Annotated in this window: 44 protein-coding genes and 1 pseudogene; 23 read left to right on the top strand and 22 right to left on the bottom strand. The window is 68.2% G+C overall.

Annotated features, from left to right (window positions below; all coding sequences use genetic code 11):
- Positions 1–29 precede the first annotated feature (29 nt).
- The 4 genes from aztD to aztB are packed head-to-tail and all read right to left on the bottom strand — an operon-like array spanning position 30 to position 4,275.
- Positions 30–1,196 carry a zinc metallochaperone AztD gene (aztD, locus tag ABTZ89_RS03080; protein ID WP_351039447.1) on the bottom strand — a complete coding sequence of 389 codons (1,167 nt, stop codon included), beginning with the start codon at positions 1,194–1,196 and terminating at the stop codon, positions 30–32.
- A 51-nt stretch (positions 1,197–1,247) separates the two neighbouring features.
- Positions 1,248–2,192 (bottom strand): zinc ABC transporter substrate-binding protein AztC, encoded by a 945-nt coding sequence (gene aztC / locus ABTZ89_RS03075; protein ID WP_351039444.1) that lies wholly within the window; start codon positions 2,190–2,192, stop codon positions 1,248–1,250.
- Positions 2,189–3,403, bottom strand: coding sequence for a hypothetical protein (locus ABTZ89_RS03070; protein ID WP_351039441.1), 1,215 nt, complete (start codon positions 3,401–3,403; stop codon positions 2,189–2,191). The genes aztC and ABTZ89_RS03070 overlap by 4 nt, the downstream gene beginning before the upstream one ends.
- A gap of 2 nt (positions 3,404–3,405) precedes the next feature.
- Positions 3,406–4,275 (bottom strand): zinc ABC transporter permease AztB, encoded by an 870-nt coding sequence (gene aztB, locus ABTZ89_RS03065; protein WP_270948707.1) that lies wholly within the window; start codon positions 4,273–4,275, stop codon positions 3,406–3,408.
- Positions 4,276–4,351: 76 nt separating this feature from the next.
- Between aztB and aztA the strand changes: the two genes are divergently transcribed.
- The gene (aztA, locus tag ABTZ89_RS03060) at positions 4,352–5,062 is read left to right on the top strand and encodes a zinc ABC transporter ATP-binding protein AztA (RefSeq protein WP_351039437.1); all 711 of its coding nucleotides are present in this window, start codon (positions 4,352–4,354) and stop codon (positions 5,060–5,062) included.
- A gap of 68 nt (positions 5,063–5,130) precedes the next feature.
- Here aztA and ABTZ89_RS03055 read toward each other — a convergent pair whose 3' ends face one another.
- On the bottom strand, positions 5,131–6,432 hold the full coding sequence (locus ABTZ89_RS03055) for a mannitol dehydrogenase family protein (protein WP_351039434.1): 1,302 nt from the start codon (positions 6,430–6,432) through the stop codon (positions 5,131–5,133).
- Complete coding sequence (uxaC, locus tag ABTZ89_RS03050) at positions 6,429–7,883, bottom strand: glucuronate isomerase (RefSeq protein WP_351039431.1); 1,455 nt, start codon at positions 7,881–7,883, stop codon at positions 6,429–6,431. Before uxaC ends, ABTZ89_RS03055 begins: the two co-directional genes overlap by 4 nt.
- Before the next feature lie 249 nt (positions 7,884–8,132).
- On the opposite strand from uxaC, the gene manD reads away from it, so the two are divergent.
- From manD to ABTZ89_RS03025, 5 genes are all read left to right on the top strand, one after another.
- On the top strand, positions 8,133–9,371 hold the full coding sequence (gene manD / locus ABTZ89_RS03045; RefSeq protein ID WP_270948703.1) for a D-mannonate dehydratase ManD: 1,239 nt from the start codon (positions 8,133–8,135) through the stop codon (positions 9,369–9,371).
- 86 nt (positions 9,372–9,457) lie between these two features.
- The gene (locus tag ABTZ89_RS03040; RefSeq protein WP_351039428.1) at positions 9,458–11,977 is read left to right on the top strand and encodes a glycoside hydrolase family 31 protein; all 2,520 of its coding nucleotides are present in this window, start codon (positions 9,458–9,460) and stop codon (positions 11,975–11,977) included.
- A gap of 11 nt (positions 11,978–11,988) precedes the next feature.
- Positions 11,989–13,026 carry a TRAP transporter substrate-binding protein gene (locus ABTZ89_RS03035; RefSeq protein ID WP_270948701.1) on the top strand — a complete coding sequence of 346 codons (1,038 nt, stop codon included), beginning with the start codon at positions 11,989–11,991 and terminating at the stop codon, positions 13,024–13,026.
- Positions 13,023–13,535: a TRAP transporter small permease gene (locus ABTZ89_RS03030; RefSeq protein ID WP_270948700.1), complete on the top strand. Its 513-nt coding sequence runs from the start codon at positions 13,023–13,025 to the stop codon at positions 13,533–13,535. The genes ABTZ89_RS03035 and ABTZ89_RS03030 overlap by 4 nt, the downstream gene beginning before the upstream one ends.
- On the top strand, positions 13,535–14,839 hold the full coding sequence (locus ABTZ89_RS03025) for a TRAP transporter large permease (RefSeq protein WP_351039423.1): 1,305 nt from the start codon (positions 13,535–13,537) through the stop codon (positions 14,837–14,839). The genes ABTZ89_RS03030 and ABTZ89_RS03025 overlap by 1 nt, the downstream gene beginning before the upstream one ends.
- Positions 14,840–14,918: 79 nt before the next feature.
- Here the strand turns inward: ABTZ89_RS03025 and ABTZ89_RS03020 are convergent, their stop codons facing one another.
- Entirely contained in the window at positions 14,919–15,503 is a 585-nt protein-coding gene (locus ABTZ89_RS03020) for a PadR family transcriptional regulator (RefSeq protein ID WP_270948698.1), read from the bottom strand.
- 108 nt (positions 15,504–15,611) lie between these two features.
- Here ABTZ89_RS03020 and ABTZ89_RS03015 point away from each other — a divergent pair, with 108 nt between their 5' ends.
- From ABTZ89_RS03015 to ABTZ89_RS03005, 3 genes are read left to right on the top strand one after another with little or no spacing between them, the layout of a single operon-like run.
- Entirely contained in the window at positions 15,612–16,745 is a 1,134-nt protein-coding gene (locus ABTZ89_RS03015; protein ID WP_351039420.1) for an aromatic ring-hydroxylating dioxygenase subunit alpha, read from the top strand.
- Position 16,746: 1 nt separating this feature from the next.
- Positions 16,747–17,751, top strand: a complete 1,005-nt coding sequence (locus tag ABTZ89_RS03010) for a PDR/VanB family oxidoreductase (RefSeq protein ID WP_351039417.1) — start codon at positions 16,747–16,749, stop codon at positions 17,749–17,751.
- Positions 17,752–17,786: 35 nt separating this feature from the next.
- Positions 17,787–19,121 (top strand): MFS transporter, encoded by a 1,335-nt coding sequence (locus tag ABTZ89_RS03005; RefSeq protein ID WP_351039414.1) that lies wholly within the window; start codon positions 17,787–17,789, stop codon positions 19,119–19,121.
- Positions 19,122–19,327: 206 nt separating this feature from the next.
- Here the strand turns inward: ABTZ89_RS03005 and ABTZ89_RS03000 are convergent, their stop codons facing one another.
- The 4 genes from ABTZ89_RS03000 to shiA all read right to left on the bottom strand — a co-directional run bounded on the left by ABTZ89_RS03000 (position 19,328) and on the right by shiA (position 24,807).
- On the bottom strand, positions 19,328–20,353 hold the full coding sequence (locus tag ABTZ89_RS03000) for a LacI family DNA-binding transcriptional regulator (protein WP_351039411.1): 1,026 nt from the start codon (positions 20,351–20,353) through the stop codon (positions 19,328–19,330).
- Positions 20,354–20,436: 83 nt separating this feature from the next.
- Positions 20,437–21,720 (bottom strand): oligosaccharide MFS transporter, encoded by a 1,284-nt coding sequence (locus ABTZ89_RS02995; protein WP_351039408.1) that lies wholly within the window; start codon positions 21,718–21,720, stop codon positions 20,437–20,439.
- A 24-nt stretch (positions 21,721–21,744) separates the two neighbouring features.
- On the bottom strand, positions 21,745–23,178 hold the full coding sequence (locus ABTZ89_RS02990) for a glycoside hydrolase family 32 protein (RefSeq protein ID WP_351039406.1): 1,434 nt from the start codon (positions 23,176–23,178) through the stop codon (positions 21,745–21,747).
- A 306-nt stretch (positions 23,179–23,484) separates the two neighbouring features.
- Positions 23,485–24,807 carry a shikimate transporter gene (gene shiA / locus ABTZ89_RS02985; protein ID WP_351039403.1) on the bottom strand — a complete coding sequence of 441 codons (1,323 nt, stop codon included), beginning with the start codon at positions 24,805–24,807 and terminating at the stop codon, positions 23,485–23,487.
- A gap of 296 nt (positions 24,808–25,103) precedes the next feature.
- Between shiA and ABTZ89_RS02980 the strand changes: the two genes are divergently transcribed.
- Complete coding sequence (locus ABTZ89_RS02980) at positions 25,104–26,087, top strand: zinc-dependent alcohol dehydrogenase (RefSeq protein WP_351039400.1); 984 nt, start codon at positions 25,104–25,106, stop codon at positions 26,085–26,087.
- 51 nt (positions 26,088–26,138) lie between these two features.
- Here the strand turns inward: ABTZ89_RS02980 and ABTZ89_RS02975 are convergent, their stop codons facing one another.
- Positions 26,139–26,936: an IclR family transcriptional regulator domain-containing protein gene (locus tag ABTZ89_RS02975; protein WP_351039397.1), complete on the bottom strand. Its 798-nt coding sequence runs from the start codon at positions 26,934–26,936 to the stop codon at positions 26,139–26,141.
- Positions 26,937–27,005: 69 nt separating this feature from the next.
- Here ABTZ89_RS02975 and ABTZ89_RS38905 point away from each other — a divergent pair.
- Positions 27,006–27,155 (top strand): annotated as a pseudogene (locus tag ABTZ89_RS38905) (acyl-CoA synthetase); the annotation flags it as partial.
- Here the strand turns inward: ABTZ89_RS38905 and ABTZ89_RS02970 are convergent.
- The 4 genes from ABTZ89_RS02970 to ABTZ89_RS02960 all read right to left on the bottom strand — a co-directional run bounded on the left by ABTZ89_RS02970 (position 27,145) and on the right by ABTZ89_RS02960 (position 29,986).
- Entirely contained in the window at positions 27,145–28,011 is an 867-nt protein-coding gene (locus ABTZ89_RS02970; RefSeq protein ID WP_351039454.1) for an ornithine cyclodeaminase family protein, read from the bottom strand. The pseudogene ABTZ89_RS38905 and the gene ABTZ89_RS02970 sit on opposite strands and share 11 nt — an antisense overlap.
- 331 nt (positions 28,012–28,342) lie before the next feature.
- Positions 28,343–28,765: a VOC family protein gene (locus ABTZ89_RS02965; RefSeq protein ID WP_351039394.1), complete on the bottom strand. Its 423-nt coding sequence runs from the start codon at positions 28,763–28,765 to the stop codon at positions 28,343–28,345.
- 77 nt (positions 28,766–28,842) lie between these two features.
- Positions 28,843–29,055, bottom strand: a complete 213-nt coding sequence (locus ABTZ89_RS38900) for a glycine zipper 2TM domain-containing protein (protein ID WP_502949506.1) — start codon at positions 29,053–29,055, stop codon at positions 28,843–28,845.
- 343 nt (positions 29,056–29,398) lie between these two features.
- Positions 29,399–29,986, bottom strand: coding sequence for an HXXEE domain-containing protein (locus ABTZ89_RS02960; protein WP_351039391.1), 588 nt, complete (start codon positions 29,984–29,986; stop codon positions 29,399–29,401).
- A 267-nt stretch (positions 29,987–30,253) separates the two neighbouring features.
- Here ABTZ89_RS02960 and ABTZ89_RS02955 point away from each other — a divergent pair, with 267 nt between their 5' ends.
- Entirely contained in the window at positions 30,254–30,898 is a 645-nt protein-coding gene (locus tag ABTZ89_RS02955) for a TetR/AcrR family transcriptional regulator (protein WP_270948687.1), read from the top strand.
- 91 nt (positions 30,899–30,989) lie between these two features.
- Here ABTZ89_RS02955 and ABTZ89_RS02950 read toward each other — a convergent pair whose 3' ends face one another.
- Together ABTZ89_RS02950 and ABTZ89_RS02945 are read right to left on the bottom strand one after the other, a co-directional pair.
- Complete coding sequence (locus ABTZ89_RS02950) at positions 30,990–31,595, bottom strand: NADPH-dependent FMN reductase (protein WP_351039388.1); 606 nt, start codon at positions 31,593–31,595, stop codon at positions 30,990–30,992.
- A gap of 165 nt (positions 31,596–31,760) precedes the next feature.
- Positions 31,761–32,240: an SRPBCC family protein gene (locus ABTZ89_RS02945; RefSeq protein WP_351039385.1), complete on the bottom strand. Its 480-nt coding sequence runs from the start codon at positions 32,238–32,240 to the stop codon at positions 31,761–31,763.
- A 189-nt stretch (positions 32,241–32,429) separates the two neighbouring features.
- Between ABTZ89_RS02945 and ABTZ89_RS02940 the strand changes: the two genes are divergently transcribed.
- Positions 32,430–32,792, top strand: a complete 363-nt coding sequence (locus ABTZ89_RS02940) for a VOC family protein (protein ID WP_270948784.1) — start codon at positions 32,430–32,432, stop codon at positions 32,790–32,792.
- 277 nt (positions 32,793–33,069) lie between these two features.
- Here ABTZ89_RS02940 and ABTZ89_RS02935 read toward each other — a convergent pair whose 3' ends face one another.
- Genes ABTZ89_RS02935 through ABTZ89_RS02925 form a run of 3 tightly spaced genes read right to left on the bottom strand, consistent with a single transcriptional unit; the run spans position 33,070 to position 34,801 of the window.
- Complete coding sequence (locus ABTZ89_RS02935; protein ID WP_351039382.1) at positions 33,070–33,357, bottom strand: hypothetical protein; 288 nt, start codon at positions 33,355–33,357, stop codon at positions 33,070–33,072.
- A gap of 21 nt (positions 33,358–33,378) precedes the next feature.
- The gene (locus tag ABTZ89_RS02930; RefSeq protein WP_351039450.1) at positions 33,379–34,362 is read right to left on the bottom strand and encodes a TRAP transporter large permease subunit; all 984 of its coding nucleotides are present in this window, start codon (positions 34,360–34,362) and stop codon (positions 33,379–33,381) included.
- Entirely contained in the window at positions 34,250–34,801 is a 552-nt protein-coding gene (locus tag ABTZ89_RS02925) for a TRAP transporter large permease subunit (RefSeq protein WP_351039379.1), read from the bottom strand. Before ABTZ89_RS02925 ends, ABTZ89_RS02930 begins: the two co-directional genes overlap by 113 nt.
- 355 nt (positions 34,802–35,156) lie before the next feature.
- On the opposite strand from ABTZ89_RS02925, the gene ABTZ89_RS02920 reads away from it, so the two are divergent.
- Genes ABTZ89_RS02920 through ABTZ89_RS02910 form a run of 3 tightly spaced genes read left to right on the top strand, consistent with a single transcriptional unit; the run spans position 35,157 to position 37,388 of the window.
- Positions 35,157–36,020, top strand: a complete 864-nt coding sequence (locus ABTZ89_RS02920; RefSeq protein ID WP_351039376.1) for a DUF1932 domain-containing protein — start codon at positions 35,157–35,159, stop codon at positions 36,018–36,020.
- A gap of 38 nt (positions 36,021–36,058) precedes the next feature.
- A complete protein-coding gene (locus ABTZ89_RS02915) occupies positions 36,059–36,697 on the top strand; it encodes a 4-carboxy-4-hydroxy-2-oxoadipate aldolase/oxaloacetate decarboxylase (protein ID WP_351039373.1) in 639 nt (212 codons plus the stop codon).
- 46 nt (positions 36,698–36,743) lie between these two features.
- Positions 36,744–37,388, top strand: coding sequence for a GntR family transcriptional regulator (locus ABTZ89_RS02910; protein ID WP_270948680.1), 645 nt, complete (start codon positions 36,744–36,746; stop codon positions 37,386–37,388).
- 177 nt (positions 37,389–37,565) lie between these two features.
- On the opposite strand, the gene ABTZ89_RS02905 is transcribed toward ABTZ89_RS02910, so the two are convergent.
- Positions 37,566–38,288 (bottom strand): GntR family transcriptional regulator, encoded by a 723-nt coding sequence (locus tag ABTZ89_RS02905; RefSeq protein ID WP_270948679.1) that lies wholly within the window; start codon positions 38,286–38,288, stop codon positions 37,566–37,568.
- Between the two features lie 223 nt (positions 38,289–38,511).
- On the opposite strand from ABTZ89_RS02905, the gene ABTZ89_RS02900 reads away from it, so the two are divergent.
- The 7 genes from ABTZ89_RS02900 to ABTZ89_RS02870 all read left to right on the top strand — a co-directional run bounded on the left by ABTZ89_RS02900 (position 38,512) and on the right by ABTZ89_RS02870 (position 47,230).
- Entirely contained in the window at positions 38,512–39,234 is a 723-nt protein-coding gene (locus tag ABTZ89_RS02900) for a hypothetical protein (RefSeq protein WP_351039369.1), read from the top strand.
- A 34-nt stretch (positions 39,235–39,268) separates the two neighbouring features.
- Positions 39,269–40,213 (top strand): PDR/VanB family oxidoreductase, encoded by a 945-nt coding sequence (locus tag ABTZ89_RS02895; RefSeq protein WP_270948677.1) that lies wholly within the window; start codon positions 39,269–39,271, stop codon positions 40,211–40,213.
- A 91-nt stretch (positions 40,214–40,304) separates the two neighbouring features.
- Positions 40,305–41,408 carry an S-(hydroxymethyl)mycothiol dehydrogenase gene (locus ABTZ89_RS02890; protein WP_351039365.1) on the top strand — a complete coding sequence of 368 codons (1,104 nt, stop codon included), beginning with the start codon at positions 40,305–40,307 and terminating at the stop codon, positions 41,406–41,408.
- Between the two features lie 555 nt (positions 41,409–41,963).
- Positions 41,964–42,869 (top strand): aromatic ring-hydroxylating dioxygenase subunit alpha, encoded by a 906-nt coding sequence (locus ABTZ89_RS02885; RefSeq protein WP_351039362.1) that lies wholly within the window; start codon positions 41,964–41,966, stop codon positions 42,867–42,869.
- Positions 42,869–44,596 carry a Rieske 2Fe-2S domain-containing protein gene (locus ABTZ89_RS02880; RefSeq protein WP_351039359.1) on the top strand — a complete coding sequence of 576 codons (1,728 nt, stop codon included), beginning with the start codon at positions 42,869–42,871 and terminating at the stop codon, positions 44,594–44,596. Before ABTZ89_RS02885 ends, ABTZ89_RS02880 begins: the two co-directional genes overlap by 1 nt.
- Before the next feature lie 10 nt (positions 44,597–44,606).
- Complete coding sequence (locus ABTZ89_RS02875; protein WP_351039356.1) at positions 44,607–45,233, top strand: glutathione S-transferase family protein; 627 nt, start codon at positions 44,607–44,609, stop codon at positions 45,231–45,233.
- Positions 45,230–47,230 carry a solute carrier family 23 protein gene (locus tag ABTZ89_RS02870; protein WP_351039353.1) on the top strand — a complete coding sequence of 667 codons (2,001 nt, stop codon included), beginning with the start codon at positions 45,230–45,232 and terminating at the stop codon, positions 47,228–47,230. Before ABTZ89_RS02875 ends, ABTZ89_RS02870 begins: the two co-directional genes overlap by 4 nt.
- The last annotated feature ends 28 nt before the right edge of the window (positions 47,231–47,258 follow it).

The following is a 47,258-nucleotide window of genomic DNA, read 5'->3' as shown; positions in this document are numbered from 1 at the left end:
GGCACCCGGCGCAGTGTGTTGGGCAGGCGTCAGGAGTGGACGCCGCTGAGTTCGTTCGGGGCGGCGGGCAGGTTTCCGGTGGTGACGGTGTCGCCCGAGGTCAGATCGATCGCGTGGATCTCCTTCTTGGCCGGATCGGTGACGTACGCGGTGCCGCCGCGGACGAACAGCGCTGGCCGGGGCTGCTGCCACTCCAGCGGTTCCTGCCAGGGGGCCAGGACCGGGATGGTCCGGGTCACCTGGGCGGTTGCCGGGTCGATCTGGTGGATCTTGCCGTCCGTGCCCAGGACCAGGGCCTCGCCTCGCTCCCCGCGGGCCAGCGAGCGGAAGGTGTAGCTGGTGCCGATGTCGACCAGCTTCATCGTGCCGTTGGTGGTGTCGATGAGCGAGATCTGCTCGGGGCGCTCCAGTTCGGCGTGCTCGTCCTGCTTGTAGTCGCCCAGCACGATCGGCGAGGTGTCCGAGCCCGCCTGGTTGCCGATCCGGCCGTACTCGGTGGGGCTGGTGACCTTGGTGATGGTGCCGCCGCGGTAGATCAGCGCGCCGTTCTCGCAGCCGACCACGACGGTCTCGCCCTGTGCGGTGGCCTCGCCGTGCACACCGGGGCAGTCCTCGTTGCGTGCGATCTCCTTGCGCTCGGCGTCGAGAACCGCGATGCCGGACCGCTCCTCCTCGTTGCCGATGGTGACCACGAGCTCGCCGTTCGCCAGCTCGATCGCGACGCCGTGATGAGGTTCCGGCGCCCGGTACACCTCGGTTGGCGGCAGGTCGTCGCCGAGTTCCTCGGGGTTGAAGGTGGTGGCTTCACCGGTGCCGTCGGCGAAGAGCACGGTCTTGCCGGCGTGCCGCACGACGTGGCCGGGCTTGGCGCCGGGGAACTCGACGTCGGTCAGAACTGCGCTGGCCGCGTCGAGCACGCGGAAACCCGTTGCCGTGGAAACCAGGACGTGGCGTTCGTCCCCGGCCGGGTTGAGGCGGTTGAAACCCTCCAGCGGCAGGTCTTTGACGACCTGGAGCGTCTTGCCGTCGAGGACGTACGCGCCACCGTCGTAGGTGACGACGATGGGATCGGTCGTCGCAGCGGCCTGGTCCTGCTGGGACCCTGGCTGCGTGGTGCCGCAGGCGCCCAGCACGACCGACAGCGATGCGACCACGCACCCGGTCGCGATCTTGTTGGGTAAACTGGTTCTCATCATCACCATTCCACTGTGGATGGACAGATCATGCCGGCACGCGCCGACTCGGGATCAACCTCGACCGAGTCCTCGGACGATGGCCTCGGTGTTGGACCGCATCATTTCCAGGTAGTCGCCGGCTCCCCGTCCTGGTCTGCTCAGCGATTCGGAGAACAGCGGCACGACCTCGACCTGGAGTCCGGCCTGGTCGGCGAGGACCTGCGCGAGGCGGTCCGGTTGGGAGGAGTCGGCGAAGATCGCCGGCACTCCCGCGGCCCGGATGGTGTCCGCGAGGGCCTTCAGGTCCGACGCGCTGGGTGAGGCGAGCGTCGTTCCGCTGGGGATCACCGCACCGACGACCTCGAAGTCGTACCGCTGGGCCAGATATCCGAACACGTGGTGGTTGGTCACCAGCTTGCGGCGTTCGGCCGGGATGCGGGCGAACTGCTCGCTCATCTCCGCGCCGAGCTGGTCGATCCCGGCGCGGTACTGCGCGGCGTTGGCGCGCACGACCTGCGGGTTCACGCCGTCGACGTGCGCGATGACCTGCTCTGCGATCACGTCGACCGCTCGGCTCATCCGCCCGGGGTCGGTCCAGAAGTGCGGGTCGAGCTGGCCGTCGGTGCCCGCCGCGGTGTAGCGGACGGGGTCCACTTCGGCGCCCACCGCGACGGCCGGGACCCCAGCGGCTTCGGCGGCCTGGACGTTGCGTGCGACGCCCTCCTCGAGTCCCAATCCGTTGTGGACGACGAGTCCGGCTTGTTCCAGCTTCGCCGCCTGTTGCGCTGAGATCCCGAAGGAGTGCGGGTCCGCGTCGGGTTTCATCAGCACCGTCACCTCGGCTTCGCCGCCGACGATGTGCCGGGTGATGTCGCCGAGGATGTTGGTCGTGACGACTACACCCGACTTCTCGTCGCCGGTGGCGGTGCAACCGGCGAGGGCGAGCAGGACCGCGATTCCGACGGCGACGAGCAGGTGGAACGCGTTCCGACCGCCGAGGCGAGCTGCCGCGCTCATCGCCCGGTCTCCACCATCTGCACGACCCGGCCACCGAGGTCGAACGTGCGAGCGCGGCGGAGGTCGTCGTTGTAGTCGATCTCGTGGACAACACCCGCAGACGCGTCGTTGACGTAGGCGCGGGTGGTGTCGACCTCGATCGTCGGCGCGTCGCCCTCCCCCACCGGGCCCCTCAGCAGCGGGACTGTTGCCGTCTCGTGGCCGGTTTCGGCGTCGAATGCGTGCAACGCCCCGTCCGGAGTGACGGCGAGCAGCGGGCCGCCGGCACCGACCGCGTTGACCGCCAGCGTCGGACCGGTCGCGGCGAACGTCCACGCGCGGTGCGCGACGTCGAGCGACCAGACGCCGCTTTCCCCTGCCTTCGCCGCGAGCGTGTCGCTGCCCGGCCGGTGGTGGAACTCCTCCGCCCGCTCCTCCTCGGGCACCGGCCGCGGGTACGGGATCTTCTCGCCGCTGAACGTTCCGTCCTTCGACGTGACGAGGAGTGCACCGTCGGCGCACCCGAACACGACGCCCCGACGCGTGGCCGCGGCGCCAGCGGGGTTCGGGCACGGCTGGTCGATGGCCGCCGCCGGCTGCCCGTCGCGGTCGCGAACCTGAACTCCGCCTACTTGACCGGGCTGCTCGACCGGGACGAGGAGGTGACCGTCGTGGGGCACCACGGCCGCCCCGCGCGCGACGTCCGAGATGCGGCCCGTTTCGCCGATCGTCCCCTCATCGAGCTTGGCGCGATCCAGCAGGCTAGCGCTGCCATTGCCGAACGACACGGCTACGACCGCGGGATCGCTGTGCGCGCTCACCAATCCTGATCCCGGGATCGTCCCGACCTCGCGAACGGCGGCGCGGTAGTAGTGCACGTGATCGCCGTGGTCGACTTTCCAGGAGCCCGTGTCGACGATGCGCACCGCTCCCCCTGATTCCAGGTAGGCGAACCGCCCGTCACCAGCAGCTCCCTCGACTCCGGGCGCCTGCCCCACCTCCGTCACGTCGCCGGTGATCAGGTCCAGCACGCGCACGGCCCCGGAGTCCGCACCGGTCACCGTCAAGCGCGACTGCGCCTCTGCGGTCTCTTCCGCCCCCTCGACGTAGCCGTGCGGCAGCTCTTCGGCGGGCTCGGACGCTTCCGGTCCGCTGCCCGCGCACCCTGCGAGGACCACCGCGACGACCGATAACCCGGCGATGCCAACGGTTTTCTTGCTGATTCGCTTCACGATCACCCTTCGATTCCGGCTTCGATCCGCCCGCGTGGAGTGGTTGAGAGCCGCTGCATGCGGTGGCGGAGTTCCGCAGCCAGCGCGGAGAGGAAGAACAGTCCGACCGCAGCGGCCGAGATCGTCGCTCCGGCCGCGGTGCCCCAATGCCACGAGCCCACCAGCCCGACGGCTGTCGCAGTCGTGCCGAGCAGCGCCGCGCCGAGCATGATCGCGGGAATCCGGTCGACCCACAGGACGGTCGCGGCGGGCGGCGCGATCAGCAGGCTGAACACCAGCAGCGTTCCGACGACGTGGAACGAGGCGACGATCGCCAGCGTGACCAGTCCCAGCAAGCACGCGTGCGCCAACCGGGGTCGCAGCCCGAGCGTGTGCGCCTTCCGCGGGTCGAAGGCCAGCGCGACGAACGAGCGGTGGCCGAGCACGGACACCACGACGGCGACGACCAGCGCGACTGCGAGAAAACCGAGGTCCTGCGGGCGCACCGCCAGCACGTCGCCGAAGAGGAAGCCGGTCAGGTCGACCGCGAAGGACTGCGAGTGCGAAACGATGATCACGCCCAGCGACAGCATTCCGACGAACAACAGCCCGATCGCGGTGTCCTGCGACAGCCGCGAGGACCTGCCGAGCGCTGTCACGCCGAGCGTCATCGCACCAGCGCTCAGCGCCGCCCCGAGCAGCAGATTCCCACCCAGCAACGAGGCCAGCGCGACGCCGGGGAGCATCCCGTGCGACATCGCGTCGCCGAGAAAAGCCATGCCGCGCAAGACGACCCACGTGCCGACCAGCGCGCAGATGGACGAGACCAACGCCCCGGCCCACAGCGCCCGCGCAACGAAGGACACCTCAAACGGGACGAACAGCCAATCCATGACGAAGCACACTATCGAAAACAGTTTTCAATGTCGATAAGATGGCCGTGACGTCCAACACCACACGAGGAGCGCCGTGACGATCGCCAGTGATCAAGCGGAGATCACCATCCACGACTTGACGGTCGGCTACACGCGCGAACCCGTGCTGCACGGCCTCAGCACCGCACTCCCGCGCGGGCGGACGACTGCCATCCTCGGACCGAACGGCTCCGGCAAGTCGACCCTGCTCAGCGCGATCGCGGGCGTGCTCCGCCCCGCTGCGGGCTCGATCGACCGCGCGACCAGCCGACCGCCCGCGTTCGTGGCACAGCGGAGTGCGGTGTCCGATGCGCTGCCCATCAGCGTCCGCGACACCGTCTCCATGGGACGGTGGGCACATCGCGGCCCGTGGCGGCGCCTGACCTCCCACGACCGGGCCGTCGTCGAGGAATGCTTGGCGTGTTTGGAACTCCTCCCGCTGGCGACCCGCCGACTCGGCTCGCTGTCGGGCGGCCAGCGACAGCGCGCTCTGCTGGCGCAAGGCCTCGCCCAGGAGTCCGATCTCCTCCTGCTCGACGAACCGAGCTCCGGACTGGACGCCGAAGCGCAACGCCTGATCACCGACGTGCTCGAGAGCACCAAGGCACGCGGAACGACCGTGGTCCAGGTGACCCACGACTTCACCGAAGCACTGCGCGCGGACCACTGCCTCGTGCTCAACGCGGGACGACTGGCCGCCGCGGGCACCCCCGACGACGTCCTGACTCCGCAGATGCTCCAGGAGGTTTGGGGCATCCCCCGCTAGCACGTGGATGGTCTCCGACCCGCGGTCCCGATCTGGGCCCGACGTCGCGCACTGCGCTGGTGGCGGCTTTACGCGGTTCGGTCGGCGGTGAGCCGCAAGTGCTCGACGTAGTCCTCCACCGCGGAGACCAGCTCCCCGTCGTCGGCGAGGGTGACGTCGAGAGCGGACAGGATGCGGCGCGCGGCATCCGCCGAGCGGGCCAACGAGACCAGTTCGTCGGCGCGCGGGTCGCTGACCGGGCGGTCGCGCAGATGGATCAGCCAGCCGGCCAGCACTGCGACCGGGGCTTCAGGCATCCGCTGCGCGGCGCGTTCGGCGCGCAGCACCGGCAGGATCCGCGCGGGGATCTTCTGGGAACTGCCCGCAGCGATTTGCAGCAGGTTGTGCCGCACCCCGCGGGAGGAGAAGCGCTGAAGCAGACGCCGCCGGTAGTCGGCCAGGTCCTCCGCTGGGAGAGACGCGTGGTACGACGCGATGTCCCACCACGACTCCGTCAACCTCGCCAACATCGGGTGCCGGACGGCCTCGTCGACGGTCGCGCACCCCAGCGCAGGGCCAGCGCAGGCCAGCAGCGTGTGCGCACCGTTGAGGAACCACAGCTTGCGCCGCTCGTACGCGGCGAGGTCGTCGACGAACCGGGCACCGGAGTTCTCCCACGCGGGCCTGCCGAGCGGGAAATCCCCGGCCAGCAGCCACTCGCTGAACGGTTCGGTCACCACCGGAGCCCGATCCTCGAGCCCGGTGAGCCGCGCGGCGGTGGCGACGTCCTGCTCGGCGGCTGCGGGCGTGATGCGGTCGACGACCGTGTCGACGAACGACACGTGGTCCTCGATCCACGAACGGAATCGCGGACCCTCCCCCGCTGCGGCGGTGCGGATCGCTTCCCGCAGCACGCCGCCGTTGCCCGGCAAGTTGTCGCAGGGCACGAGCGCGATCGGGGCACCGCCCGCGCGGTGACGCCCGCGCAGCCCGGCGAGGACGCGGCCGATCGCGGTCCCGTCCTGATCATCGAACACCCGGTAACCGGCCTCGGTGATCGTCAGCGTCAGCAGCGCCACGTCGGGAGAAGCCAGATCGGCGAGCCACTGGTCGGTGTCGCTGCCGGGATGGGCGCGGCTGATCGCATCGACGATCTCCGCCTGCGGCTCCCCTTCTCCGCGCACCTGCAGCGAGTACAGACCGTCCTGCTCGGCGAGCGCGCGCGGCAGCTCGGTGTTGCGGAACGTGTAGGCCGCGATGCCCCAATCCGGATCGGCCATCGTGTACACGGCCTGGTGGGCCCGGTGGAACGCGCCGAGTCCGAGGTGGACGGCGCGCACCGGAGCCGGCGGACGGACGTGGGCAGCGGCGCGGGTCAGTCGTGTCGTCACAGCCGGAACGCCTTTCGCGGCTGGCGGTCGTGGAGGTCGTGGATGACGAGGGCGGCGTCGTCCTCGCTGAGCACGTGCTCGGCGACGAGCCCCGCCAAGTGGGCCGCGTCGACCCGGCGAGCCGTGTCGTGGCGGGCGGGGATGGAGCAGAACCCGCGGGTGTCGTCGATGAATCCCGCGTTCCGGTAGAAGCCTGCCGTTTCGGTGACGGCGTCGCGGAAGCGGTACATCGCGCGGGGCGCGTCGAGGAACCACCACGGAGCACCGAGGTAGACCGACGGGTAGAACCCGGCGAGGGGGGCGAGTTCGCGGGAGAAGACCGTCTCGTCGAGGGTGAACAGGACGGTCTGGAACCGCGGGTTCGTGCCGAAACGCTCCAGCATCGGCTGCAGCGCGCGGGTGAACTCGGCCTGCAGCGGGATGTCGTGACCGGTGTCGGGGCCGAAACGGCGCAGGGTGTCCGGGTGGTGGTTGCGCCTGCTTCCGGTGTGCAGCGCCATGACCATGCCGTCCTCGCTGGACATGCGGGCCATTTCGCCGAGCAGCTGCTGCGACAGCAGGCGAGCGTCATCGGCGCTGGCCGTGCCTGATCGGACCGCATCGAACAAGCGCTGCGCCTGCGCGGCGTCCAGGAACGCCATGCGCGCGTCGGGGGCGCTGTGATCGGTGGCCGTGGCGCCGTGCGTGCGGAAATGCTCCCGGCGGTTCTCCAGTGCCCGGACGAGCCCGTCGTAGTCGCCGGTGTCGATGCCGCTGGCGGCGGCGAGGTCGTCCAGTGCCGCGGTCCAGCCGGAGGCGGTGGCATCGAGGTAGCGGTCGGGGCGGAAGGTCGGCACGACGCGGCCCGACCAGGACGGGTCTTCGGCCAGCGCCCGGTGGTGGGCCAGGTCGTCGGCGGGGTCGTCGGTGGTGGCCAGCACTGCGATCGCGAACGAGTCGTACAGCGCGCGCGGCCGGAACTCGGGCTTGCGCAGCCGGGTGGTGAGCTCGTCGAACAGCTCGTCGGCGGTGTCGGCCGACGGCTGCACGGTCACGCCCAGCACATCGTGCAGCTCGGCTTCCAGCCAGCCCCGGGACGCGGTGCCCAGGAACAGGTGCCAGTGCTCGCAGAAGGTCCGCCACACGTCCCTCGGCTGTGCGGGGCCGGTGCCGCCGGCGCCGTCGCGCAGTCCGAGGTCGGCCAGCCCGACGCCGTGGGCGTGCAGCAGGCGGGTGACGTAGTGGTCGGGCGTGACCAGCAGCGACGCGGGGTCGGAGAACGGTTCGTCGTCCGCGAGCAGACGGGCCTCGACGTGCCCGTGCGGACTGATCAGCGGGAGGTCGCGGACGCTGTCGTAGAGCCGCCGTGCGATGTTGCGCTGGGACGGTTCGGGCGGGAGCAACCGATCCGGATGAGGGGCGAGCGGCACCGCGCGCTCGCGGTCGCGGTGGGTCCCAGAGGTTGCTGCCATGCCACGGTCCATACGGGCAGCGTCGCCATCTCGCGAAACCGCTGCAACTAGTTGCCAATAGTTGTCATGCCGAGAGGATGCGGTGGGGCCGCATGTCACGAGGTGGATGGTCGGCAACAAATGGCAACTGATTGCCAGTCCACGGGGCGACTCCTACGTTGAACCGACCGCGAGTCCCGCAGCCACCGCACCGATCACCCGAGCACGGCGGACCGGCGACCGCTCGTCGTTTCAAGTCAAGGAGGACCAGTGCTCATCGAGCGCGCAGACGTCATCGTCACCAGCCCGGGCCGCAACTTCGTCACGCTGAAGATCACCACCGACGACGGCGTGGTCGGCTACGGCGACGGCACCCTGAACGGCCGGGAGCTGGCAGTGGCCAGCTACCTCACCGACCACGTCGTGCCGTTGCTGATCGGGCGCGACGCGCACGCCATCGAGGACACCTGGCAGTACCTGTACCGCGGCGCGTACTGGCGACGCGGTCCGGTGACGATGGCCGCGATCGCGGCGGTGGACACCGCCCTGTGGGACATCAAGGCCAAGGTCGCCGGACTGCCGCTCTACCAGCTCCTCGGCGGGGCCAGCCGCGAGCGGTGCCTGGTCTACGGTCACGCCAGCGGCAAGGACGTTCCCGAGCTGTTCGACTCGGTGCGCGAGCACCTCGAGGAGGGCTTCCGGGCGATCCGCATCCAGACCGGCGTGCCGGGCCTGGACTCGGTGTACGGCGTCGCCTCCAGCGCGGCCGCCTCGATCGGCGACGACACCCGCTACGACTACGAACCCGCCCGCCGCTCGGCGCTGCCCGCCGAGGAGAGCTGGGACACCCGCGCCTACCTGCGGCACGTGCCCTCGGTGTTCGAAGCCGTCCGCGGCGAGTTCGGCGAGGACATCGCGCTGCTCCACGACGCGCACCACCGGCTCACCCCGATCCAGGCGGCCAAGTTGGGCAAATCCCTGGAACCCTACGACCTTTTCTGGCTCGAGGACGTCACGCCCGCCGAGAACCAGGAAGCGCTGCGCTGGGTGCGTCACCACACCACCACGCCGCTGGCGATCGGCGAGGTGTTCAACTCCGTGTGGGACTACCAGCACCTGATCCGCGAGCAGCTCATCGACTACGTGCGCTCGCCGATCACGCACGCCGGAGGCATCACCAGCGTGCGCCGGATCATGGACTACGCGGCGATGTACCAGGTCAAGTCCGGCATGCACGGCCCGACGGACGTCTCTCCGGTCGGACTGGCGGCCGCGGTGCACCTCGGTCTGGCACTGCACAACTTCGGCATCCAGGAGTACATGGTCCACAGCGAGCAGACGCGGGAGGTCTTCGGGCCGACGCACGAATTCGCCCTCGGCGGCCTGCGTCCGAGCGAGGAACCCGGTCTGGGCATCCACTTCGACGAAGACCTGGCGGCGAAGTACCCCTACGAGCGGGCGTACCTGCCGGTGAACCGGCTCCAGGACGGCACTGTTCACGACTGGTGAGCCGAGCGCCCGCGCCGCCTCTTCATCGTCATCGTCAGCGCTGCCACCCGTGCAGTGACCAATTCGCCAGATCGAGAGAAGTCCACGTGCGTGTCACATCACGAGTCGAGCGGGTGGAACGGGCCGGTGACCAGGTCCGGGTCCACACCGACGGTGTCGAGATCCGGCTCATGTTCATGGCCGACGGCATCCTGCGTCTTCGCGCCGGTTTCCAGGGTGATTTCGCCGAGGAGTCCTACACGCTCACCACGACGGCGTGGCCGGACCGGCTCGACGAGTTCATGGGCGCCGAGCGCACGCGGGTGACGCCGCTGCCGTTCGACGTCGAGGACCTGGGTGATCGCGTCAGGGTGACCGGCGGGGACCTCCGCGTGGACGTCGAGAAGGACCCGTTCCGAATCCGCGTCCACGACGAGGCGGGCACCCTGCTGCACTCGGACGTCGTCGGTCTCGGTTACCTGGAGGACTCGAACGGTCGCCGCATCCACACCAGTGAGATCTCCCGCGACGACGCGTTCTACGGTTTCGGCGAGACCACGGGGCCGCTGAACAAGGCGCAGAAGCTCATCACGATGAGCCCGAAGGACGCCCTCGGTTACGACCCGCGCGAAACCGACCCGCTGTACAAGCACATCCCGTTCTACCTCAAGATGAACCGGGAGAACCGGAAAGCGGTCGGGTACTTCTACCACAACACCTACGATTGCGATTTCGATCTCGGCCGGGAGCGGAGCAACTACTGGCCCCCGCACAGCCGCTACCGCGCCGACGGCGGCGACATCGATCTCTTCCTGATCGCCGGTCCGGGCATTCGCGACGTCGTGCAGCGCTACACCGCGCTGACGGGCAGGCCGCCGCTGCTGCCCAAGTACGCGCTGGGCTACCTCGCCTCGTCGATGTACTACTCCGAACTAGACGCCGACAGCGACGTCGCGATCACCGAGTTCATCGACATCGCCCGGGCCGAGGACATCCCCGTCGACGGTTTCCAGCTCTCGTCGGGCTACACCACGCAGGAGACCGAGGCAGGAGCGAAGCGGTGCGTGTTCACCTGGAACGAGCGCCGTTTCCCCGATCCCGAGGGCTTTTTCGCCGGGATGGCCGAGCGCGGCATCACCGTGTCCCCGAACGTCAAGCCCGGTGTCCTCGACGTCCATCCCCGCCTCGGGGAATTCGACAGCGCGGGCGTTTTCGTCAAGCGCAGCGCCGACGCGGCCGCGACAGCCGGTGACGGCCCCGCCGCCGGTGCTTGGTGGGGCGGGCCGGGCCGGTTCGTCGACTTCACCAAGCCCGCCGCCCGCGAGGCGTGGCAGCGCTGGCTCACCGAAGCGGTCCTGAACAAGGGCACGACCTCGGTCTGGAACGACAACTGCGAGTACGACGGCATCATCGACGCCGACTCCGGCGTCGACTTCGAGGGCTCAGGCGCGACGATCGGCCGTCTGCGCAGCGTCATGCCGAACCTGATGTGCCGGGTGACCCGCGACAGCATCGCCGCGACGAATCCGTCGGCACGTCCCTACATCGTGTGCCGCTCCGGTCACGCGGGCATCCAGCGCTACGCCCAGAGCTGGGCGGGCGACAACTCCACCTCGTGGGAGTCGTTGCGGCACAACATCGCCACGATCCTCGGGATGGGCCTGTCCGGTTTCCCGCACCACGGCTGCGACATCGGCGGATTCCACGGCCCCGCGCCCGACCCCGAGCTGCTGGTGCGGTGGGTGCAGAACGGCGTCTTCCAGCCGAGGTTCTCCATCCACTCGGTCAACTCCGACAACACGGTGACCGAGCCGTGGATGTACCGCGACCACACGCCCTACATCCGGGATGCCATCAAGCTGCGCTACCGGCTTTTCCCGTACCTGTACTCGCTCGCGGCCCGCGCCGCGGCGACCGGCTGGCCGATCATGGAACCGCTGATCAGCGCGTTCCAGCACGACCCGGCCATCGACGAGACGTCCGAGGAGTTCATGCTCGGCGACGCGCTGCTCGTCGCCAACGTGCTCACCCCGGGGGCGAGCACCCGCGCCGTCCGGCTTCCGGAAGGCGAGGTGTTCTACAACGCCTGGACCCGGGAGCGCTACGAGGGCGGACAGGTCGTGGAACTGCCGGTGGACCTCGGCTCGATCCCGCTGTTCCTGCGTGGCGGCGGCATCGTCCCGGTCGCGGAGAACCAGCTGAACAGCCTCACCCGCGACGAGGTGACCCAGCTGCGCTTGATCTGCGCCCCCGATCGCGACGCGGAGTTCACCCTCTACGAGGACGACGGCCTCACCCGCGCCCACGAGGACGGTGCGTTCCGCGCGACCGACGTCCGGATGACCGCCGGCGAGCAGGTGCGCTTGGCGCTGACCCGGCGCGGCGAGTACCGCAGCACCGTCGAACGGCTGCTGTTCGACGTCATCCGGCCCGGCCGGTGCCCGCACTGGGTCGCCCTCGACGGCGAGCGCCTCCCGCAATACCTGCACCGCGGCCACTTCGACGCCGCGGAGACGGGCTGGCACTACGACATCGGGCTCGGATCCGTGCTGATCAAGACCCTCGACCCGGGCGGCGATCTCGCCGTCACGATCTCGTTCGAGCCCATCGACATGATCGGCATGTGAGAAAGGCAGGCATGAGGAACCGATTGATCAGCGGCATCGTCGCCCTGGTCCTCGTCGCGGCCCTCGCCGCATGCGCGCCGGCATCCGGTGCGCGGACGAGCGCCGAGGCGACGCCGGAAAACCCCCTGGTGTTGAGCCTGGCGAACAACCTCAGCGATGACCACGTCACCTCCAAAGCACTCGCCTCGTTCTCCGACGACGTCAAGCGGCGCAGCGGCGGCCGGATCGTGGTGAAGATCTACGGGAACGGTCAGTTGGGCGCCGAACCCGCGGTGCTCGGCCAGCTCCACGAAGGCATCGTCGACATGACCCGGGTCAGCGCGCCGGGACTGGCGACCTACGCCCCCGGCTACCACGCCTTCGGCCTGCCCTACGTCTTCAACTCCGAGCAGGAGTTCTACGAGGTGATGGATTCGCCCCAGATGGCCGAGTACTTCCGCTCGACCGCTGACGCCGGCTTCGTCGGCCTCACCTACTACAGCTCCGGTGCGCGGTCCTTCTACACCGGGAACAAGCCGGTGCGGACCCCGGAAGACCTGCGCGGGCAGAAGATTCGCGTGCAGGACATGCGCACGCAGACCGACTTCGTCAGCGCATTGGGCGCCGCCCCGGTCGTGATGGCGTTCAGCGACACCTACACCTCGCTGCAGACCGGACTGATCGACGGCGCCGAGAGCAACGAGACGGTGCTCACCGACAGCGCGCACGGCGAGGTCTCCCACGCGTTCTCGATGACCGAGCACACCCGGATCCCCGACATGCTCGTGATCAGCACCCAGACCTGGGAGCGGCTCGCCCCGGCCGATGAGGAGCTGCTCGCCGAGGCGGCCCGCGCGTCGACCGAGCGGCAGAAGGCCGACTGGGCGAAGAACACCCAGCAGGCGGTCGCCGACGCGAAGGCGATGGGCGTCGAGTTCATCACCGACGTCGACACCGAGGCCTTCCGCAACGCCACCCGGCCGGTGGTGGACGAGTACTCCAAGCAGTACCCGGAGGTCGCGGAGCTCCTGTCCGTCATCAACTCGGCCGGGAAGCGAGGCATGCCATGACCGCACTCGACCGCCTCAACCGGGTACGACGAGCGCTCGGTGGCGTGCTGGCGGCCTTCGCCGGTGTCCTGCTCGTCATCATGACCCTGCTCGTGCTGTACCAGGTCTTCACCCGCTACGTCTTGGGCTCGCCCGCGGCCTTCACCGAGGAGCTCGTGCGCTACGCGCTCATCTGGACGTCGATGATCAGTGCCGCGTACGCGTTCCTCCATCGCAAGCACATGTCGCTCGTCGTCCTGCGGGATCGGCTCTCACCCACGGGTCGGCGCATGCTGGTCCTCGGTTCGGACGTCCTCGTGCTGGTCTTCGCCGTGGTCGTGCTGGTGATCGGCGGCACGATGCTGGCGCTCAGCTCGGCCGCCGACTACTCGGCGCTGCTGGGCATCTCCCGGGGATTGGTCTACGCGATCGGGCCGGTCGCCGGCCTCGCGATCGCGTTCGCGCAGTTGCTCAACATCTGGGAGGACCTCATGAGCGAGGTCTCGATCGAGCCGGAGGGGACGGACTGATGGATGCTCCGACCGCTGTCGCCGTCCTGTTCGGCGCGTTCTTCGTCCTGCTGTTCACGGGCGTGCCGATCTCGGTGTCGCTCGGGGTCGCCTCGTTCGCCACCGCGTTGGCGTTCCTGCCGTGGGACGACTCCACCTACATCATCGGGCAGCAGATGAACGTCGGCATCGAGAGCTTCTCGCTGCTGGCCGTCCCGCTGTTCATCTTCGCGGGCAACGTCATGAACACCGGCGGAATCGCGCGCCGCCTCGTCGACCTCGCCCTGGTGATGGTGGGTCGGGTCCCCGGCGCGCTGGCGCACACCAACGTGCTGGCGAACATGTTGTTCGGCGCGCTGTCCGGCTCTGCCGTGGCGTCGGCCGCCGCGATCGGCAGCACGCTGCACGATCGCCAGCAGAAAGCCGGGTACGACCCGGCTTTCGGCGCCGCGGTCAACATCGCGTCGGCCCCGACCGGACTGCTCATCCCGCCGACCACGGCCGCGATCGTCTACTCGACCGTCGCGGGCGGCGTGTCCGTCTCGGCGCTGTTCATGGCGGGGTACGTGCCCGGCATCCTGATGGGCCTGGTGATCATGGTGATCGCCTTCGCCTTCACCCGGCGGCAGAAGTATCCGAAGGTCGACCGCGTCACCGCGGCCGAGGCCTTCCAGAGCCTGCTCAGGGCGATCCCGGGACTGCTGCTGATCGTCGTCGTGATCGGGGGCATCGTGTTCGGCGTCTTCACCGCGACCGAGGGTGCCGCGGTCGCCGTGCTGTACACGCTGGTGCTGTCGGTGGCGTACCGGAGCATGTCCTGGACGGCCTTCAAGGACGTCGTGAACCGCACGGTCGTCGCGACCGGCATCGTCATGTTCCTCATCGCGGCGTCCGCGGGCATGTCCTGGGTGATGGCCTACACCGGCATCCCGGCGGCGATCACCGAGGCGCTGCTGTCGGTCGCGGACTCGTCAGCGGTCATTCTGGTGCTGATGCTGACCCTGCTGCTCGTGGTGGGCACGTTCATGGACATCACGCCGGCGATCCTGATCTTCACGCCGATCCTGCTTCCCATCGCCGAGGAGCTCGGCATGGACCCGGTCCAGTTCGGCATGGTGCTCATCCTCGCGATGTGCATCGGCACCATGACGCCACCGGTCGGTTCGGTCCTGTTCGTCGGGACCGGCGTGAGCGGGGTGTCGATCGAGCGGGTCGTCCCGAAGCTGGTGCCGTACTTCGTCGGGCTGGTCCTGCTGCTCATCGCCGTCACCTTCATCCCCGCACTGTCCCTGGGGTTGCCGGGCATGATGGGCCTGCTCGACTAGCGGTCCGGGCCTCTCCGCGACGACGTGGAGCCTTTCCGAGGCCGGCGAAGCCAGAACGGCAGCTCGCCAGTTCCGGAAGTCATGAGCCGTACAACTCGTCGACGAGGGCGAAACCGTCGGCGATCCAGGCCAGCTCGGTGCGGGCGCGGGCGATGAGGCCGTCGTAGGCGTACACCTTGTAGCGCACTGCGAGCTCGGCCTCGCGCTCGGTCAGCTTGGACAGGCGGGCCGCCAGGGTGGGGTGGGTGCGGTCGACGAGCGCAGCCCGGGTGCCTTCGAGCATGCTCAACTGCTCCTCCCAGTACACCTGCTGCTGCCGGAGCTGCTCGCGCACCGACTCGGGGTCGGCGAAGTCGAAGTAGGCCGCCTTCAGGTACGCCGGGTCCCGCTGCCGCTGAGGCGTCAGCGGGGACCCCATCCACTCCTGGAAGTCGGCGAGGCCGGCATCCGTGACGTGGTACTCCTTCTTGGTCCCCTTCTTGCCCCAGGGCACCTCGACCGAGGTGAGCAGCCCGTCCCGCTCCATGCGGTTGAGCTCGGGATAGATCTGCGAGTCCGGGGCGTGCCAGACATGCGCCACCGAGCGGCTGAAGCTCTTCGAGATGTCGTACCCGGTCATCGGACGGCCGGTGAGGAGCGCGATCAGCGCGTAGCGCAGCGACAAGGCACCTCCCCCTCCGAACGCCTCACGCTATCGACCATTGCCAACTCACTATATCCATAGTTAGATTGTGGCCCGCGCAACACATACCTATCTTCATAGGGAGTTCTCATGCCCCGCGCCGCCTCCCCCGCAGCGGACAGCGCGCCACCGACCACCTCCGCCGCGAAGATCTTCAACCACCCCCGCAACGCCTGGTACGTCGCCGCCTGGGACCACGAGGTCACCGGCAAGCAGCCGCTGGCACGCACGGTCGCCGGCGTACCGCTGGCGTTGTGGCGCAACGCCGAAGGCCGCGCGGTCGCTCTCGCGGACGCCTGCTGGCACCGGCTCGCGCCGCTGTCGAAGGGCAAGATCTTGGGCGACGAACTGCAGTGCCCCTACCACGGTCTGCGCTACAACTCGACCGGCCGCTGCACCGGAATGCCCGCGCAGGAGACGATCAACCCCAGCGCGGTGGTCCCCTCCTACCCCGTCGTCGAGCGCTACCGGTACGTCTGGGTCTGGGTCGGCGATCCGGACCTGGCCGATCCGACCGCGGTACCCGACATGCACCAGATGGACGACCCCGCCTGGGCCGGCGACGGCGAAACGATCCACGCCGACTGCAACTACCAGCTCATCCTCGACAACCTCATGGACCTCACCCACGAGGAGTTCGTGCACTCCTCGAGCATCGGTCAGGACGAGCTGTCCGAGGCCGAGTTCGACGTGACCCACGAGGGCAACACGGTGACCGTCAGCCGGTGGATGCACGACATCGACGCCCCGCCGTTCTGGCTGAAGAACATGCGGGACAAGTTCCCGGGCTTCGCCGGCAAGGTCGACCGCTGGCAGATCATCAACTTCGAAGCGCCGGGCACGATCTGCATCGACGTCGGTGTGGCGAAGGCGGGTACCGGTGCGCCCGAAGGGGATCGCAGCCAAGGCGTCAACGGGTACGTGATGAACACGATCACCCCCGAGACCGACCGAACCTCCCACTACTTCTGGGCATTCATGCGCAACTACCGCCTGGACAGCCAGACCATCACCACCCAGCTGCGCCAGGCGGTGCACGGGGTCTTCGGCGAGGACGAGGAGATGTTGCGCGCCCAGCAGCGCGCCATCGACGCCAATCCTGAGCACGAGTTCTACAGCCTCAACATCGACGCCGGTGGGATGTGGGTGCGCCAGATCCTCGAGCGCATGCTCGCGGCCGAAGGACGCCCCTCCTCCGCACCGGCCACCGGTCAGGGGACCTGAGATGGCAGTGCAGACACAGACCCGCTGGCAGCGAGCCCGGGTCGTCGAGGTCTCCGACGTCGCCGACGGCATCCGCCGCATCGTCCTGGCCCCCGAGCAGCCCGAGCACGCCGCGCCCGGCACGCACATCGACGTCCAGATCGGGGACGACGCCCGCCGAGTGCGTTCCTACTCCGTGGTGCGCTCCGAGGACGGCGGCCGCCGGTTGACCCTCAGCGTTCGGCTCTCCCCCACCTCATCCGGCGGCTCGGCCGCGATGCACCGACTCCGCGTCGGCGACGACCTGACCATCACCGGACCGCTGCAGAACTTCCCGCTCGCGGTCGGCGCGGCCCGCTACGTGCTCGTCGCCGGCGGCATCGGCGTCACCGCGCTGGTGGCCATGGCCTCCGCGCTGCGTCGGCGCGGTGCCGACTACCAGCTGGTGCTCGTCGGTCGCAGCCGCCCCGCGATGGCGTACCTCGACGACCTGGTCGCCGAGCACGGCGACCGCGCCAGCGTCCACGTCGACGACGAGGGCACCTCGCTGGCGGTCGACGACCTAGTCGCCGGTATCGCCCGGACACCCGCCGCCGCGGGCACCGAGCTCTACATGTGCGGCCCGATCGGGCTCATGAACGCCATCTCCCGGAGTTGGGCCGAGTACGACCTGCCGACGACCAACCTGCGCTTCGAGACATTCGGTTCCAGCGGCAGGTACCAGGCCGAGGAGTTCCTGGTGCGCCTCCCCGACCTCGGCCGGGAGATCACCGTCGCACCGGACGCCTCGATCCTCGACGCCCTCGAGTCAGCCGGGGTCGACGCGCTCTCGGACTGCCGCAAGGGCGAGTGCGGACTGTGCCTTGCGAAGGTGGTCGACTCGACCGGCACCATCGACCACCGCGACGTCTTCCTGAGCGAGTCCCAGAAGGAACGCTCGAACAGGTTGTGCCTCTGCGTCTCCCGAGCAGTGGCATCCGGCAGCGGCTCGGGAGGTCCCGCTGTCCTCTCCCTCCGCCTCACCTGAGCCGGTGCACCCGGATCCCCACCACTTGGAGACCCATGAACATCACCGCACGCATCTCGCAGGCGCCGATGAGCGGCTACCAATGGCTGATCGTCGCGCTCTGCACCTTCATGAACTGCCTGGACGGATTCGACGTCATGGCGGTCGCCTTCACCGGGCCGTCGGTCACCGAGGAGTTCGCGCTCAGCGGCTCGGAGTTCGGCCTGCTGGTCTCGGTCGGCCTGATCGGGATGGCGATCGGCTCGATGCTGCTCGCCCCCTTCGCCGACCTCATCGGTCGACGCCCGCTGATCCTGATCAGCCTCGCCCTCGGCACGATCGGCATGTTCGGCGCCGCGATGGCGGCGTCGGTGACGGTGATGGGCATTTTCCGCCTCATCACCGGCATCGGTGTCGGCGGCATCCTGGCCAGCACCAACGTGATCGCCAGCGAGTTCTCCAACTCCAAGAACCGCGGCCTCGCCATCGGCATCTACACCGCCGGGTACGGGCTCGGCGCCACCGCGGCAAGCCTGGTCGCGAAGTCCACTGTGGGCGGTGACTGGCGAATCGTCTTCTACGCCGGCGGTATCGGAACCCTGCTCGCTCTGGTCGTGATCGCCGTCGTCCTGCCCGAGTCGGTCGCCTTCCTCGAGCAGCGCCGTCCGAGAGGCGCGCTGGAGCGGATCAACCGGACACTGGCCCGGATGCAGATGGAGGCTGTCACGAGCACCGACCTCGACGAGGCGGCCGCCAGCCGGACGGCCACCGAACGGACCGGCTCGGGATGGCTCAAGCAGCTGCTGACCCCGACGATCCTGCTCTGGCTCGTCTTCATCACGATCATGTTCGGCTTCTACTTCGTCAACAGCTGGACCCCCACGCTCCTGGTCGAGGAAGGCCTCTCCAAGAGCGCGGCGGTGACCGCCGGGATGGCGATCTCGATCGGCGGCACAGTCGGCTCGGTCCTCTACGGCGTCGCCGCGCGGGTGCGCACGCCGCGGGTGGTGCTGATCGGGTTCTCCCTGCTCTCCGCCGCGATGATGATCGTCTTCATCGTGAGCACCTCGGCCCTGTGGCTCGGGTTCGGCATCGGCGTCGGCGTCGGCGCTTTGATCAACGGCTGCATCGCTGGTGCGTACACCGTTGGTCCGCCGCTCTACCCGGCCAACGTCCGCAGCGTCGGCATGGGATGGGCGCTCGGGATGGGACGCATCGGCGCCATCCTGTCCCCGACCATCGCCGGCATGCTCAAGGACGCGGGTGCCTCCGCGACGCAACTCTACGTCGGTGCCGCCGTGGTAGTCGCTGTCTGCGCGCTCGTCCTGGTCGGCCTGCGCCGGTACGACCCCGAATCCGCTCGCAGGCCGAACGAGCCACTCGCCGTCTGACCTCTCTAGGCCACCTCGCGACCCGGGCCGAGCAGATCCGCGTCACCGACGAGCCCGGCCACCGTTGAACGATCTGGTCCGCACCCGCGAGATCCCGACGCCCGCAGCCCACGCGATGCTCGCCCTGATCTGGCTTTCAGTGACGAAACACCCTGGCATAAAGGGGGATTCACCAGTAGAGACCCATACAAGTATGACTCCCCGACTCAGCCCGGTCGGGCGACGGATCCCCGTTCGACCAGCGGGCACGGCAGCCGGAGCACCTCCGGCTTCGGCGCGGCGCCCGAGCCGATCGCGTCGAGCAGCAGCCGGGCCGCGGTCTCGCCCATCGCATGGTGCGGCAACGCCACGGTCGTCAGCGGCGGGGCGGTGTGCTCGGCGAGGAAGCGCTGGTCATCGTACCCAACGATCGACAGGTCGCCCGGGACGTCGAGGGCCAGCCGTGCCGCGGCGTGCAGAACGCCGGTCGCGACTCGGTCGTTGTAGCAGATAATTCCGGTCGGCCGGTCGTCGCGGGCGAGCAGCTCTAGAGCGGCGGCGTGGCCGTGGGAGATCTCGCCGCCGCAGTGCAGCACCGGCCCCTCGGCAACGCCGGCCGCGGCCAGCGCATCACGGTGTCCGGCCAGACGCTCGCCGGTCGCGATGTCGTCGATCCCGCCGACAACGGCGATCCGGCGGTGCCCGGCAGCCAGCAGGGCGCGGGTGGCGACCGCCCCTCCGGCCCGGTCGTCCGGGACGACGGCGGCGTGGTGGCCGTCGGCCGACAGGCAGTTGGCCAGCACGACCGGCGTGCCGTTGAGACCGGGGGGGAGCGAGGCCAGGTACGGCGACATCGCGGCGTAGATGATCCCGTCGACCCGCCGGTCGAGGAGCCCGTCGACGGCCGCCGCCTCCTTCTCCGGATCACCGCCGGAGTCGACGGTGAGCACCAGGTGCCCGGCCTCCCACGCCGTCTCCATCGCGCCGGTGAGCAGCTCGCCTGCGAACGGTGAGGACGCGATGCGGTCGGTGACCAGGCCGAGCATCGCCGTGCGCCGCCGGCGCAGGCCACGGGCGACGGCGTCGGGGCGGTAGCCGAGCTCGGCCGCCGCGCTCCGGATCCGCTCCTGGGTGGCGGCGGAAAGGTTGCCCTCGGCGCGGCCGTTGAACATGAAGCTCACCGCGGTGTGCGAGACACCCGCGAGCCTGGCGACGTCCTTCGACGTCGGCCGGCCCGACTCGTTCGTTCGCATCTGCCGTCCTCTGCTCGCGGTGCCGGGCGGGTGCTTCGCCTGGGTAGCGAGGATAGATCACGCCGGTACCCGCTGCGCCGTTGTCACCGGGCCGCGGAGGCGGCCCGGGCGCCGTCGCGGACGAACGGGTCGCCCTGGACGTCCTGATCATCTCGCTGCAGCACGAAGTAGGCGTAGACCGCGGCACAGGCGACCGCACCGGAGATGACGTAGAACGTCGGCTGGTACCCGATCGCATCTCGCAACGCGCCGAGCGGCTGGGACAGCACCACGTTGCCGACCTGGGCCGAGATCTGGAACCCGACCATGTAGACGGTGGCCGACAGCGCGGAATTGAAGTGCAAGGTGAAGTACCGGAAGATCCCCAGGATGAACAGCGGCACCTCGATCGAGTGCAGCATCTTCACCGCCGAGACCAAGATGGGATCCATGAAGACAGCGCTGCCGAGGATCCGGACGAACATGACGGCCACACCGAGCAGCAAGGTGTTGCGCACACCGACTTTGCGCATGAGGATCGGGATCACGCCCAGCATCGCGGCTTCGGTGAAGACCTGCACGGCGTTCAGCACCCCGTACGCCTCCTGGCCCTGCGCCTGGGAGGCGAACAGGCCGGCGTAGAAGTCGGGGAACATCTGCTGGTCGTAGACCGTGTAGAAGGTCCAGGTGAAGAAGACCAGGACGATGATCAGCCACAGCCGTCCCTGCTGCAGCAGTCGCATCATCTCTCGCGCGCTCGGGACGGTCGGCTTCCCGGAACCGGTCGTGCCGGTCGCGGTGGTGCGAGGCGAGGCCCAGAACAGCTGGGTCAGCAGGCAGAGCAGGCCGAAGAACGAACCGAGGGCGAAGTTCAGGGTGGGGTCGACGGTGAACAGGAAACCGGCCGCGAGCGTGAGCAGCGCATACCCGAACGACCCCCACATCCGCGACTGGCCGTACTCGAAGCCGTAGGTTCGGCTCAACCGCTCGGACACCGCCTCGAACAGGCCGACCGCGGCCATGAAGCCCAGCGAGAGGAAGACCGCGCCGACGACCACACCGAGTGCGAAGGCGTTGGACAGCAGCGGTTGGTAGACGAATACGAAGAACGGGCCGACGAGGGTCATCGCCGCGGAAGCCAGGATGGTGAGGTGCCGCCGGGTGCCCAGGCGATCCTGCACCGCCCCGTAGGCGAACATGATGACCAGCGTCGCCAGCGAGTTCGCCGCGTAGACGGTTCCGACCTCGGACCCGCTGAGCCCCAGCCCGTTCTCCTCGTCGGTGAGCCAGATCTGGAAGAACGACCACCAGACGCCCCAGGACGAGAAGAACAGCAGCAGAGTCACTGAGCTCTGCAGATAAGATCCGTTTTTGAGCGTCCGCTCCATTGAGGCCACTCAGCACCATTCCTTTCAGCGGTTGGCGAGGTGAAGTGCGGCCGGGCCGGTCGTCCCGGTCCCGGCCCGGTCCGGGTCGAGGGCCCACCCGGTCAGCTCCACGGCGGCGTCGCCGCGCGGTACCGATACCTCGGCCGCGCCTGCCGGGGCTGGGTGCACCTTCTCGGTGATCACTGCCCTGTCGTTCACGTACACCTCGATCACCGGTCCGTCGACGAACACCCGCAGGTGCACCGCGGTGGCGATCGGCACCGATGCGATCGCCGAACCGGCCCTCGGCAGCGGGTGCGAGGCGCCGGCGGGCACCGCCGAGCGGTCGAGCTCGACCAGGCCCCGTGAGGGTGTCGCCCGCAGCGCGACCGACGGGCCGAGCCGCAGTTCCACCTCCGTTTCCGGCTGGGCGATCGTCGCTCGCAGGTCCAGCTCGTAAGCCGCCGGGAGGTCGGTGCCGACCTCCAGCACCTCGCCGCGCAACGCGGTCAGCTCGCGAGCGGGGACGACCCTCAGCCCGCCGTCATCGTGCAGTCCGAGCTCGCGGGGAAAGGTCGCGCAGCCGGCCCACCCGGCCTCGGCCGAGTCGCCGGGAGAGCGGGACTCCCAGCTCCAGCCCCAGACCAGCGTCCGGTCGCGCTCCAGCAGCGCGGTCGCGGCGTAGTGGTCGCGGCCGTAGTCCAGCAGCCCCCCGCCACCGTCCGGGCTGAAGCGCAGGCCACCGCCGGTTTCGACGGTGCCGGTCAGCGCGACCGTCGTGTAGGTGATGTCGGCGATCCACAGCGACAGGAGCAGCACCCACCGGTCCTCGCCGACGGGCAGCAGGGCGGGGCACTCCCAGGCGTCGGCGGGTGCCGCGAGCCGGGCGGCCGCGGGATCGGACGCGTCGAGCAGCGACCCGGCGAACGTCCACGAGTCGAGCTCGTCGACGCGATAGACCAGCACGTCCGGGCGCCCACCGCCCACGTGCCCGGCCCCCACCAGGCCCCAACGGACCCCGCCGACCTCGACCAGGTACGGGTCGCGGAACGCCAGCAGGTCGGCGCCCTCCGGCGGTCCGTCGACGACCGGCGTCGGTACGGCGGTGAACTGCTCGAGCGTGTCGTCGCCAGCACGGGCGAGCATGACCGATCCGATCCCGTCGGTGCGGTCCATTCCCGTGTAGACGGCGGTGGCGACGCCGCGGTCCACGGTCGCGCACCCCGACCAGGCGCCAAGGGCGTCCCGGCCGCCGGGGGTCGGCGCGAGCGCGATCCCGTGGTCGGTCCAGGTCACCAGGTCCGCGCTGGAGGCGTGCGACCAGTGGATGTCGCCCCACGACGTCGATCCGGGGTTGTGCTGCTGGAAGAGGTGATAGCGGTCCCCGAACAGGAGCGGGCCGTTCGGATCGTTGCACCACCCGCCCCTCGCAGGGCGCACGTGGTGCCGCGGGGTGTTCCGGTCGGCGTCCTGGGCCATCGGTGCTTCCTCACCTCGTCGTCGGAGCTTGGCGAGGAAGCTAACACGTTAAAGTCAGCTCGTCTAACACGAGTTAGCCCTTAGCTCCGACAAGAGGGCGGCTGGTTCTCATCGACCGTTGTCCGAGGCAACGGCGAGGAACCCATCGATGCAGCCGCTGGCACCGTCCAGCCCGGTACCGAAATGGCCTTCCTGAACTTCTTGTGGTTCTCGCGCAAAGGCGTGGACGAATTCAAGTCGGCCGAGTGTGATCGGCTTGGAGCCGAACGACCGCCGCACCTCGTCAGGCGGCCGTGCGGCAACCGGTCATGCGTGCGCCTTTTCGCGGGCGATGCTCGGTTCGTCCGCGGGACGCAGGGTGAGCGCGACCAGGGCTGAGACGAGGCAGCCGAGGCCGAGATAAGCGGCCACCCAGTACCAGGTCCCGCCGCCGAGCAGGACGAGCGCGGTGGCGATGGCCGGAGTGAAACCGCCACCGATCGCGGCGGCCACCTGGTAACCGAGGCCGGCACCGCTGTAGCGGTACTCGGGGCCGAACAGCTCGGTGAGCAGGGGCTGCTGAACGCTGACGATCATGTCGTGGGCGATGTTGACCAGCACCACCGATGTCACCACGATCAGGATCTTCGAACCTGCTTGCATGGACAGGAAGTAGGGCACCGATCCGATCACCCCGACGACCGCACCTGCGATGAACACGGGCTTGCGGCCGTAGCGGTCGGACAACCAGGCGAAGAGCGGGATCGTCACGATGCCGATGCCGCCGACGAGCAGGGCCGTGGTGAGCATGAAGCCCGAGCTGAAGCCGTAGTTCTTGGTCGCGTAGGCCAAGGCGAAGGTCGTGACGATGTACATGGTCAGCAACTCGCCGAGCCGCAGCCCGATGATCTGGAAGAACGCGGCCGGGTGCCGGCGCAGCGCGTCGAGCACCGGCAGTTTGCGCTGCTCCGGCGCGCGTTTGGCGACTTGCTCGCGGAACACTTCGCTTTCGGGGACGCCGGCGCGAATCCACAGCGCGATCGCCACGAACACGACGCTGACCAGGAAGGGGACGCGCCAGCCCCAGGACTGGAACACCGCGTCGCTCATGAAGGACTGCAACAGCCCGACGATGCTGGTGGCCAGCAGCAGTCCGACGGAGTAGCCGACCTGGACCCCGCTGCTGAAGAACGCCTTGAGCTTCGGCGGGGCGTTCTCGACGGCCATCAGGGCCGCACCGCCCCACTCCCCGCCGACGGCGAAGCCCTGCACCGCGCGCAGCACCACGAGCAGCAGCGGCGCCCACCAGCCGAGGCTGGCGAAGGTGGGCAGCAGACCGATCAGCGCCGTCGACACGCCCATGATCGACACCGTCCACACCAGCACGGTCTTGCGGCCGATCTTGTCGCCGAAGTGGCCGAAGAACAGCCCGCCGAGCGGGCGGAAGATGAAGCCGACGCCGAACGTGGCGAAGGCTGCCAGGGTTCCGGCGAGCGGACTGATCTCGGGGAAGAAAGCGCTGTCGAACACGACAGCGGCGACGATTCCGTAGAGCAGGAAGTCGTACCACTCGACGACCGCTCCGATGAAGCTCCCCGCCGCGGCCCGGGCGGGCTTGGCCCTGGTGGATTCGGTGGGTGCATCCGCCATTGGACACCTCCTGTGCGCTATGCGCACGATCGTGCGCTAATTGCACGCCATAGTGCGATGTCACCCGCAGGCAGTCAAGACCGAAGGCATTTCAGCCCCGCCCCGGCGAACCCACCCCGGCCCCCGAGAAGCCGCCAGATTTTCCAGTTAGGGCTGAAATGAGGCCTTGAACCCCCACAACGAATCAAGCGCACCGAGCTGCCCTTCAAACGCCGGAACCAGCACCTTGAAGACCCACGAGGCCGGCGCTATGGTCGCTATACGCACATGTGAGCGCATAGCGCACAGGAGGACCGATGGACGCAGTAGCCCTGACCGCCCCGGAACGCGTCGAGATCATCGACGTTCCGAAGCCGGACCACGGCCCGAACGACGTCCTCGTGCGCATGCTCGGAGTGGGGCTGTGCGGAACCGACACCGCCGTGGTCCGAGGCGGGAGGAAGGTTCCCCAGCTCCCGTGGGTGCTCGGGCACGAAGGCGTCGGCGAGATCGTCGAAGTGGGCGGGTTCGTTCGGGACCGGCGGGTGGGCCAACGGGTGGCCATCGAGCCGAACTACTGCTGCCTGCGCTGCGACCAGTGCAGGACGGGTTTCACCTCCGGCTGCAGCGACCGCATCGCCGTCGGTCTCACCGCTCCGGGCGTGCTCGCCGACCACGTCGTGGTGCCGGCCGCCTTCGCGCACCCGGTCGCTGATCACGTGAGCATCGCCGATCTGGTGTGCACCGAGCCGCTGACGGTGGCGCGCGCGGCCGTGCGCCGATCTGGCGTGCAACCCGGGCACCGCTGCCTGGTCGTCGGAGCCGGTTCGCAGGGCCTGTTCGTGTGCCAGTCGTTGCTGGAAGCCGGCATCGCACCATCCGTGCAGGAACCTCACCCGGGACGTCGCGAGCTGGCCCTATCGCTGGGCGCCGTGCCCGACGAGCCGGGCCGAGCGGTGGACCACGTCTTCGAGACCTCGGGTGCACCCGGGGCTCTGGAGTCGGCACTGGAGCGCTTGGTCCCCGGCGGGCGAGCCACTCTCGTCGGCATGAACCCGGCTCCGGTCGCGGTGTCCTCGCACGCGATCGTCTCGCGCCAGTGGTCGATCACGGGTTCGCTGATCTACGACCACCCGGGCGATTTCGCCGACACGATCGCGATGCTGGAGAAGGGAGCCATCGAGCCGCACCGCGTGCTGCAGGCCCGGTTCTCCCTCCACGACGCGGCCGACGCGTTCGCCTCAGTGCGGGAGACGCCGGGCAAGTGCTGGATCAGCTTCGAGGACGACTCCGCCTCGTGAGCGCGAAAGCCGGTCGCAGCCGGTTTTCGCACTCACGACACCGCGACTCGCTCAGCCCACGGCACTGATGAGATCCGCCTCGATCAGGCGAGCGGTCCGCAGGATCACCGGAACGTAATCGCGCTCGACCAGCTCAGGCGTGGTGCGCCCGGCGTGCACCGATACGTTCGCCGCAGCCACCACGCGACCAGCGCGGTCGCGCACCGGCACGGCCGCGCCGCGCAGCCCCTCCTCCAACTCCGAGTCCACCAACGCCCACCCCTGCGCACGCACCTTGTCGATCTCCGCGCGCAGGCTCTGCACGTCCCGGACCGTCCGATCGGTGCGCCGCTGCAGCTGCAACCGGCCCAGCCGCTCCTCCAGCTCGGCTTCGGGAAGTCCGGCCAGCAACACCCGCCCCATCGACGTCGTGCACGCGTCGAACCGGGTGCCGATGTTGATCTTCACGGTCGCCAGTCGACTGCTGGCCATCAACGCGAGGTAGACGATCTCGTCGCCGTCGAGGACCGCCAGCGCCGCGGTCTCGTTGAGCTCACGAGCCAGCGCCTGCAAGTGCGGCTGCGCGACCTCCGGCAACGACATGCCGGACAAGTAGGAGTACCCCAGCTCCAGCACCCGCGGGGTGAGCTCGAAGTGGCCGCCGTCCGAAGTCACGTACCCGAGATCGGCCAAGGTGAGCAACAGCCTGCGCGCCGTGGCCCGGTCCAGCCCCGTCTCCCGGGCCACCTCGGCCAAGGTCTGCGTCCGCCGCTCCGCGGTGAACGAGCGCATCACCGACAGAGCACGCGCCACCGACTGCACGAAGTACCCGTTCCCCGCACGTGCGCCCGCCGCCGATTCAGCCACCACGTTCGCACACCTCCCAACACAGCGTGCGTATAGCGCACACTCTAGCGAATGCCGCACGCTCCTTCTCCGGGGCCGCTCGCGGCTCGGCGAGCCGGGAGGCAAGCAGGGCGCAAGGCCACCGGCATCATCAAGAGCGGCGGCTGCAAGAAAGGCACGGGCGAGATCGAGAACCGCCTGCTGGAGCACCCGGCGGTCGCCGAGGTCGCGGTCACCGGCGAACGACTTCGCCGAGCCCTTGCGATCGGGATGCGTGCGCGCGTAGGAGGTGGTCGGCCAACAGCACTTCGGTGCCGGCTAGTCCGACCGAGCAGTGCAGGGTGATCTCGTCATCGTGGGACCGCCCTGGGACCCGGCCAGCGATCACGTCGGCCAGACTGACCAGCGTGGCGCTGCCGGTGAAAAACTGGCCTTGATAGTCGCGGGCCTGCTCGGGTGAGTCGCAGGTGATCAACCCGCACGTGCCGACCAGCTCCAGGGGTGTCTCGTGGCTGTCGCGGGTCTTGGGACCGACCGTGGTCACGTGCGTGCCGGGGGCGATATCGGCTGCGTCGAGGACGGGGGCCTTCGCGTTGGTGGCGAGAACGACGATATCCGCACCCTGGACGGCGTCCGCCGCGCAGGCCGCCGAGGAGGCGGGCAGGCTGAGTTCGGTGGCAGCCCGGGCGGCGAATGCATCCCGCCGACGAGGATCGCGGCTGTACACCCGGATCTCCCGCAGTGGGCGCACCGCTCGTAGCGCCCACAACTGCGTCCATGCCTGATGGCCGGTGCCGATGATGGCGGCAACGCGCGAGTCCTGGCGTGCCAACACGTCAGCGGCCACCGCGCCCAGCGCCCCAGTGCGGCGCGCGCCGAGCTCGTCGCCAACGACCACGCCAGTCAGAATCCCGTGGGCGTCCCAGACAGCAACGAGCTGATCGCCCGCAGGGCGTCCGGCCCGGTAAGCACGAAACCCACTCACCCCTTCGGCCAGTCCACCGGCAGTGAACACGTAGTCCAGGCTGTCCAGCGGACAGCGCACCCGCGGCGGGGCGGCCAACCGGCGAGCGGCATGCTCACGCAGCGCCTCACGCATCACCTCTACCACCACCGCGGCGGACGCGCGGCGGACGACATCGTCATCGAGCAGGATCATGGCCACATCCTCAAACATCAACCTTGCTCGAAGGCAATCACCTTTTAGCGCTGCGCGTGGTCAGCGACGTTGTCACGGTGCGTTGTGCATAGCTGGTCAGTAGCTGGAAAGGGGTTTTCCCTACCGCAGCGGCATTTTGTCGATGCCTTCGGTTCTGCACCGGCGTTCCGCGCGCAACTCCAAGACTGTCAATGTCGATGTGACGGTGGGTAATGCGGCGCTGGGCGACGCCAGAGCAACCAGCGCGGCCATCGTCCGCCACAGGAGAAAGTCAGATTGCGGGTGTGGCTGCAGGGATGGCATTGGACCAGGAGCGAATGGACAGGACGACGCGGTATCCGTCCGGGTCGGCCACGGTCACGCCCCAGCGGTCCCAGTAGTCGTTCTGGGCCACCCTCTTGCCGCCGGCGTTCTCCAGTCTCGCGATCAGCGAGTCATCGATGGGACTGTCCAGGTAGAGCACGAGCAAGTCTTCCGCGGTCGGTTTCGGGGCGACCTGCTGGTTGGCTCCGCCGACCAGCTCGAGATGCCATGAAGCTTCTGGCCAGCCCAGCATGATCAGGTCGTGCTCGCCAGGACTCGCGTTGACCCGGTAGAGCACGTTGAGCCCGAGGCCTGCGACGTAGAACCGCTCTGCCGCGGCTAGATCACTGCACGGCCTGGCTAGCCGGATGTGGACCGTCGGATCAATCATCGACACCGCTCCGTTCTTTCTTTTCTGGACCAGACTCCAATGCGTGTTGACCGAGTCCTGGCGGCTGCGGCATCGGGTTACGGCTTAGAGGAACGAGTCTCGTCGCGTGATCGGTTTTTCCTCGACTTGCCGGAAACGACAGCTCCGACCACTCCCCCGATCACGGTTCCGACTGTCGCCCACCACCACTGATCGACCATCGTCGCCACGGTTACACCGATGACCAAACCAATGATCAGTGGCAGGTAAGACCATCCGCCGATTGGTACACGAGGGACTCGTTCTCGCACCACTAACCCTCCCTCTCAACACGTCACCGAACAACGCCGGTTCGACCTCAGCAATGAGGTCACGGCAAACCCAGCAAAAAGCCATGTCGGCCAGGTTCACGTCGAGTCACCGTGCGGTTTCTCGTTGGGGTTGACCACAAGCGTGATGGTAACACCATCGTTGCACCAATTGCCACGTTCGTTGTACTGGTGTCGCAATCGTCCGACTGGAGGGGCGCCCTAACGCTCCGCGCCCTTTACTGCTCGGAAGCCGCACGTAGGGCAAAGGCGGCGTGAACAACGAAGGCCACCGGCAGTCTCACAACAAGGCGGCCGGCCAAGGCAATCATCCTGGTTCCGCTGGTTATCGCCGTCGTTTCATCGCGCCCCGCGCCAGCTTCCGCAGAACGTACGCACCACAGTGGACACCCAACAGTGCGGCGGGGAAAGCGGCAGCGGTGGCAGCTGTGCTGTTCAGCTGCTGCACCACCCCGGCCCGCTTCAGGCGCCACCATGCCCAGGCGGAGAACGGAGCGACGACGAGCGACGCGGTGACCACACCCGGGGTGTACTCGCGCATCACGGCGGATTGCCCTACATGGGTCACGGCGTGCAACCCGAACCCGGCGAGCGCGGTCTGATAGAAGGCGGAGCGACCTTCGGACCCGGCCCCCGCAGCTGCCGCGGCGGCGATCAGGCCTCCCATCAAGCCGATCGCAGTCGCCGCGTGAGTGCGATCGAACCGCAGCAATGACAACACCCTCGGCGACATCCCAGGAAAGCTCGCCTGCAGCCTGTCGCACTGCTTGGCGGCGTACCGGGGCATAGTTGCCAGTTCCTCCGCATCATGCGCAGCGAAGGCGACCAGCAATCCCCAGGTGGCCGCAGCAGGTACGGCGACATGCGTAGCGGGCGCCTCACTCGCCCCGCACGCCGTGCCACGCTTCGTCATACGCCTTCCTCACGCTCGACCCCTCGGTGCGCCCCCAATACCCAAGTCCCCTTGATGAGCATCTGAGAGCGCTTCAGCGGCCGCCCCGATTTCCTGGCTTCGAACAGCATTGCTCACTTTGCGCGACGAACGGGCCGAGGTTCCGGATGACGATGCACATCATTCGTCCTCCGCGCCGTCTTGGTTGGGGCACAACAGCGCGACTGGTAAGGTATAACGCACACGGCAAGTTGTAAACCGGCTAATGCAAATCGTTCAGAATGGCCCATGATGACCAGGAAAAACGCGGCGAGCCCGCGACCCCGTGGCGGTCTCGCGGACAAACGTCGCGCGATCATCGCCGGTGCCCTCACCATGTTCGCCAGGGACGGCTACACGCGCGCGAGCATGGATGCCATCTCAGCCGAAGCCGGAGTGTCGACGCGCACTGTCTATAACCATTTCACCGACAAGGCAGAGCTGTTCCGCACGGTCATCCGAGAAAGCGCAACGAGATTCGCTGAGGCACAGATCGCAATCATCGAGCGCTACCTGCACCGGGTCAGCGATCTGGAACCGGACCTCGTCGAGTTCGGCCTGGCCTTCGCGAAACCGATCGCGGCGGAGTATGCCGACCACTTCGCCCTGGTGCGCCAGGTCAACGCCGAGGCCGGGCACATCCCGCAGGAAGCTATCGAAGCGTGGCAGGAGGCCGGACCTCTACGCGTCCGCCGCGCACTCGCCGAACGACTGTCCAAAGTGGCCGAGCAAGGACTGCTGCGCCTCGACAACCCGGAACAAGCCGCGCTGCAGCTCATGCTGCTGATCTCAGCCAGCACCACACCCGACCAAAGGGCGGCGTCGACCGACGAGGAACTCACCGAGACAGTCACTGCAGGGGTGCACACGTTCCTCTACGGCCACGCACGCTAACGGCTGCGAAGCTCGGTCGGGGCCGCTCAGATGGCCAGTCGCCTGAACGATTCACCTTATCTACAGTGGACATTGCTTGACCTTGCGGCCATCAAACCGACTGCAGGCTGCTCTCGCGAACTGCTTTCAGCGCTCGGGACCATGCCACGAGCTCATCGAGCATCTCGTTCAGCGTTGACTCCTGGTGCTCTCCCGGCAAGCATTCGCCCGGTTGCACAGGATCGGTGATCACAAAATCGGTGAACGCCGACAGTGCAACCTGGCTCCGCACGGTGGCCACCTTCACCTCGGCCAGCGCCAGCCGGAGGTGTTCCACCGCGCGAACACCTCCGTGCACACCATGGCTCACGAAACCTGCCGCCTTGTCGTTCCACTCCGCGAACAGGTAGTCAATCGCATTCTTCAGCGCCGCAGGCATCGAGTGGTTGTACTCCGGCGTGACGAACACGAACCCGTCGAACGAACCCACTACGGCCGCCCACCGCTTGGTGTGCGTATTGCGGTATGCACCAAACAACGCAGGGAGATCCTCGTCCAGCAGCGGCAAGCCATGCTCGGCAAGGTCGACCACCTCGAACGTCGCATGACCGGCAACAACAGCAGGATGCCGATTCGCGACCTCGGCCACCCAACGTGCCGCGACCTCCGTGCGGCGGACAGACCTGGTGCTACCGACAACAATGCCGATGCGGATCATGACGACTCCCCTCCCAGCGAACGTTTCCCCGGACTTGCTGGCCACGAACCAATCTACAACGGGGATGGCATTCTGTAAAACGCTCGATGCATCTCGCGGCTGCCCAACCTGGGCGCGTCATGATCGCCGCACCTGCAGGCAGCAGAACGGTCGAGCTCACTGGGCTCAGCTCTCGACCACGGTCTTGATCGCCTGCAACGTTCGACGCATGTCCCTCTCGATGCGGGGGCCGCGGATCCAGCCGAGCAATGCCCAGTACAGGCGCATCGGCAACGTCCTGGTCAGCTCGAAGGATTCGGTCACAGCCGTGCCGCCGCCCGCCTCCTCCAGCACGTACGACCACGTGAGCTGGACCGTGTTGCGCGGAGCGATCGGTAAGCCAAATGGACGCGAACTCACCTCGAAAGCAAACTTGCGCATCGGCTCGCAGGCCACGACCGTGCACTCCGTCCAGTACACCGGTCCCTTCTCGTTGCGCTTGACGTGACCTCGGAATCGAGCTCCTGCGGTCGCACCGGTTGCGCCGTCGAGCCATTCGGCTTCGAATGTCTCAGGGCTGAACCGGCCGATCTGAGTTACATCGCTGATGAGTAGCCAAACTCTGTCCGCTGGGGCATTGATGTGTACCGTCACAGAGCCGCGCATCGCCTCAGCGTAACCCGAGGGACAACCTTCCTACTCGGGATCTCAGCGCGGTGGTGGACGGCAAGCTGTTCTGCTGGCGGCGCGACATCCGCCTCCGCTGGTGGGGCGAGGTGCGGATACACACCCACCGAGCCTGCCTGTCGGGGATGGCTCGGGAGCGGTGGTCTTCGGTAGATTCGCGCCGTGCCAATGGTTCGCCTCGGAGCAGTCGCGCTCGACACCGACGCGCCGATAGTTCTCGCGACATTCTGGAGTGAGCTGCTCGGCGGCCAGATCTCGTTCTCCAGCAACGACTTCATCTCCATCGTCGCTGGTCCCATCCGCCTGAATGTTCACCGGGTAGTCGACTACCGCGCGCCGTCCTGGCCGGATGGATCAACTCCGAAGCAGATGCATCTCGATATCGAGGTATGCGATCTGGAGGCGGCGGAGGAGCAGGCTCTCCGGCTCGGAGCACGACGAGCGGACGTGCAGCCCGCGCTCGACCGGTGGCGAGTTCTGCTGGACCCCGCCGGCCATCCGTTCTGCTTGACCACACAATTCCCCGAGTGAAACGACCCACCACATCCGGCTACAGTGGACGCCGCGATGTTGGCCCTGCCATGACCTGACCAGATGCCGCAGGATCGGCCTGCTGAGACGTAAACCCAGCACGAGGTTCGTCCAGGGCGGAAGGACTCAACCGCGGCGAAGGCGTCCCAGAGTCGCTATCGGAAGTGATGTGTGACCTGCTCGAGGAATGTCTGATCCCCGCCCTTGGCATCGCCAGACTCACGGGGCGCCCCTGGCCCACTCGGCTTCGGTCTGGGCTCGCTTTCTTGCGAGGTAGTCACTCACCGTCGGTGTCGTCTTCCGCCCCTTCGTTTTGCTTTGTGCGGTAGGAAAGCGCGAAGGACAACAGGCCGGAGATTGAGGCACCGCCGAAAGCGTATGGGCCGAGCGCGTCTGCCCAGTTGCGGGCACCCGTGGCGTCTCCAGCAACGAGGGCGGCGATCTGGCCGGTCACGATGGCAAGTCCGGCGATTAGGAAGAACACCACGGCGACTACGAACAGGAAGGTCGCGATGCGTGTCGGGCGGGATGTTGTTGGTGCCGGTGCGTTCGTCGTCGAACTCATCAGGACTCCCTTGGTCCAAGGTCACACGGGTAGCGCGCCGATGGCGATCAGCACGCCCATGCCGAGGATCGGCAGGCAGTAGTAGGACACCAGCGGCAGGAACGTCTTGACCGGGTCGACGCGCGCGATGCCGGCAGCGACGTAGATGGGGGCGCCGGACGGCGGTGAGGCGCCTTCGGTGGAGGCGAAGATGAGTACCGCGGCTGCGGCGATGGGAGCGGGGATACCTGCTCCGACGAGTGCTGCGACCGCGACCGGGCCGATGGCCGCCATGGTGGCGCTGGCGGTGAGCGGGATGGCGATGGCCACGATGATGACGCCGATGGCGATGGCCATGACCCAAGCGGATGCGTCCAAGCCGGACAGGACCGCCTTGAGCTGCTCGGCCAGGCCGAGGTCGGCGAGCAGGTTCGAGGCGGAGAACGCCGCAACGATCGTGATGCCGATGACGCCAAAGGACGGAGCCGCCTTGGCCACTGTGGACCACCAGTCCGATGCGCTGCGCGGCAGGTGCTTGCGGCCCAGGATGAGCACGAGGGCGATCATGAGCACGGGGATCCAGGTGATCAAGCTGATCACATCGGGCATGGTGTACGGCTGGGCGGCCAGCAGTGTTCCGTCGGCGAGCTCGACGGGTTCTTTGAGGTCGTGGGACACGCTGGTGTAGGTACCGAGTGCGTCGGCGATCGGACCGCGGGTCAGCATGAGCGGGATCAGAATCGGGACAAAGAGCAGCAGCGACGTCCAGCCGGTGCGCAGACTGCGCCCGAAAGGCATCCGGTCTGCCGCCGAAACAGCCTGGATGTCGTTGCGGCGAACCAGGAAGAACACCAGGACCAGGCGATAGACCAGGCACCACAGCCCGGCCAGGGCCAGGGGTTTGATGATCTCGTCAGGTTGCATGATGCCCTGCGCGGCGAGCCCGCCGACCAGGATGAACATCGTCGAAGAGAACGGGAACGTCACGCCCATGCCCGCGCCGCCTGCCACGACCGTGGCGGCCAGTTCCGGTTTGACACCGGAGCGCTTCATCCACGGCACCGTGACCGAACCGACAGCCGCGGTGACCCGCGGCCCCTACGTGGGCAATCGCTCCGAAGATCCCACCGGCGACGGTGGCGGTGTAGACCGGTCCTCCGCGAAGCCGGCCGAGCATGGAATTCAGGAGGTCGATCAGCTTGTCCAAGACCGGCGTCCTCGTCAGCAGATAGCTCATGAAGACGAAGGCCAGTCCCGCGAAGGTGACCTCTTCCTGCATGGCATCCAGCACCGCGCTGCCGATCGCTGACAGCGGAGAGCCGCCGTCGGAGACCCCACCCACAAGCGCAAACGCGCAGACTGCGAGGAAGCCGAGGATCATGGCCTCACCGATGTTGCGCTTGAATGCGGCATTCCAGGTGATGATGACGCCGACGAATGCCGCGAGCGCCCATACTCCGGTCATCGCGCGCCCCCGGAGAGAACGGTGGTGTGATCCGGCAGGACAACCGTTCCCGCCACATCGCTCCCCTTCAGGCTGCCGACCGCTTTGGCGACCCCGGCTGCGCCGACCGAACTCGCGCCCTCGGTCTGGCCAGGATCATGCTGGCGCGGCCTTGTCAGTCGCATCGGCTTCTCCGCTCTCCGCCGCTGAGCTCCGTCCAGCGTGCGCCGTGTCGTCGGTGACATGCCAGAGAACGATAGAAGTACAACTGATCCCTGTCACTACCTGAGTTCCAGAAAATCTTGCCTGATTGTTCGTAAATGGTACTGTCCAGTCCCTAGTCATTGTTGACGCCGGACTCCAGGAGCAGTGCCCCATGCAAGAGGTCTTGATCGTCGGTTGCGGCGAAGTGGGTGTCGCCTACGCCGAGGGGCTTCGAAAACTCGATCCCGCCCCGAAGCTGCACCTGCTGGATCCCACCCCGAGCGCGGGCGCACTCGCGCTCGCCGAGAGCGCGGGCATCGCTGTCCATCACGAACCCGGCCGGGCCCTGATGGCGGCCGACGTGGTGCTGCTCGCGACGCCGGGCGGTGCGCTGGAGCAGGTGCTCGATGCGCTGCTGCCTCATCTGCCGACGGGAATCGTCGTCGCAGACCTGAGCACAGCAACTGCCGAGGCCAAGCAGCAGGCGGACGCCCGCTGCCGCGGCAGCCAACTCACCTACGTCGACGTGGCGATCACCGGCTCCGTGGCGTTGACCGGATCCGCCACGCCACTGCTGTACGCGGGCCCGGACGCTCCAACGCTCATCGAGATGCTGCAGCAGCTCGGGGCGCCGCTGACGGTGCTGAGTGGCGCACGCCCGGGTGATGCGATGCGAGTCAAACTCCTGCGGTCGGTCATCATGAAGGGCCTCGAAGGCCTGGCCGTGGAATGCCTACCCGCCGCGGAGGAATTCGGGGTCTCCGAGGCACTCTGGGATTCATTGTCCGATGTGGACAAGACTGGCTTCGTCCCGTTGCTGCGCGCCATGATCCGCACCCACCCCCGGCATGCCGAACGCCGCGAGCACGAGGTAGCCGAAGCCGCTGCGCAGCTGGAGTCCATCGGATACCCCAGCACGCTGACCCGCGCGACCGAGCGGTTGTTCGGCGCCACCAACGCCGCCGCGGGCAAGTCCTTCCCCGAGCAGGACGGCACCGACGGGGTCATCAGCTGGTTGCGTTCCACGAATCGTTGATCCACAGCATGAAAACCATTAGAGAACTTGGAGAATTGATGCCCTCCACCGAAACCCGGCCCGCCCAAGACGTTCTCGACCGGCTCGGCGAGCTCGGTGCTGCGACGGTGTACGAGGCCAACGGCCAGCGCGGTGCACTCGACGCAGGGATCAAGCCCCTCGACCCGGCCACGACCGCGGTCGGTCGCGCTGTCACGGTCGACCTGGCACCGGCCGACAACTGGTACATCCACGTCGCGCTGCTGGAAGCCGGTCCGGGCGACGTGCTGGTCGTCGACGCCAAGGGCTACCTGGAAGCCGGTCCCTGGGGCGACGTGCTGACCTGCGCCGCGCAGGAACGCGGGCTGGCGGGGCTGGTCATCGACGGGGCGGTCCGGGACAGCCGGGACATCATCGCCGCCGGTTTCCCGGTGTTCGCGCGCGGTCTGTCCATCAAGGGCACCACCAAGGCCGTGGAGGGGCGCGTCAACGTCCCGGTCCGAGTAGGCGGGACCATCATCGAGCCTGGCGACATCATCCTCGGGGACGCCGATGGACTCGTGCGCGTGACCGCTGACGAGGTTCCGGACGCACTCGCCGCCGCCGAAGCACGCGCGGCCAAGGAAGCCAGGTTCCGCGAACACATCCGCACCGGCGCCAGCACGCTCGACCTGCTGGGACTCCCGAACCCGCGATAGGAAAGGAGATAGGCTCGCCAGGAGCCAGCACAGCCGAGGAGGACACATGGGGCGACCCGCCGATGAGGTGTACAACGCCCTGAAGAAGGCCATCCAAACCGGCCGGCTGGCGCCCGGCGAGCACCTCGTCGAGGACAACCTGCGCACCGAGTACGGCGTCAGCCGCACTCCCGTCCGCAACGCCCTGCGCCGTCTCGCCGAGAACGGCCTGGTCACCATCGAAGCGAATCGCGGCGCCTTCGTCGCCTCCTGGACCAGTGATGACGCCGCCGAGGTGATGTCCATCCGCGCCTTGCTCGAACCGCACGCGGCCGCGCTGGCCGCTGAGCGGCGCAGCGACGAACAGCTCAATCGGTTGCTCGAGATCTGCGCGACGATGGAGGAGTGCGAGCGGCGGCGAGCAAGCGACTTCCGCGATGAGCTCGCCCGGCAGAACCACGAACTGCACACCACGGTGCTGGAGTCCGCCGCCTCCCCCCGCCTCTACAGCATTGCCGCGAACCTCACCCGAGCGCCGCTGATGGTCGGCTCGTTCCAGTTCTACAGCGACGAACAACTCTTCCGCAGCCTGCGCGAACACCGCGATCTCGTCGCAGCCATCGAAGCGCGAGACGCGGCGTCGGCACGCGCGGTGATGGAGGCACACCTGCGGCAGGCCTACCGCACCATGACCACTCCAGCCCCGAACTGACGCCTCCGCGCCCACCCGGGTGCGGTGTCGCGAGGTCATCACGAGGCAGTCCAACCTGCTTCAGGCCACCACGCTCCCCCAAAATCCTCCCGCTCCCACAGCTCCTGGCTCTACGTCCTGACCGGGTCCGCTACCGAGGCGGGCGACCCGAAAACTCCGCAGTTCGCAGGAAAAGCGTCAGGCTCCCAGCCCGCCATCTCGCAGGTACTCGATCAACATCGCCTGGGAGCGCCGGATGTGGTCGCGCATCGCCTCGCGGGCCTGCGCCCCCCGCCCGTTCACGATCCGGTCCAGGATGACCTCGTGGTCATCCAGGTAGAGGACCTGCAGGGCCTCCGGCGTCCGGATGGCCAGCCGCACCGTGTCCTTCGGGAAGTACCGGTGCAGCTCCTGGATCATCTGCCCCAGCCGCCGGTTCCCGCCCGCGTCGTGGATGACACCGTGGAACGCGTCGTTGAAGTGGCGAAGCCGCTCGGCGGCGCTCTCCCCCGAGCCGTCCAGTGCCGCGACGGCTGTCGGCAGGAGATCGGCCAGCGCCTTCTGCGCCTCCGCCAGCTGTCGAGCGACTGACGGATCCTTCGCCTCGGCCGCGAGCTCGGCGGCGAATCCCTCGAGCTCGGCGCGGACCTGGTAGACCTCCTCGAGCTCGCGAAGGGTCGGCACGCGCACCCTGGCGCCGCGGTTCGGGATGAGTTCGACCAGGTTGAGCGCCTGCAACTTGCGCAAGGCCTCGCGGGCAGGTGTGCGGCTGACGCCGAACCGCCGGCAGACCTCGTCCTGCTGGAGATGCGCGCCGCGCGCGTAGCGCCCCGCCAGGATCTCGCCCTCGAGTATCCGGGCGATCTGGTCCGCGTAGCTGCTCGGGGACTCGAGTCCCGCCCCCGAGGGCATGTCGCTCATCTGGCCTCTCACATCTCGTCATCGCGGGGCGGCCGACCGGACGCGACCGCTCTCACCCCGACGCGGAACGCCCTGGTCAGGATGGGCGGGCGGCGATCCGGCGGCATTCCCGTCGCACCCTGTGACGCCCGCACCGCCGCCATGGCGGCCCCGGTCGTCGTCCTCTTTCGTATCAGGTCGGGTCTTGACATCGACCCCCGCTGTCGATTGTATCCACGGATACATGGATCCAATCGACGAGCTGTGGGAGGCCGACATGGTCGATGTGCGGAACGTGCGGGGCGGCGACGGACTGGACCCGATCCGGGACGAGATCAACGAACTGCTGGACTCGGTCGTCGAGTCGACCGCGAAGGCCACCGAGGCGTTCTTCGCCTCCTACGACGAGGACCCGGACCCGGCGCGGCTCGCCGCGTGGCTGGCTCCCCGCTGCTGGCGGGAGATCGACTACGTGTACCTGCTCAACGAGGAGATCGCCCGGTACGGCATGCAGTTCGAACGCCGGCACATCACGCTGCTGGCCAAGCAGTCCTTCCAGGAGGCCGAGCACTACGACATGGTCGGGAAGGCCATCGAGTCCCTCGGCGGCACCGTGCCCACCTCCGTCCCCGCCGAGGCCGAGCCGTGGAGCACGTTCCTCTGGGAATGCCTGGACCGGCACCCCCTCGCCGCGGTCGCCGCGTGGAACCTGTCCGAGACCTCGGCCTCCGGCAGCTTCGAACCGACCTTCCGCGGCGCGGAGCGCCATGGTCTCGACGAGGTCGTCCGCATCTACAAGCGGATCGAGACCGACGAGAAGTTCCACGTCGGGCTCGGCCTCCAGATGATGTCGACCTACGTCGAGGACGACAACGACCGCGAGGAGATCCTGCGCGCGATGCGGGGCATGCGCGACATCGCCTGGAAGACGTTCACCCCCGAGTCCGTCAACACCGCCGGCGCCTGACCGAGCCGGTCCGAAGCACCCCGGGAGAGGCACCATGGCCGACACCTGGACCACCCTCGAAGTCGAGTCCGCGGAGCCGTGCGCCACCGACGTCGTGGTCATCACGCTCGTCGACCCCGACGGAGCTGCGCTGCCGGCGTGGGCCCCCGGGGCGCACATCGACGTCGATCTCGGAGCCGGATTCCTCCGGCAGTACTCCCTCTGCGGAGATCCCGGCGACCCAGGACGGTGGCGGATCGCCGTCCTGCGCGAGGCAGCGGGCCGCGGCGGTTCGCAACGGGTGCACGACCTCGTGCGAGCCGGGGGAAAGCTACCTGTCCGCGGTCCGCGCAACCACTTCCCGCTCGTCGACGCCGATCGCTACCTCTTCATCGCGGGCGGGATCGGCATCACGCCGATCCTGCCGATGGTCCGCCGCGCCGCAGCACAGGGGCGGCCCTGGACGGCGTTGTACGGAGGCCGGTCGCGGAACTCGATGGCCTTCGTCGACGAGCTCCGCGCTGTTCCCGGCGGCGACCTCGCCGTCGTTCCGCAGGACGAGTTCGGGCTGCTCGACCTCCCGGCCGCCCTCGGTGCGCCGACCGAGCGGACCGCGATCTACTGCTGCGGTCCCGAACCGCTGATCGCAGCCGTCGAACGGGAGTCGGCGCACTGGTCTCCGGGCGCCCTGCACCGCGAACGGTTCACCGCAGCGCCGGTCACCACCGAGGGCGGCGCGTTCGAAGTGGTGCTCCAGCGCAGCGGGCTTCGCCTGGAAGTGCCCGAGCACGAGTCGCTGCTCGACATCATCGAAAACGCAGGCGTCGCCGTGGAGAACTCGTGCCGTGCCGGTATCTGCGGCACCTGCTTGGTCCGGGTGACCTCCGGCGAGCCGGACCACCACGACGACGTCCTCTCCGACGACGAGCGCGAACGCGGCGAGGTCATGCTGCCGTGCGTGTCCCGGGCGCGCGGCGAACTCCTCGTGCTCGACCTCTAGAACCGTTCGGGCCGGTCCACGACAGCGGACGCGGGCTTCCCCTCTCGATCCTGGCTCCGGAAACCACGCTCCCCACACCGAAGGAGACGTCATGTCACAAAAGGTCCGCGGTGTCGTCGCGCTCGCCGAGGGCGAGCCGGTGACCGTCGAGACGATCATCGTTCCGGAGCCGGGTCCGGGCGAGGCCGTGGTCGCGATCCAGGCGTGCGGGGTCTGCCACACCGACCTGCACTACCGCGACGGCGGCATCAACGACGAGTTCCCGTTCCTGCTCGGCCACGAAGCCGCCGGAATCGTGGAATCGATCGGCGACGGCGTGGCCGACCTGTCCCCGGGCGACTACGTGGTGCTGAACTGGCGCGCGGTGTGCGGCGCCTGCCGGGCGTGCCGGAGGGGAAAGCCGCAGTACTGCTTCGACACCTGCAACGCCGAGCAGGCCATGACCCTGGAAGACGGCACCGTGCTGTCCCCGGCCCTGGGCATCGGCGCGTTCGCGGAGAAGACGCTGGTCGCCGCCGGGCAGTGCACCAAGGTGAACCCGGAGGCCCCGGCGCAGGTCGCCGGGCTGCTCGGCTGCGGCGTGATGGCCGGCCTCGGTGCGGCGGTCAACACCGGGCAGGTGGGCCGTGGCGACTCGCTCGCGGTGATCGGCTGCGGCGGCGTCGGTGACGCCGCCATCGCCGGCGCGAAGCTGGCCGGGGCGACCACGATCATCGCCGTGGACACCGACCCGCGAAAGCTGACGTGGGCCGAGGAGTTCGGCGCGACGCACACCTGCAACGCCCGCGAGACCGACCCGGTCGAGTTCATCCGCTCGGTCACCGACGGCTACGGCGCCGACGTCGTCGTCGACGCCGTGGGACGCCCGGAGACCTACCGGCAGGCGTTCTTCGCCCGCGACTTGGCAGGCACGGTCGTCCTGGTCGGAGTCCCGACCCCGGACCTGATGGCGCCGGAAATCCCGCTGATCGAGTACTTCGGCCGCGGCGGCGCCCTGAAGTCCTCCTGGTACGGCGACTGCCTGCCCAGCCGGGACTTCCCCACCTGCATCGACCTCTACCTGCAGGGCCGGCTCCCGCTCGACAAGTTCGTCACCGAAACCATTGCCCTGGACCAGATCGAGTCCGCATTCGACAAGATGCGCGCCGGCGAAGTCCTGCGTTCGGTGGTGCTCCTGGACCCTACGAGGTCCTGATGGCCAGGCGAATGCAAGGTGTCCGCCTGCATTCCCCTGACCCCGGAGACCAACGAGTTGTTCTGGGGGCGCACCGAATTCCGCGGCCAGCAGTACCTGACTACAACCAGCGGCCTACAGCCGGCAGCTCTCCGTCGTCGGCGTCGTGATCGACATCCACGGGCGCACCCGCGGAGCATTGATCATCGGCGCCCCAGCCACTCGCCTGCCCCACGACGAGCTTCCCTACGTGGCGAGCACGCTGGTCGACGCCGCACGGCGCCTCGGTGCCGAACTACCGTCCGCAGGGAGCAATACGCAGACATCGGGCGGTTGAACAGCCGCTGTCCCAGGTGTCGGAGTTCAACGGCCGCTGCATGCTTTCCGGCGCTGAGGGGCCGTGAACATACTGCAACAGTTTGTTTATTTCCTGCTCGGAGGGTGCTAACTTCTTGGCTGGCACCAGTTCGGGAGTGATCAGAGCCGGGTCCGTGGTCGCGACGTCGACCTCCGGAGCGGGATGGCGACTCCAGCCAGACCCCTCCCCTCCCGACCGTCTGTGCAAGGAGGCCACCCATGGCTCCCGAACGCCTGGACCAACCCTGCGAGGACGACCCTCTGCTCGACCTGTGGCACCCGTTGGGGGCCGTCGAGACGATGCCGAAAAACCGCACGTGGAAAGATCAGCTGCTCGGCGTTCCGCTGACGCTGAGCCGATCGCCCGAGGGCGGGTTCGCCGTGTGGAAACGGCGGGGCGACGATCCCGACTCGGCGGAAGGGCCTCCGGCTTCGACGCTGCCGGTGACCGAGCGGTACGGCTACCTGTGGACGTCGCTGGGCACGCCGCGCCCGCTGTTCGGCATTCCGGAAGCGGACGAGAGCGATCGACGTCTGCTGCACGCCACGTCGATCACGGCCCACACGTCCGCTCCCAGGAGCATCGAGAACTTCCTCGACATGGGGCACTTTCCGTTCGTCCACACCTCCGTTCTGGGCGATGAGCCGCACACCGAGGTCAAGGACTACAACGTGGAGGTCTCCGTCGCCAGCGAGGAAATCCTGGCAACGGATTGCGTTTTCTACCAGCCACAAGCGGCGCTGTCCAGCCAGGGCGGCGCGGAGGTCGACTACGCGTTCCGGGTCCCGCATCCCCACTGCTCCGTGCTGTACAAGTCGAGCCCGGGGGTCGCGGATCGGTTCGACGTCATCGCGCTGTTCGTGCAGGCCCTCGACCAGGAGCACATCCGCGCCCACATGTGGCTGTGCCTGCTGGACGACAGCCAGCCCGACTGGGCCCTGCGCCGGTTCCAGGTATCGATCTTCGGCCAGGACAAACCCATCCTCGAGAACCAGTTGCCGCGCAGGCTGCCGCTCGACCCGCGAGCGGAGACACCGATCCGGGCCGACAAGTCCGGCGTCGCCTATCGCCGGTGGCTGGGCCAGATGGGTGTCCGCTACGGCGTCATCCCGGGAGCCGCGTGATGGGTGAAGACCTGCTGCTGCGCGCGGGGAAGAGCTGGCACCCCATCGCCGCCGAGAGCGATCTGGTTTACCGGCACGTGTTCCAAGGCCAACTGCTCGGGCAGGAACTGGCCGTGTGGCGAGCCGACGACGACCACGTCAACGTCTGGGAAAACCGGTGCCTGCACCGGGGTGTCCGACTGTCGGTCGCGATGAACGACGGCCGCGAGCTGAAATGCCAGTACCACGGCTGGCGCTACGCCAACCGCACTGCGGCCTGCACCTACATCCCGGCGCATCCCGCCGATGCCCCCGCGCGGACCATCACCAATCGAACCTATCCGGTGCGCACGAGCGGCGGGATGGTGTGGACCGCGTTGGCGGAGCCGACCGACGAGCCACCCGAACTCGACGCTGGTCTCGTGCTCCGCCCCATGCCGGTACGGGCGCGGCCGGAGAACGTGGTGGCCCTGCTCGTCGAACATCCACCTGCGCTCCCGGACGCCGCACCGCCGTCGGCTCGGCGATGCGGGGACTTCATCGTCGAGGTGGAAGGGGTCGGCTTCTTCGCGGTGCAGCCCGTGGATGCCGACCGCGCGATCATCCGGGGTGTGCTGACCGGCCAGGCATCGGCGGGAAGACTGCGACTGCTCCGGCACTTCGACGGTGCCCTGACACGCCTTCGGGAGATCGCTCAGGAACGGGAAGCCGACGAGCCCGCTCCGGAACCGCTGCCGCCCCGCTACGAACCGGTCCCGAAGCACTTGGCGTCGCTGCCCGCCGGCAGTGAGCACCTCGACCTGCCGACTCGGGTCCGGGTGGTCCGAACGTGGGAGGCGGGCGCCGGCGTCCGCGGACTGGAGCTCGGACCGGTGGGCGACCGTCCGCTCCCGAGCGGTCAACCGGGTTCTCATCTCGACGTCGCCCTGCCCGGTGGTCTGGTCCGCCAGTACTCGCTGGTCAACGCGCCCGGCGAGACCGGGCACTACGTGATCGGGGTGAAGCTGACCCCCGACTCCGCAGGGGGATCGGTATCCTTGCACGAACGGGTGCGCGAAGGTGACGTGCTCGCGGTGTCCTTGCCGCGCAACAACTTTCCGCTGCGGCGAGACCGCGAACGCACGGTGCTGGTCGCGGGCGGAATCGGGATCACCCCGCTGCTCGCGATGGCGCAGATGTTGGAGCACCAGGAGCTCCACTACGAGCTGCACTACTTCGCCGCGCGCGAAGCCGACGTGTCCTTCAAGGATCGCCTGGCACGCCTGGGAAATGTCCGGACCATCATCGGACTGGATCCCGCGGAGACGACGGCCGAGCTGGAGCGACTTCTCGGGGCAACGGATCACGAGGACTGCCAGGTCTACGTCTGCGGCCCCCCGCCGATGCTGGACACCGCCAGGGATGTCGCTCACCAGGCCGGCTGGCCGCGCGAAGCCGTGCACTTCGAGTACTTCCGCAACGACCAGGAGATCGACGAAAGCAGTCGTTTCGAGATCGTCCTCGCCCGGTCGGTCATGAACCTGACGGTGGAGCCCGGGCGCAGCATCCTGGAGACCGTGCGCGAGGCCGGTGTGACGATTCCGTCCTCGTGCGAGCAGGGGGCCTGCGGCACCTGCCGGGTTGCGGTCATCGACGGCCAGCCGGATCACCAGGACGTCTACCTCGACGAGGACGAGAGAGCGGCGGGTGACTCGATGATGACGTGCGTTTCGCGGTCGCTCACCGATCGGCTGACCCTGGACCTGTGAGGAGTTCACCATGATCGTCCTCTACGACGACGAGACGTCCGCCGAGTGCTACCAGGTCCGCGTGCTGCTGGGTGTGCTCGGACTGGACTTCCGGTCGGTGGCCCTGGAGGAGTACGGCTTCGACCCGGACGGTGGCCGGTCGGCCCTGGTGCTCATCGACGACCGGGTGGCTCCCGCGGCGGTTGCGCACCATGCCGGATCAGCCTTGCTGTACTTGGCTCGGGTCTACGACAGCGGGGGAAGGCTCGTGCGTGCTGATGATCCGGCTGGACACGCATCCGTGCTGGACTGGCTGGTGTTCGCGCGTGACCTGACCACATCCGCGGGAGCGGCGCGGAGGCACGAGGCATTCGGTGATCCGGTGGATCTTCCGCAGGCCCAGCAGGAAGCGCATCGGTTGTTGCGCGTGCTGGACCGCCACTTGTGGTTCATGGAGCGGCAGGGCGAGGACTTCCTGGTGGGCGCGTTCTCGCTCGGCGACATCGCCTGCTTCGGAGATGTCGTGCTCTGCGAAGAAGGTGGCGTTTCCCGCCTGGACTACCCCGCCGTGCGGCGCTGGTGCGATCGAGTCCAGCGGGTGCCGGGCGTGCCCTTGATGCCCGGGATCTTCCGCGTCGCCGCGGGACATCCGTCATGAGCACCGGCGCCCGGGCTCGCCGTCACCCCGTGGACGAGGTGCCGTCGGCGGCGAAGCTGACCGTCTACGGGTTCCAACACGTGCTGGCGTTCTTCGCCGGTGGGGCGATCGTCATCCCGACCCTGCTGGCCTCAGCGCTGGGCCTGGACAGCGGTCAACTCGTCCACCTCATCAACGCGTGCCTGCTGACCTGCGGAATAGCCTCGATCATCCAGTCGGTGGGCTTCTGGAAGGTGGGAGTGCGGCTCCCGCTGCTGCAGGGCGTGTCGGCGGTCGCGGTGGCACCGATGGTCGCCATCGGTCTGGGTGCGGGTGGCGGCGCGCAGGGGCTTCGGATGGTCTACGGCGCCGTGATCGTGGCCGGACTGATCACATTCGTGATCGCACCGGTCTTCGGCCGCATGGTGCGTTACTTCCCGCCGGTGGTGACGGGGTCGGTCATCTCCATCATCGGCCTGAGCCTGCTTTCGGTCGCCGCGAAGAGCGCAGCCGGAGGCGAAGGACTCTCGTTCGATCCGGGTAGCGGCCGCAACATGGCTTACGCCCTCGGCACGTTCGCCGTCATCGTCCTGGTGCACAAGGTGTCGCGGGGATTTCTGTCCACGGTGGGGGTGCTGCTCGGCCTGACGCTCGCCACGTTCGTCGCCTGGTCGTTGGGAGATACCAGCTTCGACGCCGTGGGAGATGCCTCCTGGGTGGGATTGTCGACCCCGTTCCACTTCAGCAGCCCGATGGTGTCGCCGGCCGGGGTCCTGTCGATGATGGTGGTCATGGTGGTCACGGCGATCGAGACCACCGGCGCGGTGACCGGTGTCTCGGAGATCGTCGACAGGCGCGTGCGGGGTGACGACATCACCCGCGCGATGCGGGCGGACGGGCTCTCGACGATGATCGGCGGGACCCTCAACTCGTTCCCCTACACCTGCTTCAGCGAGAACGTGGGCTTGGTGCGCCTCACCGGGGTGAAGAGCCGCTGGGTGATCAGCGTGGCCGGGTTTTTCATGATCATGCTGGGCTTGGTGCCGAAGTTCGCGGCCGTCGTCACGGCCATCCCGGCACCCGTGCTCGGGGGCGCTTCGCTGGCCATGTTCGCCATGGTGGCCGTGGTCGGACTTCAGATCCTGTCCCGGGTCGACTTCCACGACCACCGCAACTCCATGATCGTGGCCGCCAGCTTCGGGATCGCCATGTACATCACCATGGTGCCCGAGGTGACCACAGCCGTCCCGGGGTGGGCGCAGATCTTCGTCGGCAGCGGGACCACGATGGGAGCGATCACCGCGATCGTCCTGAACCTGGTCTTCCACCACCTCGGCAGACGACGCGAAGCCACCCGCGACGAGGCACCGAGCGAACTCGGGCTGACGCTGGACCAGATCAACACCATGTCCGCGCAGGAGTTCCGAACCACCTTCGCGCCGCTGTTCCAAGGCCCGACCCCGGCCATCGACCGCGCCTGCGAGCAGCGGCCGTTCGCCGACGTGGCCGAGCTCAAGACAGCCCTTCTAGCGGGGTTCTTCGACTCCAGCGATGACGAACTGCGACGGCTGCTGCCGTCCTACCCGGACCTCGGACGGCCGATGGCCGCCAGCGGGGACAACGGCGGAATGTCGTTCCGCGACCAGTCCGTTGCCGGGCTGACCGACCTGGTCGAGCACGAGCAGGAACAGCTCGACGAACTCACCAGGGCCTACCGGGACCGCTTCGGCTTCCCACTGGTCATGTGCCTGCGCGAGCACGCACATCTCCAAGCAGTGCTGGACCACGGATCACGGCGGCTGCACAACGCTCCCGCCTACGAGTACCACGCCGCGGCCTTGGAGATCGCCCGGATCGCCGACCACCGGTTCCACGACCTGGTGGCGACTGCGGAAGTTGCCGGTCACGAGGCGCCGATGCAGAACGCGACGCCTCCTCCGTCGTCACCTGATGCCATCCAGCGCTCCGAAAAGCGCAATCCCTCCCCCACTCAAACGTGGGTCTTGCGGCCACTATAGCGATGCGCGGTGCGGTCCAGCGGCGCAT

It is taken from the genome of Saccharopolyspora sp. NPDC002686 (assembly GCF_040295745.1).
GTDB classification, from domain to species: Bacteria; Actinomycetota; Actinomycetes; order Mycobacteriales; family Pseudonocardiaceae; genus Saccharopolyspora; species Saccharopolyspora oryzae.
Note: the sequence above shows the minus strand (reverse complement) of the source record. Positions and strands in the feature narration are given on the sequence as shown.

Bases quoted from the DNA above. Each gene is read 5' to 3' on its own strand.
- ABTZ89_RS03015 (WP_351039420.1), top strand. From the start codon at position 15,612: ATGCCCCGCGCCGCCTCCCCCGCAGCGGACAGCGCGCCACCGACCACC.
- ABTZ89_RS02945 (WP_351039385.1), bottom strand. From the start codon at position 32,240: ATGCGCGGCTCTGTGACGGTACACATCAATGCCCCAGCGGACAGAGTT.
- ABTZ89_RS02995 (WP_351039408.1), bottom strand. From the start codon at position 21,720: ATGGAGCGGACGCTCAAAAACGGATCTTATCTGCAGAGCTCAGTGACT.
- ABTZ89_RS02935 (WP_351039382.1), bottom strand. From the start codon at position 33,357: ATGAGTTCGACGACGAACGCACCGGCACCAACAACATCCCGCCCGACA.
- ABTZ89_RS02905 (WP_270948679.1), bottom strand. From the start codon at position 38,288: ATGAGCGACATGCCCTCGGGGGCGGGACTCGAGTCCCCGAGCAGCTAC.
- ABTZ89_RS02895 (WP_270948677.1), top strand. From the start codon at position 39,269: ATGGCCGACACCTGGACCACCCTCGAAGTCGAGTCCGCGGAGCCGTGC.
- ABTZ89_RS02940 (WP_270948784.1), top strand. From the start codon at position 32,430: ATGGTTCGCCTCGGAGCAGTCGCGCTCGACACCGACGCGCCGATAGTT.
- aztD (WP_351039447.1), bottom strand. From the start codon at position 1,196: ATGATGAGAACCAGTTTACCCAACAAGATCGCGACCGGGTGCGTGGTC.
- ABTZ89_RS03010 (WP_351039417.1), top strand. From the start codon at position 16,747: ATGGCAGTGCAGACACAGACCCGCTGGCAGCGAGCCCGGGTCGTCGAG.
- ABTZ89_RS02890 (WP_351039365.1), top strand. From the start codon at position 40,305: ATGTCACAAAAGGTCCGCGGTGTCGTCGCGCTCGCCGAGGGCGAGCCG.
- ABTZ89_RS02900 (WP_351039369.1), top strand. From the start codon at position 38,512: ATGGATCCAATCGACGAGCTGTGGGAGGCCGACATGGTCGATGTGCGG.
- ABTZ89_RS02960 (WP_351039391.1), bottom strand. From the start codon at position 29,986: ATGACGAAGCGTGGCACGGCGTGCGGGGCGAGTGAGGCGCCCGCTACG.
- ABTZ89_RS03025 (WP_351039423.1), top strand. From the start codon at position 13,535: ATGGATGCTCCGACCGCTGTCGCCGTCCTGTTCGGCGCGTTCTTCGTC.
- ABTZ89_RS02915 (WP_351039373.1), top strand. From the start codon at position 36,059: ATGCCCTCCACCGAAACCCGGCCCGCCCAAGACGTTCTCGACCGGCTC.
- ABTZ89_RS02910 (WP_270948680.1), top strand. From the start codon at position 36,744: ATGGGGCGACCCGCCGATGAGGTGTACAACGCCCTGAAGAAGGCCATC.
- ABTZ89_RS03030 (WP_270948700.1), top strand. From the start codon at position 13,023: ATGACCGCACTCGACCGCCTCAACCGGGTACGACGAGCGCTCGGTGGC.
- shiA (WP_351039403.1), bottom strand. From the start codon at position 24,807: ATGGCGGATGCACCCACCGAATCCACCAGGGCCAAGCCCGCCCGGGCC.
- ABTZ89_RS02970 (WP_351039454.1), bottom strand. From the start codon at position 28,011: ATGCGTGAGGCGCTGCGTGAGCATGCCGCTCGCCGGTTGGCCGCCCCG.
- ABTZ89_RS02950 (WP_351039388.1), bottom strand. From the start codon at position 31,595: ATGATCCGCATCGGCATTGTTGTCGGTAGCACCAGGTCTGTCCGCCGC.
- aztC (WP_351039444.1), bottom strand. From the start codon at position 2,192: ATGAGCGCGGCAGCTCGCCTCGGCGGTCGGAACGCGTTCCACCTGCTC.
- ABTZ89_RS02990 (WP_351039406.1), bottom strand. From the start codon at position 23,178: ATGGCCCAGGACGCCGACCGGAACACCCCGCGGCACCACGTGCGCCCT.
- ABTZ89_RS02870 (WP_351039353.1), top strand. From the start codon at position 45,230: ATGAGCACCGGCGCCCGGGCTCGCCGTCACCCCGTGGACGAGGTGCCG.
- ABTZ89_RS03000 (WP_351039411.1), bottom strand. From the start codon at position 20,353: ATGCGAACGAACGAGTCGGGCCGGCCGACGTCGAAGGACGTCGCCAGG.
- ABTZ89_RS02925 (WP_351039379.1), bottom strand. From the start codon at position 34,801: ATGACCGGAGTATGGGCGCTCGCGGCATTCGTCGGCGTCATCATCACC.
- ABTZ89_RS02875 (WP_351039356.1), top strand. From the start codon at position 44,607: ATGATCGTCCTCTACGACGACGAGACGTCCGCCGAGTGCTACCAGGTC.
- ABTZ89_RS02880 (WP_351039359.1), top strand. From the start codon at position 42,869: ATGGGTGAAGACCTGCTGCTGCGCGCGGGGAAGAGCTGGCACCCCATC.
- aztB (WP_270948707.1), bottom strand. From the start codon at position 4,275: ATGGATTGGCTGTTCGTCCCGTTTGAGGTGTCCTTCGTTGCGCGGGCG.
- ABTZ89_RS02885 (WP_351039362.1), top strand. From the start codon at position 41,964: ATGGCTCCCGAACGCCTGGACCAACCCTGCGAGGACGACCCTCTGCTC.
- ABTZ89_RS02965 (WP_351039394.1), bottom strand. From the start codon at position 28,765: ATGATTGATCCGACGGTCCACATCCGGCTAGCCAGGCCGTGCAGTGAT.
- ABTZ89_RS02955 (WP_270948687.1), top strand. From the start codon at position 30,254: ATGATGACCAGGAAAAACGCGGCGAGCCCGCGACCCCGTGGCGGTCTC.
- ABTZ89_RS02920 (WP_351039376.1), top strand. From the start codon at position 35,157: ATGCAAGAGGTCTTGATCGTCGGTTGCGGCGAAGTGGGTGTCGCCTAC.
- ABTZ89_RS03035 (WP_270948701.1), top strand. From the start codon at position 11,989: ATGAGGAACCGATTGATCAGCGGCATCGTCGCCCTGGTCCTCGTCGCG.
- ABTZ89_RS02980 (WP_351039400.1), top strand. From the start codon at position 25,104: ATGGACGCAGTAGCCCTGACCGCCCCGGAACGCGTCGAGATCATCGAC.
- ABTZ89_RS03005 (WP_351039414.1), top strand. From the start codon at position 17,787: ATGAACATCACCGCACGCATCTCGCAGGCGCCGATGAGCGGCTACCAA.
- uxaC (WP_351039431.1), bottom strand. From the start codon at position 7,883: ATGGCAGCAACCTCTGGGACCCACCGCGACCGCGAGCGCGCGGTGCCG.